This is a genomic window from Novacetimonas hansenii (genome assembly GCF_014843995.1).
Classification (GTDB): domain Bacteria; phylum Pseudomonadota; class Alphaproteobacteria; order Acetobacterales; family Acetobacteraceae; genus Novacetimonas; species Novacetimonas hansenii.
This window is the reverse complement of the sequence record NZ_CP062147.1, coordinates 2,675,172-2,731,948: the sequence shown is the minus strand read 5'-3', so window position 1 is coordinate 2,731,948 and position 56,777 is coordinate 2,675,172. Positions and strand designations below refer to the sequence as shown.

Genomic DNA, 56,777 nt, shown 5'->3' with positions numbered 1-56,777 from the left:
GCGGAAGAACCGGTGATACTGCGCCAGTACATCGGGATGGGTGCGCATGATTTCGGTCATGTGCAGCATCAGGTCGCCAAAGTCACAGGCGTTGAGCTGGATCAGGCGCTTTTGGTAATCGGCATAGATCTCGCGGCATTTACCATCCGCAAAGTCGCAGTCCTCTGCCTTGCTGACGCGTGATGGGGTCAGGCCACGGTCCTTCCACCGCTGGATGACGCCCATGATTCCCTGCGGCGGCCAGCGTTTGGTGTCGATATGGCGTGGTTCGATCACCTGTTTGAGCAGGCGGACCTGATCGTCGGTATCAAGGATGGTGAAACTGCCCGACAGTCCGACATATTCCGCATGGCGGCGCAGCATGCGCGCGCACAGGGAATGGAACGTGCCCAGCCACAGCCCCTCCACCGGCGCGCCAAGCAGACCGGCGACTCGTTCACGCATTTCGCGTGCGGCCTTGTTGGTGAAGGTCACGGCAAGGATCTGGTTCGGTCGCGCGCGACCCGACAGCAGGATATGGGCAAAACGCGTCGTCAGCACGCGCGTCTTGCCCGTGCCCGCACCGGCAAGGACAAGCAGCGGGCCGTCCGTCGTTTCGATCGCGGCGCGTTGCTCCGGGTTGAGCCGGGCAAGGTAATCGGGCGCACGTTCGGGGGGAACGTGGTCGGGGGGGAAAAGACTGTCCATCACGCGGTTATCTATAGCAATGTCAGTCCCCGCAGGCCATGACCACGCGCACCGGACCCGCATCATTGTGGAATGGGTGTGTGATCGGCCATGATGGGGGCGATGAAGGCAGTGATGGTGAAAGAGACGTGGTGGCGCGTATAGGCGGTGGCGCAGGCAGCCCCGGTGGCCATCGCGCCCGCATGCGTGCGCGGATACGCATCGCGGGTGGGATGTCGCTGGCGGATTATGAGATATTGGAGGTCCTGCTTTTCGCCGGGGTTCCGCGACGTGACACCAAACCGATGGCCAAGGATCTTATCGCGCGTTTCGGCTCTTTGTGCGCCGTTCTGGCGGCGGGGCCAGATGAACTGCGCGCGGCGGGCGTGGGGCCACGGGCCTGTTCCGTGCTGGCGCTGCCCGCGCTGGTGGCGCGACGGCTGTGCCGCGGGGATGCAAGGCCGCAGCCCTATATTCATGACCTGCATGCGGCCTGGACCCATTATGCCACCACGCGCGCGGGCATGGCGGGGGTGCCTGCACCGGGCGGACGCGGGCAGGTGACGATCCTGCTGCTTGATGCGACGAACCGCCTTGTGGGGGATGAACGGGTGGCGGATGGTTCTGCGGCCGATATGTGCCGTGCGATCCTGCAACGTGTGCTGCATCTGCATGCGGTTTCGATGGTGGTGGTGTGGGATGGCGGGACAGTCCCGCCCACCACGCGACAGATGGAGGACGCGGCCACCGTCATGCGGCAGGTGGAGGCCCATGGCCGCCTCCTTTCCACGGTGATGCATGATTGCATCATCGCGGGGGACGGGGGCTGGACCTCCCTGCGTCGGGAAAAGATGCTGTAGGGATCAGGCGGCGTGTTTCGCCATCAGGCGGAACTGCGTGTCGATTGCCTCAAGCAGTTCGCCAGGTTGGCTGACCAGTGCGTCGGCCCCCGCGGCAACCAGTTCATCATGCCCGCCATATCCCCAGAGTACGCCAAGCGCGCGGACATGGTTTGCATGCGCGCCGGTAATGTCGAACCGGCGATCCCCGATCATCAGCGCATGGTTGCGCGCGACATCATGTTCACGCAGCAGTGCCGCGATCAGTTCGGGTTTTTCCGCGCCGCTGTCATCCGCACGTGCGCCCGACATCCCGTCGAAATATTGCGACAGGTCGCGCAGATGCAGGATCTTGCGCGCGAGGTAGCGGGGTTTCGACGTGGCGATGAACAGCCGCGTCCCCGCCGCATGCAGGCTTTCGATCACATGGCGCATCCCGTCGAACACCGGGCTTTTGCGCATGCCGCCGCCTTCGTAATGCCTGCGGTAAAGGTCCATTGCCTCATCCACGCGGTCATCGCCGTAATGGGCAAGGATATGTGCCAGAAGATCGCGCAGCGGTGGCCCCACCACCCATGTCAGGTCAATCGACAGGTCGGGTTCATGCCCAAGGTCGCGCAGCACGGCATGGATGGATTCGATGATGCCATCATGTGATCGGATGATCGTGCCATCAAGGTCGAACAGGACCGCATTGCGCGGGGCGGGGGGAGCGGAAAAATTCATACGGGTATGTAACCTCCGTCTGTTATCGATTATTGGACCTTAATATGCCCTGTTGTCGGGCTGTCTGTCGCGAATTTATCGACATTTACGGATCGACCCGCAAATGGGAACTTATGCCCCCCGACATGATACAGCCTCCGCCCCATGGGGGGACGCCGGCGATGGCGGGGAAATGGACGACCGGGCATTGCTGCGTCATGTGCTGTGTACGCTGGAACCGGGGAATGCGGATATCGACATGTTGCTTGATATCCTGCTGGCCCGTTTCGGTTCCGCCGGGATGGCGCTGTCGGCCCATCCGCACGACCTTGATGCGGTGCTTGGTACCCACCCGCTGCTGTCACCCATGATCGCCACGGTGCGCGAGGCGGCGTTGCGCATGCACCGTGCCTATGTCCGCCATGGCGACGCCCTGTCAGGGCACGGGCGTATTGTGGATTACCTGCAGGCAGTCATGGCGCATGACTGTACGGAGCAGTTCAGGGTGCTGTTCCTCGATGCGGAATATCGCCTGATCGAGGACCGCGTCATGGGGGTTGGCACCGTGGACCAGGCGCCGGTTTACCCGCGTGAGGTCATGCGCCGCGCCCTGGACCTTGATGCGCGTATCCTGATCCTTGCGCATAACCATCCCAGCGGCGATCCCCTGCCGTCGGCCACGGATATCCAGATGACCCTGCATATACAGCAGGTGGCCAGTGTCATGGGCATCCACCTGCACGATCATTTCGTGGTCGGGAACGGGCGCAGCATCAGCTTTCGCCGGATGGGGCTGATCGCCGACGATAATCGGTGATCCCGCAGCCGGTATTTCATGGGCGGCATGCATTTTGCATGCCCGGTTTACAAATGCCGGACCGGCCGCCGGTCTTCAGGGGGAGTGTTCCCCCTGGTCCCCACCGACATCATGCCCATCAGCATCCCCATTAATCTCCCCATTAACCTCCATAGGGGACGCCAGCGGGCCAAGGGCATCTTCCACCCCGAATTCGCCAGGCAGTCCCCCATGCGGGAACAGCACATTGACATGCCCCATCTTGCGCCCGGGGCGGGCCCGCGCCTTGCCATAATGATGCGCCAGCAGGCCGGGCGTCGCCATGATCCGGGGCCACAGCGCCATGTCATCCGGCCCGATCAGGTTTTTCATCACCGCATCATTGTGCCGTGTCGCAGGCGGCAGCGGCAGGCCGGTTACAGCGCGGACATGCATCTCGAACTGGTCCACGGGACAGGCATCCATTGTCCAATGCCCTGAATTATGCGGGCGTGGCGCAATTTCATTGACCAGAAGCCCGCCATGGCGATCGACGAACATCTCCACCCCCATGATGCCGATCAGGTCGAGCGCGCGGGCGATGTCCGTCGCCAGTTCACGCGCGCGCGTGGCAAGTCCGGCGGGAATACGCGCCGGCGCAAGGCTGAGGTCAAGGATGCCATTGCGGTGACGGTTTTCCGTCGCATCGAACGCCACGACCTCGCCCATGGCATTGCGCGCGACCATTACGCTGACCTCGCAGGCGAAATCGACCATGCCTTCGGCCACCAGTGGATGGGGCGACAGGCGGGCGAAGGCGGGGGCAAGGTCTTCGGGCGTATGGATGCGCGCCTGTCCCTTGCCGTCATAGCCCAGGCGCGTGGTCTTGAGGATGAAGGGATAGCCCAGTGTCTCTGCTGCGACGGCAAGGTCGGAGCCGGTCTCAATCAGGTGGAAAGGGGCCAGCGGGATGCCCGCATCGCGCAGGAATGTCTTTTCCGCGATGCGGTCCTGGCTGATGCGCAGGATACGGCCAGACGGATGCACCGGACATAGCGAGGACAGCAGGTCCAGCCCGTCGGCGCTGATATTCTCGAACTCGAACGTCACGACATCGACCGCAGTGGCAAAGCGGCGCAGCGCATCATGGTCGTCATAGGCCCCGATGGTCACGGCATGCGCGACCTGCGCGGCAGGGCCATCGGCCTCGGTCGTCAGGATGTGGGCACGAAAGCCAAGGCGGGCGGCGGCAATGGCCGACATACGCCCCAGTTGGCCGCCCCCCACGATGCCAAGGACGGCGTTCGGGCAAAGCGGTTTCATGTCACGGGTTCCTGCGCGACGGAGTCCGTCTGTTCTGCGCGCCAGTCCTCCAGCCGGGTGGCCAGCGCCCCATCGCCAAGCGAGAGGATGGAAGCGGCCAGCAGCCCCGCGTTCTTTGCCCCGGCCTTGCCGATGGCAAGGGTTCCGACCGGCACGCCACCGGGCATCTGTACGATCGAAAGCAGGCTGTCCATGCCCTTGAGCGCCTGGGATTCAACAGGGACGCCCAGCACCGGCAGGCTGGTCCATGCCGCGCACATGCCCGGCAGGTGTGCGGCCCCACCCGCACCCGCAATGATGACCGAAAGCCCCCGCGCCCGCGCCGTGCGGGCATAATCCGCCAGACGATCGGGCGTGCGGTGGGCCGATACGATGCGGATTTCATGGGCAATGTCCAGCGCCTCCAGCACGGCGGCGGCATGGCGCATCGTTTCCCAGTCGGACTGGCTGCCCATGATCAGGCCCACGCGCACGGCGCTGTCCCGGGGGGAGGAAGGGGCGGGGGAATTGGTCACGGCGTCTGTACTTTCACGACTTTCGGGCGGGAAAAGGGATCATGCCCGCGGCAGATAGGCGAAACGCCGCGATCAGGCAATGCTGTCGGGGATCAGTCGACTTTCAAGCCACATGATCTCGTCCTTAAGCAGCAGCTTGCGCTTCTTGAGGCGCTGGATCTGCAACCGGTCGACTGGGTGTTCGCCCATCCGGCTGATGACGGTGTCAAGGTCGCGATGCTCGCTGCGCAGTTCGTGCAGCTTGCGAAGGAGGGTATCCCGGTCTGTCAGCATGGCGCTCCATCCAGCACATGAACATGACGCCATCCTAAGCACATTGCAGGCAAAAAACGAAATGATGGCGAATTCGCCGTCATGCAGGATTTTGTCATGGCATATGGCGTGCCGCTTGCGTTAGCGTACCCCGTCGTAGCAAACATGCTGGAGGAGATTCCATGCTGTACGAAGCGCGTATCAACAGCCTCAAGACCCGTCACGCCCGTCTGGATGACCAGATATTTGACGAAGACAGGCGGCCAATGCCCGACCAGCGGGTACTGATGCGACTCAAGCTCGAAAAACTGCGGCTCAAGGAAGAAATAGAGCGGCTCAGCGTGCGGGGCTGAACCTTACGGGCCAGCCGGTCCCTGCTGTATTGGCGGCAGCGACCGGGGCACGCAGGGCGGAAATCAGATCAGATCGGATCGTTGTCGAGTTCGATGGGCTGCGGCACGGCCTGTCCCTCCCGGGCGAGGCGTTCGTTTGCTGCCGTCACCATCGCATTCAGGTCGGTCTGACTGCACAGGCCCAGGATGACCGGATCGCGTGGCTTGATGTTCGGGCTGTTCCAATGCTGGCGGCTGCGGACCTTTTCAATGGTGTCCTTGGTCGTGCCCAGCAGCTTGACCATCTGCACTTCCGACAGTTGCGGGAAATTGCGCAGCAGGAATGCAATCGCATCCGGGCGGTCGTTACGCTTGGCCACGGGGGTATAGCGCGCGCCCTTGGATCGGCGGTGAATCGGGTTGGGGGCGGGCAGGATCTTCAGCCGCTGGGCCGGGTCCTTTTCGCAGCGTTCGATTTCCGCCTGCGTCACCTGATGGTTTTTTACCGGGTTATAACCCACGATCCCCTGTGCCACTTCACCATCGGCGATGGCCTGTACCTCAAGCGGGTGCATGCCGCAGAATTCAGCGATCTGGGTAAAGGTCAGCGCAGTCTTTTCAATCAGCCACACTGCGGTGGCCTTGGGCATAAGGGGCAGAGCGTTCATTGCAAAACAGGTCCTACTGCGTGTGATGGCGCCACGCGCAGGCACCTTGGAAAGAAGGGCAAATCGTCAATGCCGTGGAAGGCATCGTGCGTGCCTGCTGGCGCGCAAAAAACAAAAGCACTTGAAGCAAGGGATATGAAGGTGACGCACCCAAAAGGTCAAGGGCCGTATGCGTGTGTGGCACCATTTCATTTGACCGACCCACAGGTGATCGACCCACAGGGCATACCCCAGATCCGACCCATCAGGACAGGCCAGTCATATAAAGCCAGTCAGACAAAGCGAGTCAGACAAAGCCAGACAGGGCAGGCACACCAGACACGAAAAAGGGGAGGCTGCATGCAGCCTCCCCCCTTGGCTTGGTGCCGGGTGGATATGGGTCAGGCCGCCTGGCGCGATGTGCCCGCATGGTCCGCTGTTGTTGTGCCTGACGCTGATGCGAAGGGGGCGTGTGACTGCGGTGCGGCGGTGGCTGCGTTTTCTTCGTCAGTGCTGCCGGGCGTCAGGGTGTCCGGGGTCTGGGCGCCCGGGGTGGCGGTGCCTGACGAAATGGGAATGCGGCGTGGCTTCAGGGCTTCGGGAACGACATGGCGCACCGCAATGCAGAGCAGGCCATTATCGAGGTTGGCATTTTCCACCACGATATGGTCAGCCAGCACAAAGCGGCGTTCGAAGGCGCGCCGTGCGATTCCACGATACAGGATTTCACGGTCGGGCTGTCCGCCCGTCACACGTCCCGCCACCACAAGCGTGTTGTCCTGTACCGTCAGTTCGATGTCATCGGGGCCGAATCCTGCCACCGCCATCGTCAGCATATAGCGCGACTCCGCCACCTTTTCGATGTTGTAGGGGGGGTAGGACGGGCTGACGGGGTTCTGTGCCGCTGTATCCACAAGTTGCGCCAGACGGTCGAACCCGATCGCGCTGCGGAACAGGGGGGCAAAATCGTAACTCATGAAAAACCTCCTGGATATGAGCAAGGCCTGTTGTCATGTGGTCCCCCACGGGGGGCGGACCACGATCATGTCGGTATCCATCGCGACCCGGCATCGGCATCGCGACCCCCTGGAAATGGAAATGCCCGGCGCCTTTTTCAAGGGCCGGGCATTCATGGACTGACAGGCAGGCTGATATACGCAGGAAGGAATCCTGGTGTGCCTCAGCCCTTCTTGCGCTGGCCCAGGCCACCGAACTTCTTGTTGAACTTGGCAACCTGGCCCCCGGTGTCGAGCATGCGCTGCACGCCTGTCCACGCCGGATGCGACTTCGGATCGACGTCAAGGCGCAGCGTCGCGCCGGGCGTGCCATAGCAGGAGCGCGTCTTGTACTCGGTGCCATCGGTCATGATGACGGTGATTTCGTGGTAGTCGGGGTGGATGCCGGACTTCATGTTCACAGACTTTCGTGCTGAATGGCCCCGATGCCGACCGGGGCAGGAGTTTCGCAGGCGTATAGACGAGGACGCCCGCCCGATCAACATCTGATTGCCGCGCGATCTGGCTATTCTGTATCGGCCCCCCTGCATCGGTCCCCCTGCATTGGCTGTCCTGCATGTGCGTGGCGTACTGCATCGCGCATGTATCCGTGGCGTTACAATATCCCCGCAACTTGTGAAATTCTGTCACCCGTAAGCATCACTTTTACTGTTGTCGAGACAGTATGTCATTTCCCCTGTCGTAAATGTGGCGGGGGGTTGTTAGACAGGTTGCAGAATAGTTTTCAAAAGAGGAAGACACAGATGGCGCAAAAGCCTACGCATCTGCATGTGCCCGATATTCATGCTCCCGGCTGGCTGGGGGATTTTCGTGCGTTCCTGATGCGCGGAAACGTGGTGGACCTCGCGGTCGGTGTAATCATCGGCGCGGCCTTTACCGCAATCGTCAACAGCCTGGTGAAGGACATCTTCACCCCGTTCCTTGGCCTGCTGATCGGGGGGATCGACTTTACCAACCTGTTCATCACCCTGCGTGGTCCCCACATGCCCACCCTGGCGGAGGCGCAGAAGGCCGGGGCGGTGACGCTCAATCTTGGCGTCTTCCTTAACGCCGTGATCCAGTTCATTATTATCGGCTTTGTAATTTTCTGGGTGGTGCGCATCATCTCCCGCTTTGCCGAAAAGAAAGCCGCCGCACCCGCCGCTCCCCCGCCGCCGCCGCGCAGCGAGATCCTGTTGCAGGATATCCTTGATGTCCTCAAGGAACAGGAAAAATCGAAGACACCCCCCACCGCCTGATCCTTCGATCACGCATCGTGGCGAGATGATCTGCAAAGGGCGGGTTCCGGCATATGCCGGCCCCGCCTTTTTTTATGCCTGCGCCAACCCGTGGGCCCGCCCATTCGGGGTGGGCGCAGGAATCAGGTGGCACAGGAACAAGAAGTGCCAAGAATTACAGGGCGACATGTTTCAAGGAGGCGTCATCCGATATCCTTGCCCATGGAGTGGGGGAACGTGCTAGGCTCGGGGCCTGATGAAAAGTATTTTCAGGCAACTCCGCATGTCGGCCATCGCCATGGCCGGGTGCTGTATCCTCGCTGCCTGTCATGGGCAGGTAAGGGACGTCAATCACCTGCCCCCCGATGTGCAGAGCTATCTGCTGGTCACGACCTATGCGATGGCTGAAGGCGGTCTGCTCAGTCGTGTGCAGGACGGCGCCTTATCGCGTGAGCAGGTGCAGGATATGTCGATTTCGCTGAAATACGGCAAACTGATGATCCTGAACAACCTGATGCACCCGTCGCGGCGCAGGCGCGCGCGCGCGCGCCAGGCGGTTGAACTCATTATCGCCTGTACGGACCAGCCCGACATGACGCGCAAGGATGCCCCACCCGCGCCACGCTGCATCCCCGATGCCCGCACCCTGTTGAAGAATGCCGGGCGATAAGAGATTGTTTGAAAACAAGTCATTGAGAAAAAATAAGGAAAGTTTTTAGGTGCCGCCTTTCGATCGAAAAAGGCGGCGTCTTCTGAAGCTTTTTAGAAAAAGCTTCACCAAAAACCTTTATAATTTCAGGGTGTTATCGATCCTGACTTTTCAAACAGTCTCTAAGTCATGAAAAATGCCGCCTTAATATAATAAAGGCGGCATCCAGAATATCTTTGGTTTCAGGGGGTAACTGGTTGAAGGGGTAGAACCAGCAGCCCGCTGAAATCGTTGGTCAAGCTTTTTCAAAAAGCCCTGCAAGATGCCGCCTTTTCAAAAGAAAGGGCGGCACAGGAACTTTTCTGTTTTCTTCTCAGTGGGGTATTTCAAGAACCTTGCCATTCCAGAGGGGCGGGAGGCCCTGATGGGGTTCAGTTTCGTGCCCCCGGTCGTGCATTGCGCCGCAGCCGCTTTTCACCCAGCAGCAAGAGCAGGGGGGCGGCGATGAAGATGGACGACGACGTCCCGACCACGATCCCGAACAGCATAACCCACGCAAAGCCCGAAAGGCTGGCCCCCCCGAACAGCGCGAGCGGCAGCGCGGCAAGGAACACCGTGGATGAGGTGCCCAGCGTGCGGCTCAGTGTTTCGTTGATCGACAGGTTGATCAGTTCCGCCAGTGGCATGGAACGATATTTACGCAGGTTTTCGCGGATGCGGTCATACACCACCACCTTGTCATTGGTGGAATAGCCAAGGATCGTCAGGATGGCCGCAACCATCACCAGATCGAATTCGAAATGGGTCAGCACAAGGAACCCGACCGCCTTGGTCAGGTCCAGCACAAGCGTGACCACGGCGCTGACCGCGAATTCCCACTCAAAACGGAACCAGATATAGGCAAGGATCATCAGAAGGCTGATGCCCAGTGCAAGCATGCCGTTGCGGAACAGTTCTGCCGAAACGGAGGCCCCGACTGCATCCGCGCGCAAAACCTGCGCGCCGGGGATCGTGCCGATGGCATGGCGCACGGCATCGACCATGCCCTGCGTTTCGGCTTCATGCGCGGGGTCGCTCTGCGGTGGGGTATCAAGGCGGATCAGCACATCATCGGGACCGCCAAAGGACTGCACCCCCACTGCCGTGACATGTTGTGTGGCCAGTGCCGCGCGGATGGCCGACACGTCAGCTGGTCCCTGCGTATGGGCTTCCACCACGATGCCGCCACGGAAATCAAGGCCGAGCGTCAGGCCCGGATGGAAGAACAGGATCAGGGACGCGACCGACAGCACGGCCGATGTCGCAAGCCCGATGAAGCGCCCGCGCATGAAGTCGATTTTCGTGCCACGGGGGACAAAACGCAAAAGGGGACGATCAAGGATCATGTCAGCGCGCCTCAGACCGGCAGGACTGTCGGACGGGTGCGCGCATACCAGCGCACCATCAGCATCCGTGACAGCACAAGGGTGGTAAACAGGGTCGTCACGATGCCGATCGTGATGGTCAGGGCAAAGCCCTTGACCGGCCCGGTTCCGAAAACGAACAGCATGACATGCGCAAGCAGCGCGGTGGCATTACTGTCGATGATGGTGGAGGTCGCGCGTTCAAAACCCGCCTGCATCGCCTGAAGTGCGGTGCGGCCACGTGCGATTTCCTCGCGGATGCGTTCATTGATCAGGATGTTGGCATCCACCGCCATGCCAAGGGTCAGCAGCATCCCCGCCATGCCCGGCAGCGTCAGCGTCGCTTCGAACATCGACAGGATGGCGATCATCAGCACCAGGTTGGCCATCAGCGCGATATTCGCATACCAGCCGAACCGGCCATAAAACAGGGCCATGAACGCGATCACGAGCACAAGCCCCGCCAGCAGGCTCATCGCGCCTGCCCGGATCGAATCGGCGCCCAGCGACGGCCCGATGGAGCGCTGCTCGATCACGTTCAGCGGCGCGGGCAGCGCGCCTGCGCGCAGCAGCAGCGCCATGTCGGTTGCCTGTTGCGCACTGAACCCGCCGGTGATCTGGCCCGAACCGCCGGTGATGGCGGTACGGATGACCGGGGCTTCGATCACCTTGTTATCCAGTACGATGGCGAAACGTTTGCCGACATTGGCGCGTGTAACCTCGCCAAACTGGCGCGCGCCGACGGAATCAAAGGTGAAGTTGACGGCCCATTCGCCGCTTTGCTGGTCAATGGAAGCCGATGCGTTCGTCAGGTCCGCGCCATCGACATCCACATGGGTGTAGATCGGCAGCGTGCCCTGTGAGGTCTCGCTCATCGGCACGATGGTCACGCCCGGCGGCGGCATGGCCGAACCGATTGCGGAATCCGCGACAAGGTGAAACGTCATCTTCGCCGTTGTGCCCAGAAGGTGCTTCACGCGCTCGGGGTCGCTGATACCTGGCAGTTCGACGATGATCCGGTCTTCGCCCTGACGGGTGATCTGCGGGTCGATGGCCCCGGTGGCGTCAATGCGGCGGCGCACGATCTCGATTGACTGTGTGATCGCATCGCGCGCGCGCTGGTGGCTGGCCTCGTCGGACAGGGCGACGGAAATCAGCCCATCGGGCGTCTGGGTCACGGTGAACTCTGACGGCACGTTCATCGGCATCGCCCGCAATGCCTTGAGGTCGGCTGCGGCTTCGGCCGGTGCGCGCGGGGCGAACGTCACCGCATGCGTGCCCGTTGTGAGGTTGCGATACCCCAGCCCGCCCTTCAGCAGTGTCTGGCGTGTTTCATCCGTCAGCGTCCGCAGCCGGTCGGAGGTGACGCTGTTCATGTCCACCTGCAACAGCAGATAGGACCCGCCGCGCAGGTCAAGCCCAAGGTGGACCTGCCGCCAGGGGATGGATTGCGCGGGCTGGCGCATGAAATTGGGCAGGCACAGCGCCAGGCCGATCAGGCATATGCCAATGACCGAAGCCATCTTGAGCCGACTATAATACATCATGACTGAAAGGAGTGCTCCCCACGCCCGGCCGCGGCCGGCTCCCTGTCTGTTGGTCTCGTATCTGTGGCGTCATGGCGTCATGGCGCATGACAACAGGGCGGGAACATGCCGGTCCACAGCGCAGGATGCAACCGCTGTTGCGGTGGTCGGGGTCATTGCGTTGCCGTTTTGTCGCATCCACGTGGGGTCTGGGGGCATGTCCACCCCCCATGCGTATTACCATATGCATCATCGGACGTGCGGGGAGCGCGGGTTGTGAAACGCGTCCATTCATGACACTGCTCGGACATGAAAAAGCATGGTGTGGAGCGGCGGTAATGATGCAGGCACGATCGGATGGCGCGATGGCGGGACGCCGCCTGCGGGTTGGAATCGCGGGCGCCGGGCATTTCGGGCGGTACCATGCGCTCAAGGTCGCGGCGTCCACGCGTGAAGCCCTGTCGGGCATTTATGATCCCGACCATGCGCGTGCCGAAAATGTCGGGCAGGAGGCCGGGGGCGCACCCGCGCTGTCCTATGCCCGCTTGCTGGAGGTTTCGGACGCCATCGTGGTGGCCGCACCCGCCGAATATCATTTCGACCTAGCGCAACAGGCGCTGGAGGCGGGGCGGCATGTGCTGGTGGAAAAGCCGATCGCCGCCACGCTGGAACAGGCCGACCGCCTTGCCGCGCTGGCCACCGGGCATGGGCTTGTGCTGCAGGTTGGCCATCTGCTGCGTTATTCGGCGGAACATCGCGCGATTACCGAACGTATTACCCGTCCCCTTTATATCGAGGCGACACGCATCGCGCCGTACAAGCCGCGTGGAACGGATGTGTCGGTCATTCTTGACCTGATGATCCATGACCTCGATCTTGTGCTGGCGATCGTGGACAGTCCCATCGCCAGTGTCGATGCATTGGGCGCCGCCGTCAGTTCAGAGCATGAGGACATCGCCAATGCCCGTGTCCGGTTTGAAAATGGTTGTGTCGCCACCATCACCGCCAGTCGCATTTCCCTCAAGACCGAGCGGCGCATGCGCCTGTTTTCGCAGGAAGGATATCTGTCGGCGGATTTCATGCGCCGCGAACTGACGATGATCGGGCGCAAAAGCGGCCTGCCCCTGCCGGGGACGGGTGGTTTCAGGCGACAGAGCGTGACATGGAACGACCATGACACGCTGGCGGCGGAACATGAGGCCTTTGCCGCGTCCTGCCTTGATGGCGCACCTGTTCTGGTGGATGCACAGGCCGGGCGGCGCGCACTTGCGGCGGCCCTTGCCGTGGGGCAGAGCATCGCCGATACCCGCGCGCGTATGGAGGTATCGGGACTGCTGCAGGGAGTGGATTAAGCGGTTATTCGGGGCGGCTTTTCAGGTTGTTTGAAAAAGCCCCCAAAATAACAATTGTTTTTTCAGTAGGTTATCGGTTTCATCGCATTCCGGGCAGTCTTTTGGAGACTGTTTGAAAAGTCAGGCGATATAACATCCTGAAATGATAAAGGTTTTTGGTGAAGCTTTTTTCTAAAAAGCTTCGAAAGACGTCGCCTTTTTTCAAAAAGGCGGCATCCAAAAACTTTTCCTGTTTTCTATCAACGAGTTGTTTTCAAACAGTCTCTTAGTTCGATTTCAGGGATTCACGGAGCATTTCAAGCTCCAGCCACCGTTCTTCCGCTGCCGTCAGCCTGGCCTGCGCGTCTTCCAGTTTCTGTGTCGTGCTGGTGAAGGCATTCGGGTCACGGGCATAAAGGCCAGGATCGGCAAGGACGGTGCGCAGGTGCTCGATCTCCGCCTCCATGTCCGCGATCTGTCCGGGCAGGCGTTCAAGCGCATGCTGGTCCTTGTATGACAGCTTACGGCTTGCCGGTTTTGTAACAGGGGCCTGCGTGGCCCGTGCCTTGGGCGGGGTGGGGGCAACATGCCGGGTGGCAAGGGTCGCATCCTGCCGTTGCGCCAGCATGTCGCTGTAGCCCCCGGCATATTCGATCCACTGCCCCGCGCCTTCCGCCATCAGGACGGAGGATGCGACACGGTCAAGGAAGTCACGGTCATGGCTGACCAGCAAGACAGTGCCCGAATATTCCGCAAGCATGTCCTGCAACAGGTCGAGTGTTTCAAGGTCAAGGTCGTTGGTCGGTTCGTCAAGAACCAGAAGGTTTGACGGCCGCGCCAGCGCACAGGCCAGCATCAGCCGCCCCCGTTCCCCCCCCGACAGGACGCCCACCGGCGTGCGGGCCTGTTCGGGGCGGAACATGAAATCCTTCATATATCCGATGACGTGGCGTTTTTCATGCCCGACCTGCACCATGTCGCCGCCCCCACCCGTCAGCGTGTCGGCAAGGGTGCTGTTGGGGTCAAGCTGCCTGCGCTGCTGGTCCAATGTGACGATGGACAGCGCCGTGCCAACCGTGACGGTACCACTGTCGGGCGTATCCAGCCCCGTCATCAGGCGCAGCAACGTACTCTTGCCCGCCCCGTTGGCCCCCACGATACCCAGCCTGTCGCCACGCAGGATACGCAGGTCGAGATCACGCACGATGTCGTGCGCGCCATAGGATTTGCACAGGTTTTCGGCAACGGATACCAGCTTGCCCGACAGTTCGGATTCCCGCGCTTCCATCCTTGCCCCGACGGCGGGCTTGATCGCTTCGCGCCGGGTCTGGCGCAGGGTGGCAAGTTCGGCCACACGGCGGACATTGCGCTTGCGCCGCGCCGTCACGCCATAACGCATCCAGTCTTCTTCACGCGCGATCTGGCGATCGAGCTTGTGTGCCTCGCGCTCTTCCTGCTCCAGCACCTCCTCGCGCCAGGTCTCGAACCTGGCAAAGCCGTGGTCAAGCCTGCGCGTGATCCCACGGTCCAGCCAGACGACCGAGCGCGACAGCGTTTCCAGCAGGCGCCGGTCATGGCTGATGATGACCATGGCCGAAGACAGCGACAGAAGTTCGCGTTCCAGCCATTCGATGGTCGGCATGTCGAGATGGTTTGTCGGTTCATCCAGCAGCAGCAGGTCAGGTTCCGGCGCCAGTGCGCGCGCCAGTGCGCAGCGTCGTGCCTCGCCCCCCGACAGGTTGGCCGGGTTTTCAAGCCCCGTCATGCCCAGTTCCGACAGAAGCGCCGTCGCCCGGTAATCCGGATCGCCCGGCCCCATGCCGGCCAGTACGTAATCCAGCGTCGTTTCAAACCCTGACAGGTCGGGTTCCTGCGGCAGGTAGCGCACGGTCGTGCCCGGTTGAAGGAAGCGTGTGCCAGAATCCGCCTGCAATTCGCCCGTGGCGATGCGCAGCAATGTCGATTTGCCGCAGCCATTGCGCCCGACAAGGCAGATGCGTTCGCCCGGCGCCACGCCAAAGCCCGCCCCGTCAAGGAGCGGCGCACCGCCGAGGGTCAGGGTGATATCCTGAAGGAGGAGAAGGGGAGGTAAGGCCATGCGCGTTTGTCACCTACTCCCGCCGCAGGCGCAAGGGGGACGATCACACCCGGCCGGGGCACGCCCAAGCGTCACATATCCCCAAACACACCCCTGTGGGATACATATTTATGGGACATGCGCACGGAACATATATTCCGTCAGGCAGGGGCGTTGGCCTGCTTTCACGCCGTGGTCCCGATCACCGCGTCAGTGTCCGCGACGGGTTCTATGGGCGCGTGTCAGCGTACGAGCGTTGCCGGGTGCGTGTTATCGGGCAACGGTGGCTTCGAGCGTCCGCAGGAATGCCTGCCCCCATCCCAGTGCGGTGCAGCCCTCCAGATGCGTGCGGCATGCCTGCCAGCGTTCGCGGCGTTCGGCCTTGGGCATGCCCAGCGCACGGTTCAGCGCATCGGCAAGGTCATCATGGTCCAGCGGATTGACCAGCAACGCCGCCTCCAGCTGCCGGGCGGCCCCGGCCATGCGCGACAGGATCAGAACACCCGGATCATCGGGGTCCTGTGCCGCAACATATTCCTTGGCCACCAGATTCATGCCGTCACGCAGCGGCGTGATATAACCGATCTGCGCCTGGCGCATGTAACCGGCCACGACACGGCGCGCGCTGCCGCGCGTCAGGAAACGCAGCGGGGTCCAGTCGGCCTGCCCGCGCTGTGCATTCAGCTTGCCGATCATCCCTTCGAGTTCCTGGCGCAATGCCCTGTAGGAGGGGACATCCACCCGGCTTTCAGCGGCAATCTGCAGGAACGTCACGTTGCGTTGCCATATGGGATAGCTTTCAAGCAGGCGGTCATAACCTGCCAGCCGGTCGCACAGGCCCTTGGTCGGGTCCATGCGATCCACCCCGAAAATCAGTTTCCGCCCGGCAAGGGAGGAACGCAGTTGCTTCAGTTCCGGGGCCTCTACTGCCTCGGCGGCGGTCCGGGCGAAGGCATCGGGGTCGATTTCCACCGCGAAGGAGCCAACGCGCACCGTATGCCCCTCAAACGACAGGGTATCGGGGGCAACCAGCCTGGCGCCTGCCGTGCGTTGTGCGGCAAAGATGAAATTGGCGGTATCGTCGCTGGTCTGGAAACCCAGAAGGTCCGCGCACAGCATGTCCCGCAGGAATGTGCCCCCGTCTGGTGCGATGGCCAGCATGTCTGGCGCGGGGAAGGGGGTATGCAAGAAGAAGCCGATCGGCATGTTGACCCCCTTGCGGCGCAGTTGCGCGGCAAGGGGCAGCAGGTGATAGTCGTGGATCCAGATCGTATCGTCGTCGCGCAGCAGCGGAAGCAGGTTTTCGCAGAACCGTTCGTTTACCGACCAGTAGGTCGAAAGTTCGCGGCGTTCGAAATGTATGAACTCCGGCAGGGAGTGCATCAGCGGCCACAGGGTCGAGTTGGAAAAGCCGGTATAGTAATGTTTGTGTTCGGCCGGTGTCAGGCCGATCGTGGCGTATTCGACCCCCCCTGCGTGCTGGATCTGTGGCGGGGTGGTTTCCGCATCCGCGCTGGTGGTGCCGTTCCACCCGAACCACATCCCGCCCTGCAGTGCGAGCAGGTCATGCAGCACAACCGCCAGCCCCCCGGGCCTCAGGCCCTCCTTGGGAACGGGGACGCGATTGGAGACGATGACCAGCCGTTTCATATTTTCCTCTTCCAATCTGTCCGGGCATCCCTGCCGGCGCGTAGGCCCGTTCCCGGCCGATGCGTTCCTTGCTGGCATGCGTGACCAAGGGTGCCATCACAATGTCGCAGGGGGCAGGCCCGACGCAAGGCGGTCGTCGTCATGCCTGTACCGCGCGACTGTTCTGCGTCCTGTCCCGGTGTTGTGGGGTGTTGCCCCACCCCATAGGCAGGAAGGGCCGGGCAGGGGCAAAGGCAACAGCAATATGCACACGCCCTGCCGTCCCGGTCGGTCCTGTGGGGATGGTGATCGACCGCAGGCAGTTAAAGGTCAGTCCAGTATGGTCGGCCCGGACGCGTTCATCAGGATTGCGGGTCCAAAACGCTGGTTTCAGGGGCGTTGCTTTCAAGTGGGCTGGTTCGGGGCGTGTTAGCTTAGGGGCAGGCCACCACTGACTGCCTGATACGTTGCGATCGCCAGTGTCAGGGGCTCAAACGGCTTGGTGATGACAAAGGCGGGTTCAATGCGTTCCCCCGTCAGCAGGCGTTCGGGATAGGCGGTGACGAAGATCACGGGAATGTTCTGCTGTTGCAGGATCTGCGATACGGCCGCCATGCCATCACCCCCCGCACCAAGGTTGATGTCGGCAAGGATGAGGCCGGGACGTGTGCGCGTCGCGATTTCGATGGCTTCCTTTTCCGTTGCGGCGACACCGGCGATCCTGTGTCCGCATTTATGGACCAGTTCTTCGATATCCATCGCGATGATGGGTTCGTCCTCGATGATCAGGACATTCGTCTGCGCGCATGAACGCAGGCCGGAATATGCATGTTCCAGCGTGACGCGCGCCGTATCTTCGTCCAATCCCAGAACGCGCGCCGCATCCGCAAGGCTCAGTTCCTCAAGTGCGGTCAGCAGCAGCAGTTGCCGGTCCAGTACTGTCAGCTCGCCAGTGGCGCACTGCGCGGTGGAAGACATGTAATGGCGCGATATCCATTGGTACAGGCGCAGGCGCGGGCGCAGGGTGGGATCATCGACGGCGATAAGTTCACGCAGACTCTCGGCCACGAGGAGATCCCCCCGTGACTGGCTGCCGGACAGCGCCCTTGCATAGCGTCTGGCGTAAGGAAGGGCGCGGAGCAGATCTTGACGCCGGGAAAGCGGCATGTGGACTTTATCCCCCCGAAGAAATTGTTACACCATAAACCATTACGGCGTTAGGCTGCCTGACCAAGGAGAGTTGAACACACTGACCCAGAGCATATCAGCCAATACGCAGAGCGTAACCCAACTGCGCAAGGAGATCATGTCTCTTTTGCCGCAATTGCGGGGCTTTGCCAGATTTTTGACCGCGGAGGTGTCCTCCGCCGATGATCTTGTGCAGGAAACGGTCCTGCGTGCGCTGGCCGCGCTGGATCAGTTCCAGCCGGGCACGAACCTGCGTGCGTGGCTTTATACCATCGCGCGCAACCTTTTTTATGAAACCGCGCGCAGGCGCAGGCGTGAACGTGATGTGATGTCTGATTACGCCGCAAGTCCCGACCTTGCGCGTTCCGACGCACCCGCCAGCCGTGGCGATGACCTGCGCGACCTTGATGGGGTGATATGGCGGCTGACGCCCCGCCTGCGCGAGGCGCTGTTGCTGGTGGGGGTGCAGGAAATGACCTATGCGGAGGCGGCGGACGTATGCGGCGTAAGCGTCGGCACGGTCAAGGCGCGGGTGTCGCGCGCGCGGGCGCAGATCATGGTCATGGTGAACGCCGCGCGTGATGGCGCGGCAATGCCCGATCTGTCCGGTATGTCCCCACACGACGATCCCCCGGAATAAGGGGCAGGGGACGGCCGCTTTGGCACCATGGGGCATGGGGCGGGCTACAACTCACGGTTATGTTACAATGCGGATGCAACCCTTTTCCCGGCCCGTTCATTGGACGGGTATGAAAGGGGACAAGACAATGACAAATGACTTTCACGACCAGGTGATAGCACTCCTGCCCCGACTGCGGGTTCAGGCCCTGTCCTTGACGCGTAACCGCGCGGCTGCTGATGACCTTGTGCAGGACGCCGTGTGCAACGCGCTGTCCGCGCAGCACAGCTTTACCCCCGGAACGAACTTTCCCGCATGGATGCACCGTATCCTGCGCAACCGCTTTATCTCCGACCTGCGCAAGAAGCGCGAAACCGGCGATATCGAGGATGTTCCCACCGCAGCGCTGGCATGCAGCGGCGCGCATGAGGAACGCCTTGCGGTCAAGGAACTGGCCAGCGCGATGGACCGCCTGCCCGCCGATCAGCGCGAGGCGCTGGTGATGGTTGTCATGCAGGGCATGAGCTACGAGGAGCTTGCCGAAGCCAGCGGATGCGCCGTTGGCACCGCCAAGAGCCGCGTTTTCCGCGCCCGCCGCCAGCTTGAGACATGGCTTGAAGGTGAGGAGCAGAGCACGGAGACGGTGCGCCTGCGTGGAGTCGTCGCCCGCCTGCGTCAGGGGGGCGACGCCCGCGACGAGCTTCGCTCGCGCTAGGGGTATTGGTTACCAATTCTTAAAAATGGCACTTTGAATTGTGATCAAAATGTGGCACGGGAGGAGGCGGGGTCTTGGTTGTTCCCGACTTCTTTCGGAAAATAGATTGCAACTGCGATGCTTATCCGAAGTTTGTGGGTAGATGAATATAAGCTTCGGGATGATGAGATGCCGTTAAAGGAGAACTGTCCTCCTAGGCAACAACCAGATAAAAAAAGCAAAAACAGTTCGGATGATGCATTCGAACTGTGGTTGAAGCGGGGACTGCACCAATTGTTCGATGATGTGGCCAACGAACCGGTACCTGACGAACTGCTGCGCTTGATAGAAAACGACCGCGAGCGTAAAAAATAGATGAACACCATGTTCCGCCGTTCCGCCCCCAGGAATGGCGAGGGCAGGTCGTACCGCACCCTTCTTCGTATCGGGCGCATGTTCGATGCGGTGCGGGTGCGGATGATGGCCATCATCCTGTTCGCGGCAATGCCCATCGCCCTGATCGGCGCGGTGCAGGCATGGCGTAATTATCACAAGACACTCGCCGCCCCCGGTTATCGTACCGACATGACGCTGGAGCGCGTCAACCTCGAAATCCGTCATGAGGTCGATGACCTTGGCAGCATGCTGCGTGTCGTCGGCCATATGGCGCTTGATGACGAAGGTATCCGGCGCATGCTGGAACTGGCGCAGTCCCTGACGGGGCATCATTATGACCAGATCGCGCTGGTGGATGCGTTGGGCAACATCGTGACGCAGGTGGGGCGGACAGAGGGCGCGCATCGCCTTGTCCTTGACGACATGCCTCGTTTCCAGGGGGACGTGCGGGTCTCCTATATCAATGGCGGGGCGGAGTCCCACAACCTTCCCATCGCCTTTCGCGTGACCGTTGCAACCATGATCGGCGATGGCAGCGGCCACCTTGCCCGTAGCGGGTTCCTGACGGCCATCATGCCGCTGTCATGGGCGGACCGGAAGCTGCGTCCGGGTGATCCCCGGCTTGATATCGTCGTGCGCGACAATCCGGTTGCGATATGGGTGCTCAACCCCGACGGGTCCGCCGCCGCCCCCCTGTGCGGGGATTGCGACTGGCCCCTGATGCCGTCGGCCATGCTGCTGGGGCGGGTGCAGCGGATCATGCGCAATGGGCATGACCATGCGCGTGGCACCCTGCCTGATGGCGCCTTCTCCCTTGGCCGGGTGGAAGGTGGTGTGTTCGTGCTGGCGGCGACACGGCGCAATGCAAAGGAACGCCATGCGGTGCTGATGTTCGCCATTGCGCTGGTCAGCAGCGGGCTGCTGTTGCTGACAGGATTGCTGGGTGCTTCGAAAAGCGCGGATGTGCTGATTGTCTCTCCCCTGCGCAAGCTCACCGCGTCGGTCAATCTGTGGCAGCTTGGCGGTGTGTATGATGTGCGTTCCAACTGGGCGATGCCGTTCGAGGTGCGCCAGCTTGCCCATGCCTTCAGCAAGGCGACACGCCGCCTGGCGCGCCATGAACGTCGGCTGGAACGTGCGGCCGTGCGGCAGGAGCTGCTGCTTAAGGAAATGCACCACCGGGTCAAGAATAACCTGCAGATCGTGGCCTCCCTGCTGAACCTGCAGGCCGGGCGTATCACGCAGCCCGCCGCGCGGGAGGAGTTCGCGCAGGCGCGTGACCGTGTGCGCGCGCTGGCGACGCTGCATCGGTATCTGTACGCCGAAGGTGGGTTGTACAACCTGAATATGCAGAGTTTCGTGCGTGAACTGTGCGGTCAGATCATGCATGCGATCGGGGAGGCGGATGACGGGCGCATCACCCTTGATATCCAGGTGGAAGACCTGCTGATGGTTCCTGATCAGGCGGTGCCGCTGGCCCTGATCGTGACGGAGGCGGTTAGTAATACCATAAAATACGCCTTCCCCGATGGTGCGCGCGGCACGTTGGAGGTCGGGTTGCGTCAGGTGGACAAGATGCGCGCCTGCCTGTGGATCGCCGATGACGGCGTGGGCATGGCGGCGGGGCGCGTACGGCGCGGAAACGAGGAACGCAGTGGCATCGGGCTACAGCTTATCCGTGGTTTCGCCCGGCAACTGGGGGGGGAGTTGCAGATGTTCGAGGAAAACGGCACGCGTTATGTGCTGGTGTTCGTCCTGCAGCAGCCCGAACCCGATCAGGATGATATCTGAGGGGTAAAAATTGCATGGCTGCCCCATGCCAGCGTTACACCCCCATGGGGCCTGATGACTGTCCCTGATCCGGTTCATTCGGTATAGGGAGCGATCATGAGTGATGACAAGACAGTGATGAAGGCGTGGACGCGGGCGCAGTCACGTCTGGGGCGCAGGCAGGCCATGCCGGTTGTGTGCCTTGGCCTGATCTCCAGCATGCTGGGCGCGGGGCAGGTATGGTGCGTGGCCAATGTGCTGGGCCATGTGCTGCTGCCGTCCGGTGCGGGGATATCTGCGCAATGGTCCCTGATGGGGCTGGTGGTCGCAGCGGTGCTGCGCGCCGTGTGCCAGGCGCTTTCGGACATCGCGGCGGCACGCGCGGGCATGCATGCCCGCAGGCGGCTGCGTGGCGATGTCGTGTCTTCCATCCTTAATGGCGGTCCCGCCCTGCTGCGTCAGCATCACAGCGGCGCGCTGACGGCGCTGACGGTGGACCGGATCGAGGCGCTTGACGGTTTCTTCGCCCGCTGGCTGCCTGCATCCGTGCTGTGGATGGCCGCGCCCTTCATCCTTGGTGTCATCGCCGCTTTCGTGCAGCCCGGCTCGGCGCTGGTCATGGCGTTGTGCGGGATCGCAGTGCCATTCGGGCAGGCGCTTTTCGGGATCGGGGCGGCTGTTGCCTCACGCAACCAGTTCCTTGCGATGCAGCGGTTACAGGCGCGCTTTCTTGACCGTGTGCGCGGGATTGCGACCATCGTGCTGGCCGGGCGGACGGAGGACGAGGCACGCAGGCTGGCTGCTTCCGCCGATGACCTGCGGCGGCGCACGATGAAGGTGCTGCGTGTGGCGTTCCTGTCTTCGGCATCCATCGACTGTGCCATGGTCGTGGCCTTGGTGGTCATTGCGCTGCGCAACGGGGCGGCGCTGCTGGCGCTGCACCAGTCGGGGGCACCGGCGGCGCAGATGACGGAAACGGCGGTACGCGCCCTGTTCGTGGTGCTTCTGGTGCCGGAATTCTTTGCGCCGTTCCGCGGGCTGGCGCTGGCGTATCAGGATCGTGCCCATGCCTCTGGCGCTGCGGCGGCGATGCTGGCACTGCCGTCCGCAACCCAGGTCCGCGCGGCGGAGGAGACGGTCCTTGACGCAGGTGGACACCACGGTGTTGGCGTGCTTTTCGAACATGTCGATTTCACATGGGATGCCGCGCGCGGCCCCACCCTGCGTGATGTCAGCTTTAGTGTGCCCGCCGGTCAGACGGTGATCCTTGCCGGGCCTTCAGGTTCGGGCAAGTCGAGCCTGATTGAAATGCTGCTTGGCTTCATTGCCCCGGCGCGGGGACGGGTGCTGCTGAATGATACGGACATCACGACGATCCTGCCGCAGGCGTTGAGCGAGATGATCTCATGGATCGGGCAGAAGCCGGTCCTGTTTGCGGGTACCTTGCGCGAAAATATCCTGTTCGCCCGTCCCGACGCGGACGAAGGCGCGGTGCAGGCGGCGATCCGTGCCGCGTCGGTTGATCGCTTTGCCGAAGAGCTGCCACAGGGACTGGAAACCCGTATCGGCGAAGGTGGGTTCGGCCTGTCGGGTGGGCAGGCACAGCGCATCGCGATTGCGCGGGCTTTCCTCAAGGACGCGCCGCTGCTGCTGCTGGATGAACCGACATCGCATCTCGACCCCGCGACGGAGGCGGACGTCTTCGACTGCCTGCGCAGGTTGGCGCAGGGCAGGACGGTCATCCTTGCCAGCCATTCGGCGGCGGTGGGCACCTTTACGGGGCAACGGGTCGATCTTGACCATGGACAGGTGATTTCAGGGGAAACGGCGGCATGATGCGTTCGCGCACGGAACATCGTCACCATACCGGCCGGCGGGGGCATGTCCTTGCGCCTGTCCTGACGATCCTGTCGATCTGGAGGCTGCGCGCGCCGTTGCTGACGGCGGGGTGCATCCTGTCGCTGCTGGCGCTGTTATGTGGCCTGTTGCTGACGCGCGAGGCGGGGATACGTGTCGCGGGCATGGCGATGGGCGGCATCGTGATTACGGTTGCGGCACTGCGTGTGCTTGGCATCGCCCGTGTTGTCATGCGTTATGTGGAACGCCTGGTGACACATGACGCGATGTTCCGCGCGCTGGCGGATGTGCGTGTGTGGTTTTTCCGCCATCTGGCGCGGGGTGCGGCGGCGGGGCTTGGTTTCCGTCGTGCGGGCGACCTGCTGTCGCGGCTGGTGTCGGATGTGGAGACGCTGGACGGTCTGTATCTGCGCATCTTCGTGCCGCTGGCTGGGGCGCTGCTGGTGCTGCCGTTCCTGTTCATTGCAATCAATCTGGTCAATTCGCCGCTGGCCATCGCCATTACCGTGCTGTTCGCACTGGGGGCGTTCGTACTGCCCGCATGTGCCGCCGTGCTGGCGCGGCGTGAGGGCGGGCTGGTCAACCACCATGCCGCACAATTGCGTATTGGTGTGCTGGACATGGTCAGCGGCCTGCGTGAAATCCGGACTTTTGGGGCCGAAGGGCGCATGCTGGCGCATGTCACGGCGCGTGACGACGCCCTGTTCCGCGCACAGATGCGCCAGTCACGTGCGCTCGCGCTTGCAGGGATGGCATCCTATCTGTGTGGGCAGGCGGCGGTGGTCGTGGTGCTTGCGGCGGCGCTGGGTATCGGCGGCATGGGGCCGCTGGCCCCGCTGCCTGCGGCAGGTGTGCTGTTCCTGACGGTTGCGGCATTCGAAAGCATCGGCGGCCTGACCCGTGCCGGTGCGCTGGCGGGAAATGTGACGCGCGCGGCAGAGCGTGTGGTGGCCGTTGATATCCCCCCTCATGCGGCAATCGCGCAGGGGAATGCCCCGGCCCCGGCGGGTACGGATATCCGGTTTGAAAACATCCATTTCCGTTGGGACAGCGATCGTGTGCCGGTATTCGACGGCCTGTCGCTGGATATTCCCGCAGGCAGCCGTGTGGCCGTGCTGGGACCGTCGGGGGCGGGCAAGTCCACGCTGGCGGCACTGTTGCTGAAGGTCGTGTCCCCGGACGCGGGGCGTGTGCTGCTGGGTGGGGTTGATATCGCGACCATCGGTGATGATGCACTGCGCCAGCGCATGGCGTGGCTGTCGCAGGCAACGCACCTGTTCGAGGATACGATTCGTGCAAACCTTCTGCTTGGGCGGCCCGATGCCTCTGATGATGATTTGTGGGTCGCGCTGGACCGGGCGCGGGTGGGGGATCTGGTGCGTGACATGCCCGAGGGGCTTGAGACATGGCTTGGCGAAGGGGGCGCGCGTGTTTCCGGCGGGCAGGGACGGCGCATCGCGCTGGCGCGGACCCTCCTGTCGCAGGCGCCGATCCTGATCCTTGATGAACCCGCCACCGGGCTGGATGCCGGGACGGAGCAGGAATTCCTGCGCACCCTGAACGAAGTGACGCAGGGACGCACCGTCATCCTGATCGCCCATCGTTTGACAGGGGTGGAAGAACTGGATCAGGTATGGCGTATTTCTGGCGGTCATGCCGTCACGACAGCGCAGTAATGGGCGTCGTGTGGCCGGAAAGGATTGACGCAGGCAGGCGCAGCGGGCACGAAGTAGCGGAAATTAGGGGTCATATCGTACCTGCGTAACAATAATGGGGCGCGGCCGCGACGATCCCGTGTAAAATATATTTTTATCAGGAGTGGTCCATCATGCGTCGCCTGTCTCTCCTTTTGGGTCTTGGTCTTCTGGCGGGTTGCGCGGGGGGACATCCCGCGAAGTTCGTTGTCTTCTTTACCCAGAATTCCACCCAGCTCGACACCCCTGCCCAGGCGGTCATTTCCCAGGCGGCGCAGCGCGCGCTGGCGCATAATGCCACGGTCCGCGTCGAAGGTTATGCCGCGGCGTCCAAGGATCTGTCGGCTGATGAACTGCTGGCGATCGACCGCGCCAAGATCGTGGCCCGCCAGCTTGCCGTTGATGGCGTGGATGCCAGCCGCATCCGCCAGCAGCCCCGTGGCCCCGTGAATAACGAGGACGGCGCCCTTGCATCCCGTCGTGTCGAGATCGAGGTCGTCCGCAACTGATCCCCGCCGCAATGAGGCCGCCGGTGACGTGGGCCCTGCATGTGGTGGCGGGTCTGTGACGATGGCTGCGGATATCGACATGTCCCCGCGCGGCATATTGTCGCGTGTCTTTGGCTTCCCTGATTTTCGCGGCCTGCAACAGCAGGCGGTGGATCAGGTCATGGCGGGGCAGGACTGCCTCGTCCTGATGCCGACCGGTGGCGGCAAGAGTGTCTGTTACCAGGTGCCCGCGCTCAGTCGCCCGGGCACCGGTCTTGTCATCTCCCCCCTGATCGCATTGATGGACGATCAGGTCGCGGCCCTGCGCCAGCTTGGCGTCAATGCCGGCGCCCTGCATTCGGAGCAGGAGGCCGATGACGCGGCGCGCGTCCGTTCGGACCTTGCGTCGGGGCGGCTGGATATCCTGTATGTCTCGCCCGAGCGGCTGCTGTCGCCGGGAATGCTCGAACGTCTCTCGCGTCTGACATTGTCGGTCATCGCGATTGACGAAGCGCACTGCATTTCCGCGTGGGGGCATGAATTCCGTCCCGAATACCGCGCGCTTGCGACCCTGCCGGACCATTTCCCCGGTGTGCCACGCATCGCGCTGACCGCGACGGCTGACCCGCGCACGCAAAGCGATATCCTCGAAGCCCTGGCGATGCCTGATGCCACGGTGCTGAAGGCAAGTTTCCATCGCCCCAACCTTGATGTCGTGGTGCGTCCCAAAACATCGGAAATGCGCCAGCTTGTCGGCATCCTTGACCGGCACAAAGGGGAGGCGGGCATCGTCTATTGCGGCAGTCGCAACAAGACGGAGCGGATTGCAAAATCCCTGTGCGATCGCGGCTATGTCGCGCTGGCGTTCCATGCGGGCCTGTCACCGGTGGAAAAGCGCGCCGCCCTGATGCGGTTCCGTTCGGGGGAGGCCGTCATCATCGTGGCCACCATTGCGTTCGGCATGGGAATCGACCGTCCTGATGTCCGCACGGTCGTGCATCTGGACATGCCATCCTCGCCCGAGGGATATTATCAGCAGATCGGTCGCGCCGGGCGTGATGGGGAGGCAGCCGAAACCGTGCTGCTGTACGGGGGGGACGATATCGCCCGTGCCCGTTACTGGCTGGAACAGTCAAATGCCCCCGAGGCCCAGCGCCGGATCATGAGCGCCCGGCTGGAGGCGATGATTGCCCTGGCCGAGACGACAGGATGTCGGACAGAGGCGCTGTTGGCATGTTTCGGCGAACGGCTGGAACAGCCTTGCGGGCATTGTGACAACTGCCGCAACCCCGCAGTGACATTTGATGGTACGGTTGCGGCGCAGAAAGTGCTGTCGGCCATTTATCGCACGGGGCAGCGTTTCGGGGCGGTACATGTGGCTGCCGTCCTGCGTGGCAAGACGTCCGACATGGCCACACGGCATGGCCATGACCGGCTGAGTGTCTATGGCATTGGCAAGGACCGGCCGGAGGCCTTCTGGCGTGGTGTGATCCGGCAGTTGATTGCCCGTGGCGCGATTCGTGTGAGTGGCGAATATAATGCGCTTTCCCTTGACGAAGCACGGGCGCGTCCCATCCTGAGGGGGGAGGAGGTTGTCTCCCTGCGCGAGGATGCGACCGATGACCTGCGTGCGGCGGCGGCAGGGGAACGACGTGGCGGCAGCGGCCGGTTCGATCCCGACACGCTTGCGCCAGAGGTGGCGGCGGTGTTTCGCGCGCTCAAGGCGTGGCGGCTGGGGGAGGCGCGGGAACAGGAAATCCCGCCTTATGTGATTTTCCACGATGCCGTGCTGCATGACATCGCACAGGAACATCCCACCAGCCTGCATGAACTTGGCACCATAAAGGGGGTCGGGTCGTCAAAGCTGGAACGTTATGGCGATGCGGTGTTGCAGGTCCTGTCCGAAACGCCACTGACCTGATGGGGCGAAAGTAACATCCTGCGATCAGGATGAAGTTCTTGGCGGTGCTTTTTGAAAACAGCGTCCGGCATCGTCGTATTTTTTTGAAATGGGGTGTGCGGGAACTGTTATTACTGTTTTCAATGCGTTATTTTGAAACAGTTTCCAATGGATGATGAATGTGCGTGCCCACAGGGATCCTTGGGGCGCGGCATTCCTGCCTGAATTGAGTGGTTGCCATGCGTTGTCCGTTTTGTGGACATGAAGATACCCAGGTCAAGGACAGCCGCCCGCATGAGGATGGGGCCGCGATCCGCAGGCGCCGCATCTGTGCATCATGTGGGCAGCGTTTCACGACGATAGAACGGATTCAGTTACGTGACCTTATCGTCGTCAAGGCCGATGGCAGGCGCGTGCCGTTTGAACGTGACAAGCTGGCCCGTTCCGTACGCATCGCCCTGCGCAAGCGCCCGGTGGACGAGGAGCGTATCGAACGTATCGTCAATGGCCTTGTCCGTCATCTTGAGGCGGCGGGAGAGCCGGATATCCTCTCGGTCGATATCGGGCGCAGGGTGATGGAAACTTTGCGGGAAGTCGATTCGGTTGCTTATATCCGCTTTGCCAGCGTGCATTGGGATTTCAGGGAAACCAAGGATTTCGCCGCGATACTGGAGACGATCTCCACCTCGGTTGCGGCGGATACGGCCCCACGGGAAGGGGATGACCCGCCAATAGGGGACAAATGACGGCGAAAGCCTATGGACCCCATGCGCCAAAGAGGCGATGAAGCCCAGCATTGCGCACGACGCCCGACAGGCAGGAGAGAGTTGAGATGACACAGACAGGCGCCCCCGCCCCCGATGACACCCCCCGTAACGACAGGAACAGGTCACGCACGGCATCGCGTGTGGGCGCGGTGCAGGCCCTGTTCCAGATCGAGCAGGGGGGCGATAACGCCGAAAATGTGGTGTCGCAGTTCACCCATCACCGCCTGCCGACCGGTAAGACGTCGCTGGGTTATGCCGAAGGGCAGGTGCCCGATGCCGATATACGCCTGTTTACCGCCATCGTGCGGGGCAGTGTGGCCCGGCAGGCGGATATCGACGCGATGGTGGCGGATGTCCTGCCTGCCTCCTGGCCGATGGATCGCCTTGATCCCGTGCTGCGCGCGCTGCTGCGTGCGGCGGGCGGGGAACTGACGGCGCAGGACCCGGCACCCAGCCGCGTGATCATCAATGAATACATGGATGTCGCGCACGGTTTCTTCTCTGGTGACGAACCGCGCATGTTGAATGGCGTTCTCGATGCGATGTCACGCCGTATCGCGGGGACGGATGCTGCGCCTGCGACTCCGGTGCCCGGTGCGGAACCTTCGGCCATCTGAGTCACATACGCGACGGCACGGGGGCGCAGGGAGGGACAAGGCGATGTCCAGTCACCCAACAGGGGAAACAGGTGCCGTGCCTGCGGAATTCGGCTTTATCGGGCGCATCTTCCGCCCTCTGGCGGGTGAAGGTGCGCTCGACCTGCGGGATGATGCCGCCGTCATGACCCCGCCCCCGGGGCGCGAAATGGTGATGGCCGTCGATGCAATGGTCGAGGGCGTGCATTTCCTGTCCGATGACCCTGCCGACACGGTGGGGCGCAAGCTGTTGCGCTGTAACCTGTCCGATCTTGCCGCCATGGATGCGACGCCGCTGGGCTATCTGCTAACGGTGGCGCGGCCCCGGCATCTTGCGGAGGCATGGTTTGAGGCCTTTGCAGGGGGGCTGCGTGTGGATCAGGATGCATACGGGCTTGGCCTGCTGGGCGGGGATACGACCTCAACCCCGGGGCCTGTGGTGCTGTCGCTGACGATCGTGGGGCATGTGGCCCCCGGATGCGCGCTGCGCCGCACGACGGCGCGTGCGGGCGACGGACTGTGGGTGACGGGCACCATCGGTGATGGGGCGCTGGGGCTGCTGGCGCTGCGTGGACAGGTACCGGATCCCGACCATGCCCTTGCCGCGCGCTATCGCCTGCCATGCCCGCGTCTGGGGCTTGGGTTGCATGGCATTGCCTCGGCCGCGATGGATGTTTCGGACGGCCTGGTACAGGATGCCGGCCATCTGGCGCGGGAAAGCGGGCTGGGCGTGGTGATCGAGGTCGATCAGGTGCCGCTGTCCGATGCCGCGCGGGCGGCGGGGCCGCAATGGCGCGAAACCTGCCTGACGGGTGGCGATGACTATGAACTGCTGCTGGCGGTGCCACCTGATCATGAACAGGCCCTGTTGGCGCGTGGCCGCCATCACGGGGTGCGTATGACGCGCATCGGACGGTTCGTCGATCCTACGACTGGGACCGGTGTCAAATTATATGATGCGCAGGGGAATGTGGTGAAAGTCGCGCGGACAGGGTGGAGCCATCTTTAGCCGCCATGTGGCTGGCGGGCGTCCTGAAGCGGTGATCTGACAGGCATGATCTCCAACATCAGCGGCTCTTGGTGACGCTTTTTTCCCAACTGCCGCGCGCCATGCTGCATGTGGGGAAATACACTCCCGCCCCGCGACCCCTATCGGTTTATGATATATTATTTCAAAGGGCCGCCGGGATCGTGATGGGCGATGGGAATGGGGTCTGTGGCCTACAGGTCATCATCCGTCAGGGGACGGTCATATACGCGGTAACGTTTGTAGGGATGCGGCGTGATCCGTTCGATCAGGCGGCGGATCGGCAGGTTGCTTTCCAGAACCCAGCCAAGTTCCACCGTGCGGTAAGGCAGGGTACGACCGCGCTTCATCAGTTCGGAAATCGCCAGTGCGGGCATGATCGCGCCAAGTGCCGTACCCTCCAGCCGGGAACTGACGCCCAGCAGGATGACGCGCGCGGAATGGAATTCATGCCGCAGGAGTCGCTTGCCGAGTTTCAGCCACCCCACCGGTGACGGCGCACCGCCAAGATCGGCGGAGATGTCATAGACATTGGGCACCACCAGCGCGAAGGCCACCGGGTCGCCATCCTGTTCGATCAGGACATAATGTTCGGGCTTCAGCAGGGGGCGAAGCTCGCTGATCATGCCGTTCATCTCGTCACGGGTCAGCGGGAGGGAACCCCAGTTGTTGCGCCATGCGTCATTATAAAGCCGACGCAGGGTTTCCCCTTCTTCGTGCAGGCGGCTCATGTCCAGCCCGCGTGTGGTGATGCTGCCCAGCCGGCCTTCGCCCATCTTCAGGCTGGAGGGGACAAGGTGCGCTTCCTCCGCATCGGGGCCGGTGAAGATGCGGTAGGCGAGGAGGTCTTCGCGCCGGATCATGCCGCATGCTTCCATCATGGCGGGCATCCAGTGCGGGTGCCACGGCATGGCCACCATGGGCAGTTCGTGCTGCCCCTCGATCATCATCCCGAACTCGCCATTGCTGTTGGGCGTCTGGGGGCCGCGCATGACCTTCATCCCGCGTTCACGCAGCCATGTCGCCGCCGCGTCGATCAGTGCGGAAACAACGCCAAGGTCGTCCACCGCGTCCAGCGCCCCGAAGAAGCCGACCTGTTCACCGATATGGTCGATGGCGACGGGGTCGATCTGTGCAGAGATGCGGCCCACGGCCTGTCCGTTACGGGTTGCAAGGAAATACTGCGCCTGCCCCCGGCGGAAAAACGGGTTGCGGGTGGGCAGCAGCAGGTCGCGCTGCACCATGTCAAGCGGTGCCACATATCCCGGCAGCCCTGCATAAAGCAGGCGCGGTAACTGGATGAAGGTGGTCATCTGACGAAAACCGGAAACGGGAATAATGACAAGTTGGTCGGCTTCGTTCATGACCTGTCCGCAGCTTCCTGACTGTGCTGGCGTCAACCGTTGCCGCGCCGGGGCATGGCGTGGCGGAGATGCCCGCGAGTGGTGTAGAAGGTTGAATAACCCGTTCGTTGTGCTGATGGCACAAAATGGTGGTGGAAAGGAAGACAGACAATGGAATCACAGCCCAGCCAGACCATGAACGGGGCCCCCGGACGGGCGCTGATTACAGGTGCGTCGGGGGGGATCGGCGCGGAACTGGCGCGGCTTTATGCACGACGGGGATGGAATCTTGTGCTGTGGGGTCGGGATGCGACCCGGCTGGAGGCAATTGCGCGGGACTGTCGCCAATGTGGCGTGGATGTCATGGTGCGTGCGCTTGACCTGCAGGACGGGCGTGCCGCCATCGCTGCCTATCGCGAGGATGACGCGAGCATGCCCATCGACCTTGCGATCCTTGCGGCGGGGCTTGGCGACATGAAAACACCGGACGAGGTGACCGAAAAGGCGGAGATGGTGCTCGAACTCGGGCTGGTTAATTATGCCACGCCGTCCGCCATGGCCGCCGCGGCGGCAGAGGCCATGGTCCGGCGCCGGCGCGGGCATATCGTTCTGGTGGGGTCGGTTGCGGCCTTTCATGCCATCCCGTTCGCCGCCGCCTATTCCGGGTCCAAGGCCGGGCTGAAGCGTTTTTCGGAATCGCTGCATATGGCGCTTGCACCGCATGGCGTGGGGGTGACGCTGGTATCGCCCGGATTTGTCGATACGGCGATGAGCCGCCGTGTGGTGGGATTCAAGCCATGTTTGCAGACCCCGGCCGCCGCCGCGCGACAGATTGCCGGGGCGGTGGAACGCGGGCAGGCGCATCTGGTGTTCCCGTTCCTGTTTTCCATCCTGCGTCTGGTGGATGTCATCGTGCCATGGCCGCTGAAGCGATGGATATTGTCGCGACTGAAGGCCGGGCAGGTGCCGCGTGAGCAGATATCCCAATAACGGGCAGGAAAAGTAATATTATTGTGATATTGTGCCGGAATTGATGGGATAACGTGACTTTTATCAATGTCATTCGTTCCCCCCTGCCGTAGCTGGGGGCGTAACCCATGATTATTTTAGAGGATCTGATTTGACGGGGACGGGGCCTGCGACGTTTCATGCCGTACGCAACCCCTGCACCCCCGAAATAAGATTGCCTGCTGACTGCGGAGAGTGATCCCACATGAAAGAAATCGTAGCCGTCGATATCGGGGGAACCCATGCGCGTTTCGCGCTGGCCCACGTGGAAGGCGGCCGTGTCGTCAGCCTTGGCGAGGCGACGACCCTGAAATGTGCCGAACATGCCAGCCTGCAACTGGCGTGGGAGGCGTTCGGTCGTGTGGTGGGACGTCCCCTGCCACGTGCGGCGGGCATTGCCGTGGCCTGTCCCATCAAGGGCGATATCCTGAAGCTGACGAATAACCCATGGGTCATCCAGCCCGCGCAGCTTGGGGCCAAGCTCAGTATTGACGAACATGTGCTGGTCAATGATTTCGGTGCCGTCGCGCATGCCGTGGCACAGGTTGGCGAAGAAAGCCTGCAACATGTCTGCGGCCCGGATATCCCCCTGCCCAAGGAGGGGATCATCACGATCGTGGGGCCAGGCACCGGGCTGGGTTCGGCCTATGTCGTGCGGCGCAAGGGTGGCTATTTCGTGTGCGAGACCGAGGGGGGGCATATAGATTTCTCCCCGCTTGATCAGTTCGAGGACCGTATCCTTCAACTTCTGCGTCTGCGTTATCGGCGGGTGTCGGTCGAACGCGTGGTGTCGGGGCCGGGTCTTGCCAACCTGTATGAGGCGATTGCGGAAATCGGCAACCTGCCGGTGCGCACACGTGATGACAAGACATTGTGGACCATGGCGCTTGATGGCAGCGATCATGTCGCGGGGGCCGCGCTGGAGCGGTTCTGCCTGTCGCTGGGCACGGTTGCGGGCGACCTGGCGCTGGCGCAGGGCGGCGGCAGTGTCGTCATCGCCGGTGGCCTGGGCCTACGTCTGGCCAAGCATCTCGGCGCTTCGGGCTTTGCAGAGCGGTTTGTGGCCAAGGGACGCTTCGAAAGCCTGATGGCTGCGATGCCGGTCAAGCTGATTACTTATCCCCAGCCTGGACTGCTTGGCGCGGCAGCCGCGTTTGCCGAAGCCTATCGCGATACTACGGCCTGAAGACAGCTCTCTTTACCATCCGACGTCAGATGCGTCAGGAACGGGCGGTGGGGATCATCCTGCCGCCCTTTTTTATGGCAGGTTTGGGGATGGTGCAGTCTGAAAACAGTGCAAAAAACAAGAGTTTTCCTGAAACCGGGAGAGATTGGAAAACCACTTTTTGTTAGAGACTGTTTGAAAAGTCAGACTCGATAACAAACTGAAATTATAAAGGTTTTTTGGTGAAGCTTTTTCTAAAAAGCTTCAGAAGACGCTGCTTTTTCGATCGAAAGGTAGCACCCAAAAACCTTTCCTGTCGTCAGGATTTCTCCTGATCGTTCCTGCTATATCATCATATGGGCTTTGTTATTATCGCACCTGATATAATTTATTGTAGGGATGGGTGTCTGTGAACATGCCTGTTCTGGTGGGGGCTGCGGCGCGGACGGGTGCCAACCCTTCTTCATCAGGTGCGCAGTTGGTACGGAAACGATAGAAGTGTCAGGACAAGCCGATGGAGAAGACCCGATGAACCTCAAGCCAATCCTTGATGCCTATGCCGCGCTGTCCGCGCAGATGGACCAGAGTTCCAGTGGTGTGCTGGAAATTGCGGCCTTGTTGAAAGAGGGCGCAAAGAACCAGGACCCGCAGGCAGTCGCCTGCATGAAGCTGGTGCAGGAGCTTGCAGCCTCGCATGAGGCTGAGCACCAGAAACTTGCGGGATTGTGGCGTGAACTCAGCACGGCTATCCCCACCTTGCCGAAATATCCCGAAGATGGCGTCAACGGTGTCGCGGTGGAACAGGCGCAGTCCCCACGGCTGGGGCTGAGGTCATTTTTTGACGGGCTGATGGATGGCTTTGATCCCAAGCCCTGATGCACGGCCAATGCCACCTGTCGCCAGATTGCGGCGCTCAGGTGGCATGATCTTCAGGTATGTACCAGCCGGTCGCGGAACAGCTTGCGGATTTTCGCGATCTTGGGCGGGATGACTGCACTGCAGTAAGGGTTGCCGGGATTTTTGGCGAAATAGTCCTGGTGATAGGTTTCAGCAGGATAGAAATGCTCCAGCGGAACAATCTGCGTTACGATGGGATCGGGCCACAGCTTTTGCGCCGTCAGTTCCGCACACACCTGATGGGCGATCTGTGCCTGTTCAGTGGACAGGGTAAAAATGGCGGAGCGGTACTGCGTGCCGACATCGTTTCCCTGCCGGTTCAGGGTCGTGGGATTGTGCAGGACAAAAAACATGCCCAGCAGGTCGCGATAGGACAGGATGGCAGGATCGAATTCGATCCGCACGACCTCCGCATGTCCTGTTCTGCCGGTACAGACCGCTTCATAAGTCGGGTCGGGCATATCGCCACCGGCATAGCCCGGTTCGATAGAAAGCACACCGCGTATTTCACGCAAGGGGGCTTCGATACACCAGAAGCATCCACCGGCCAGAACGGCTGTCTCTGTCTTGTGCTGTGTCATGGGGGGCTTCCTGCCTTGCCTTGAAAACAATAAAGATGTCTGGTGAAGCGTTTTTCAAAAAGCGTCAAAGGACGCCTTGTTCCTCAAAAGAGTCCCACCATAAACACCTGATTTTCATCGAACGGCCGTTTTCGAACCGTCCGTGAAAGGTTGGGGACGCCGCAGGATGCCCTGCGACGGCACGATCAGGAAATGCGCGCCAGTGCGGCATCAAGGCGCACGCGTTCCGCACGGAATGCAGCCAGGCGTTCGCGGTTTTCTTCCACCACTTCGGGCTTGGCGCGGGCGACAAAGTCCGCATTGCCAAGCTTGCGTTCGACTTTGGTGATTTCCCCATCGACCTTGCCGCATTCCTTTTCCAGGCGCTGGCGTTCCTGCGACAGGTCGATAATCCCCGCAAGAGGCAGGATCAGTGTGGCTTCATCCACCACCAATTGCGCCGCACCCTGCGGCATGTCGCCTTCCAACGGCAGGACTTCGGACACGCGGGCCATACGGCCGATCGCCTCGGACCATTTTTCAGCGCGCGCCACTGTTTGTGCCGAGGCATCGCGCAGCAATACGGGGGCAAGGCGTGACGGCGGCACGTTCATTTCCGCGCGCACGGTACGGATTTCGGTAATGAAACGGACCAGCCATTCCATTTCCGCCCCGGCCTGCGCCGCATCGGTCACGGTATCGGGCTTTGGCCACGCGGCCTGCATCAGGCTGCCTTGTGCGCCATAGCCAAAGCGGTGCCAGAGTTCATCGGTGATGAACGGCATGACCGGTTGCAGCAGGCGCAGGATCAGGCCCAGCACATGCGCGGTGACGGCACGGGTTTCTGTCGCCTCTGCCGTGTCGCCTTCCGTGTTGAAGACAGGTTTGGCGAATTCAAGGAACCAGTCGCAAAAACAGTTCCAGACAAAGCGGTAGCATACGCCGGCATATTCATCGAAACGGAAGGATTCCAACGCCGCCGTGGCATCCGTGATCGCGCGCCCTGCCTCTGCCAGCAGCCAGCGGCCCAGTGGTGAGGTAACGGTGGCGGGATTGAAACCGGCCACCGGGGCGACGCGGTTCATTTCGCAAAAACGTGCGGCGTTCCACAGCTTGGTGGTAAAGGAACGGTATTCCTCCACCTTCTTGCGGCCCAGCTTCACATCACGGCCCAGACCCGTCAGGGCACAGATCGTAAAGCGCATGGCATCCGCGCCATAGGTGTCGATCATCTCCAGCGGGTCGATGCCGTTCCCCTTGCTTTTTGACATCTTTTGCCCGCGTTCATCACGGACCAGCCCGTGGATGAACACCTTGCGGAACGGCACGTCCTTCATGAAATGCAGGCCCATCATCATCATCCGGGCAACCCAGAAGAAGATGATGTCAAATCCCGTGACCAGTACGTCCGTCGGGTAATAACGCGCCAGTTCGGGTGTCTGGTCCGGCCATCCAAGGGTGGAGAACGGCCACAGCGCAGAGGAGAACCACGTGTCAAGCACGTCGTCATCGCGTGTCAGGACCTCATCACGGCCATAATGCGCGCGGGCCTGGGTTGTGGCATCGGCCTCGTCATGGGCGACGAACACGTGTCCATCCGGGCCATACCATGCCGGGATGCGATGGCCCCACCACAACTGGCGGCTGATGCACCAGGGCTGGATGTCGCGCATCCATGCAAAGAAGGTGTTTTCCCACTGCCGCGGCACGAATTCGACACGCCCTGTCTCCACCGCCTCGATCGCGGGGGCGGCAAGGGTGGCTGCATCGCAGTACCATTGCGTCGTCAGCCGGGGTTCAACCACTGCGCCACTGCGTTCGGCATGGGGAACCTGGTTTGTGTGTGGCTCGATCTTCTCCAGCCATTCCAGCCGTTCAAGCTCGGCGACGATGGCCTTGCGTGCCTCGTCGCGCGGCATGCCCTGCAACGTGCGGACAAAGGCCGGATCGGCGATGCCCGCTTCGGCGCGCAGTTCGTCGCTGATTTCCTCCAGCGTGATGCGCGCGTCCGCGTCCAGCACGCTGGGCATGTCGAGGTTATGGCGACGTCCGACCTCGAAATCGTTGAAATCATGCGCAGGCGTGATCTTCACTGCGCCGCTGCCCTTTTCGGGGTCGGAATGCTCATCCGCCACGATACGGATGCGCCGTCCCGTCAGCGGCAGGATTACCGATTGCCCCACAAGGTCGGCATAGCGGGCATCATCCGGATGGACCGCCACCGCCATGTCGCCCAGCATGGTTTCGGGCCGGGTGGTTGCCACCGTGATGGTGCGGCCGGGCTGCCCCTCCACAGGATAGCGGATGTACCACAGGCTGCCGCGCATTTCCTTGTTATCGACCTCAAGGTCGGAAATGGCGGACCGGAATGCCGGGTCCCAGTTGACAAGGCGCCGGTCGCGATAGATCAGCCCCTCGCGGTACAGGGTTACGAACACTTCGCGCACGGCCTTCGACAGCCCCTCATCCATCGTGAAACGCTCACGCGGCCAGTCAAGGGAGGAGCCAAGGCGACGCAACTGCGTGGTGATGCCGCCGCCAGACTGCGCTTTCCAGTCCCACACGCGTTTTTCGAAAGCCTCACGCCCCAGTTCCTGCCGCGACGTGCCTTCCTTTTGCAGCATGCGTTCAACCACAAGTTGGGTCGCGATGCCTGCATGGTCGGTGCCGGGCTGCCACAATACGTCGCGTCCCTGCATGCGGCGCCAGCGGATCAGCGTATCTTGCAACGTCATCGTCAGGGCATGCCCGACATGCAGCGTGCCCGTGACGTTGGGGGGGGGGATCATGATGGTATAGGGGCGGTGCGGACTGTCTGGATCGGCGGCGAATGCTCCGCATCCCTCCCATAATGCGTAAAGGGAGGTTTCTGTCTCGCCGGGGGAGAAAGACTTATCGAGCATTGCTAAAAACCAGATCCACCTAAATCAGACGCAGGGCGCACGACATGTCCGCCGCACGCAGATATACCCCAATCCGCCACGAAAGAAACGGCGCAAGATGTCCCGGTGATCAAGGGGCGATCAAGGTATGATGACGCGACGTGCCAGAAACCTGCTGTCATATGGCTCGATTGCACTGTGGCGTGGGGGTGAGGGGAGGCTTGGAAACAGCGCGATTGATAAGGAACTGCAAAAATCTGGGATGTTGATTTTTTAGAGACTGTTTGAAAGTCAGGATCGATAATACACTGAAATTATAAAGGTTTTTGGTGAAGCTTTTTCTAAAAAGCTTCAGAAGACGCCGCCTTTTTCGATCGAAAGGCGGCACCCAGAAACTGTTCTTGTTTTTTATTAATGACTTGTTTTCAAACAATCTCTTGGAAAATATAATATTTTCGAATGATTTTTAAAAAATCGTTGCCAGAAGATTTCATTGTCCCGATGGATTGCTTGCCCGGGCTTTTAACCTGCCCCCAGCGCTGGCCCGGACACCCATCAGCCTGTTCTTACTCTTTGGGAAGCAGGATTTCACGGCAGGGCGTCTTGATATGGGAGTGCAGGTTGTCAGAAGCTGTTGATGCAGAGTCTTCTTTCAACAAGGGCATCCCGCCATTCAGCGTCCCGGTTCCTTGACAGCATAATCGCTGATGCCCCACAGCCGGTCATGTACGGCCTTGTAATATGCTTTTTCGTTATAGAGCGGCACATCCAGGTTCAGGTCGCGCGCCGTCAGCCGCCCGATCGCCGCGACCTCCTGATAGGAGGCCTGCACGAGGCTGCCGAGACTCATGACAAGGGCGACCTGTGCCTGCAACAGGGTTTCCTGCTGCTGCAGGACCGCAAGCGTCGTGCCAGTGCCCACAATGGCCTGCCGCTCCACCCCGGCAAGGGCGGAGACATTGGCGGAAATCGCCTCGCGGTTGCTGGTGATGGCCGCGCGGTTTGCAAGGATGCGCTGCCAGCTTGCCTGTGCAAGCTGTATGGCGCTGCGGCGCTGGACTTCCACCGCGCGGTGGGCCTGAATGACCTGCTGCTTTGCGGCGCGCACGGCCGCATATTCGCTCCCCCCCTGATAAATCGGGACCGAGGCGGAAATGAGCGCCATTTTGTTATCGTAGTTGGAGCGTCCTTCCTCCTGATTGATGTCGTGGGCGTAGCTGGCCTGCGCACTGATGGAGGGGAGGAGGGCCGCGAAGGCAACGCCCACCGCGTCCTTGCGCGCGGCTTCGTCAAACAGGGCGGCAATGACGTTTGGGTTGTTTTCCACCGCGCGTGTGGTCGCATCCTGTTCCGACTGTACCGGCAGGACAAGTGGCTGTGGCGGTTGCAGGTCGTCCGGGGCCTCGGCCCCCACCACCTGCTGGTAGGTTGCGCGTGCCGCCTCCAGCGTGCCTTCGGCCTGCTGGCGTGTGGCCCGTGCGGCGGACAGCGCGGCAAGCGCCTGCGCCACATCGGTATGTGTGATTTCGCCCCCACGGGCGCGTAGCTCTGTGGTGTGGAGCTGTTCTTGATACACTTTTTCGTTATTTATATCGATTTCAAGGATCTGCTGATCCTCGATCACGCCGACATAGGCGTTGACGACATCTGTAAAGACCTGCTGTTCGGTCAGGATCAGGCGTGCGCGTTCAGCCATCACGTCATGTACGGCCCGGTGGGTGGAGGCCGTGGTGCGTCCGCCGGTATAGATGGGTTCGCTGATATTCACCCCTGCGCCATAGCCGGGCAGGTCATAACGGCGGCTATAACCGTTTCCGCCGCTTTCGGGCGCCATCATCATGTTGCCGCTGTAATAGCTCATGTTGGCGGTGCCGGTAATCGTCGGTCGCCATCCGCCCAGGGCGGCGGGAACCTGCTCATCCGTCGCGCGCAGGGTGGCGCGTTCCCTGCGCAGGACTGGATTGCTCAGATACGCGCTGGCCAGTGCCTCCTGAAGGGTGTGGGGAACCGCGACAGGCGCCGATGATGGCGGGGGGATGGGCCTGCGTGCCAGTGCGGTGCCCGCATGCAGGCTGGCGGCAAACCCGATTCCCGCGACCCAGTATCCCTTCATGTAATATCCCCAGCGTCCGGCCCATGACGCAGGCGTGCCTGCCTGCGTGGCAGACACTATCTTCAGGATATTGCAGTCAGGTTAACCACCTCCGGCAATGGGTGCGATATCGGGTGCAGCATTGTATTCAGGCATAGGCCTCGAACGAAAATGCGGGGGCAGGGGCCAGTTCCGGCAACAGCGGCACATTCGCGTCGAATATCGTGGATGTTGCGCTGCCATCCTTTGTGGGGGTCACGATGCATACCGATGCCACCCCGCCTTCGGGCCAGACAGGGGCGACGATCCGTCCATCGGGTGCGCATTGCGCAACGATGACCTGAGGGATGGCGCGGACCGCACCGTCGATCAGGATGAGGTCATATGGTGCATCACCCGCCAGCCCGGCCGACAGGGGGCCGATATGCCATGACACATCAGGTGCGAACGTCCGGCACAGGGATTGGCCGATGGCAGCAAGGGTCTTATCGGATTCTACCGCATCGATCCGCAGTCCCTCCTGCATTGTGCAGGTCAGCGCGACGAGGTAGCCCGTCCCCGCAGCCACCACCAGCACACGTTCGCCTTCACGCGGGGCGGCGGTCTGTAACATGCGTGCGATCACGCGTGGCTCCGTCAGGGCCCGTCCATCCGGCAGCGGCAGCGACTGGTCCGCATATGCGAATTCCCGCAGGGATTCGGGGGCGGCAAGTTCGCGCGGCACGCGGCGCATGGCGGCGATGACGCGTGGGTCGTTCACCTGCGCGGGCCGGATCTGCGCATCGACCATGCGCTGGCGTGCGGCCTCGTAATCAAGGGGGGGATGTTCGATAACGTGCTGGTTCATGGCCTTCCCTTCCATCGGCTCCCTGCAGGCAGGGACGGCGATCCGTGCAATCGCGACGGGTGCGTAATTTTTATTTCCCGCATATCCTGTTCTATTCCCGCTTTTCATGTCTGCCTAGCAGGTGGCCCGCACACAACGGCTTGACCTGCGACGCGATAAAGGAGATATAGCCCTTGTCCCGGTAAGGTCCGGTGGCAGAGTGGTGATGCAGCGGACTGCAAATCCGTGAATGTGGGTTCGATTCCCGCCCGGACCTCCAATCCTTCCATGACAGGGAAGGACCGTTGTTGACATATTCCCCGAAAAACAGCCGTTTTTATCGCATAACTTTGGACATGCGATGACATGGGGAGTCACTGAATGATGCAGCTTATGGGGGTATCCGTGGGGGTATCGTCAAAAGGGCGGGGGTATCAATGCTGACGGACGCTGCCGTCAGGCGTGCCAAGCCCCAGGAAAAGCCGTACAAGATACCCGGCTCGGGTGGTTTGCATGTTCTGGTCAAGCCAAATGGCTCACGCCTGTAGCGACTGAAATATCGCTTTGGCGGCAAAGAGAAACTGCTTTCGATCGGCGCATATCCCGAGGTTTCGCTATCCGGTGCCCGCAAGGCGCGGGATAGCGCGAAGGAGGAATTACGCGCAGGACGGGATCCGTCACTGACAAAAAAGCAGCGTCGCGCCGAGGCCGCCTGTACCAAAAACCATCTCCGATCGGTTGGAGAGGCATGGTTGAAAATCAAAAAACCGGTCTGGAGCGAGGTTCATTCGCAAAATGTTGAATATACGCTCCAGCGGTTCATCTGGCCGAAACTGGGCAATATCCCCGTGACCGACATCAGCCCGCCCATGGTGCTGGAGGTTATAGTAAGGAATCGGCAGGATAGGGTCACGGGACACTGCGCAGCGCGTCCGGCAGCGACTATCGGCGATTTTCATTTACCCAAGATGGCAAAACCGGAGATCGAATGGCCGGTAGAGACATTCAGTGACAGCGGCCTGCCAGTTTGGGTTTTCGGCCAGTTTTTTCCGTTGGGGTGCTAACTGCCAATCGCGATTATCACGCAAAGCCCAGCGAGCTTTGATCTCGGTGTCCGGCAGCGAGGCATCGCGAAGCGCGGTTATCTGTGGCATCAAGCCACAGGAAATGAGGAAGTATGTCTGGATCGAATCGTCCTTATAATCCGTCCCACACTCCGTCGCCGTCAGAAACACCACGGGCTCCCAGCGCAATTAAGATGTCGCTTCAAGGACGCGGTTTTATTGAACGTCATGAGGAGCAAAGGGGCGTCAGCAATCGTTTGCACTGGCCGGGCGGGGCGTCGGGGGTAACGCTCGGGCCTGGCTATGACATGCGCGATCGTTCCCGGGCTGAGATTGAGCAGAAATTGCGGGCTATCGGCATCAACTCTAGTCTGGCGTCGCGTGTGGCGGCGGGGAGCGGTCTGCGTGGCGAAGCGGCCAGGCGCTTCGCCCAGGATAACAGAAATCTCGTCGATCTGTCAGACCTTCAGCAGAGACGCCTTTTACAGGTCAATCTACCGAGCTATGAGGCGATCGTTCGTCGGGGCATCCATGTCTACCTGACACAAAATGAGTTCAATGCCCTCGTGTCGTTCGTCTATAATCCAGGAAGAGGTTGGCCGGGTGTCCGTGCTGCTATCAACAGCGGCGACAAGCTCAAGGCTGTCAGGATAATTGAGGAGCAGGTACGCTCGAAAGGCAAGGTCTTGCGCGGTCTGGTCCGGAGACGACACGATGAGGCCATGCTTCTGCTGAGAGGACGATATTGATAATCCGCGTTATCCTGAGCCTGATTTGCGTCGTTTGTATCGGCGGGGTTGCCCTCGCGGGTACCAAGCCGGAGTCTTTGGAGGAACTGACCTACAATCTCAATACGATGTTCAACGAAGAACTCGATGGAAAAGCGTTTTTTAATGGGCGCCTGATCGTGCGCGTCGAACGTGTTTCGACCTGTGTGTCAGCGGTCTGGACCCGCAGCGGCGATGTCGGATCGCCGTTGCGGCGCGACCTGCTGGAATGGAACAAAATGTTCGATGGCGATCCTCGGATCGAGGCTCAGTTTTACTATTTGACGTTCGTCTATACTGACCATCGAAGCGACGATGTTGTATCCATGCCTCTTACGGCGGATCCGGATCATTTCGAAGATTCGGCGGGTGTCTACCTCCCAGCGTGCCAACCGAAACGGCATGATCGCAAGTGAGTATCTCTACGCCGGGTGACCCGGCCGGAAACATAACGCTCTGCGGGTCTGCCAGAGCAGACCCCATTCAGATGGGATCATCTGAATGGGTGAAGATTCTTGCAAAAACCGATGAAACAGCGGCTTTCTGCTGAACTAGAGCATGTCCACTTTATTCCGGCTCATATCCAGCGGCTGTAAAGAAGTTGGCGCATTCATCAGGAGTAAAAGCATCCAGGACGGATCCGGCGGCGTCCCACAGGACCTCCATGTGCCCTGAAAAGCATATGGTTATCGTGAAAATATCAAGATGAGGACATGACCCCGTCACAGCGGGGCTGATCCTTTTCCCAATTCCCAAATGTGTCGATACCCTGCTTTCCTTGTTACACAAGGGATGCCTGAATCTGCTTGCCTGTGACAGGTCTGCGCAGCAGAAAATATTCCTGGATTTGTTTTTTTGGCTACTTGGAAAAACGGGACCAGAAACCCGCTTGAATCATAAAAGCCTTGAAGGAAACTGCCTTTCTGGGAAAATCTGGCATCACAAACTTTATGGATTCCTGTCCGTTATTTTTGCCAAACAGCGTTCAATAAAGCCGCAGTTCTTGAGGGTTTTTAAGGCAGGCTCCCTGCTCCCTGCTCCCGGATCAGGCCGCGCCATTGCCACGGTCGCGGTCGTCAAGGAAAAGCTGGTCCGCTTCCTCATCAAAATCAAACAGTTCGGCGTATCGTGCCCACCCGATCAGGGTCTGTAGCGTCTGCTTGGCATAATCGGGGGACATGCCGTCTTCCAGCTCATCGCGGAAACGTTCGGCGCTGGCGCGGTGGTTGGGGCGTTCATCCAGGACCGATCGGATGGAACGCACCATCGGAATGTTACGCAGCAGGCTGTGCGACAGGATCTGCTTGCGCTCGTCATGCTCGCTCTGGACAAAGCGCATGCCCTGTGGCGTCAACAGGATGTCCCCATCCTCCAGTTCGGCAAAGCCCAGAAGCTGGAGTGACTCGCCAAGCGGGAACAGGTCGTCGAGTTCCAGTTGCAGCCGGCTGGCAAGCAGCGGCAGGTCGGCACGCCCGTCAAGCGGGTCTGCCGCCAGCGTTTCCATCATGCCGACCATGGTGTTGATCGCAAGGCGGGGCAGGGCGATGGCTTCGATCGGCGGGGGGGTATTGGCCATTCCCGCTTCGGTCAGGTCTGCTTCGGAAACGACTGGCGCACGGCGGGTCATCAGGGCATAGATCCGGTCCACGAACTGCCGGAAGGCCGCATCCTCGCGATTGCGGGGGTGATCGAACGGGACGCTGAGTTCATGCGCCACCCGCCCGGGGTTGGAGGAGAAGATCAGGATGCGGTCGCACATCAGGACCGCTTCTTCGATATTGTGTGTCACCAGCAGGATCGACTTGATCGGCAGCTTGTGTTCGGACCATAGCTCCACAAGGTCGGTGCGCAGGTTTTCCGCAGTCAGCACGTCAAGCGCGGAAAAGGCCTCATCCATCAGCAGCAGGTCGGGATGCACCACCAGCGCACGTGCCAATCCCACGCGCTGGCGCATACCGCCAGACAGTTCCTTGGGATAGGCATTTTCGTAACCGCCCAGACCGATCAGGTCGATCGCACGTTCGGCCAGGTCGGCGCGTTCGGCTGCGGGAACGCCCTTTGCCTCCAGCCCCAGTTCGACATTCTTCTGTACCGTCAGCCATGGGAACAGTGCGAATGACTGAAACACCATGGCGATGCCGGCGGCGGGGCCGGTCAGCTTTTTGCCTTTCCAGACCACCTCGCCCGATGTCGGTGTCAGCAATCCGGCGATAATGCGTAAAAGTGTCGATTTGCCTGATCCCGAACGACCCAGCAGCCCCACGATCTCCCCCGAATGCAGGGTCAGGTTCACATTGTCCAGCACGACCAGGTCGGTGGCGCTTTCCTTGTGATAGGCCTGCTTGCAGTCGACGACCCGGACCAGGGTCTCACTTTCGGGAGGGACATGCGGGGAGGGTGGTGCGGAAGGCATCTGGTGCTTTCAGTTGAAGGTGAAGTGGCGCGCGGCGTAATTGGCCAGCGGACGCCACACCGCACGGTTGAACAGCAGGACGAACAGGGACATGACCACCATTCCCAATCCCACGCGGTCGGTCGCGCCGTCGATCGTCGCCTGCGCGATATAGGCGCCAAGGCCCTGCGCGCGCAAAGTGGTGGAGCCCCAGCTTGCCATTTCCGTGGCGATGGCGGCATTCCATGCCCCGCCCGATGCGGTGATCGCCCCGGTGATGAAAAACGGCACGATACCGGGCAACATGACGCGCATCCACCATAACGTGCCGCGTACCTGGAAATTGCGCGCGGCCTCCAGCAGGTCTGTGGGATAGGACGATGCCCCGGCCACGATGTTGAACAGGATGTACCACTGCGTGCCCAGCAGCATCAGCGGTGTCAGCCAGATATTGCTGTTGAGGTGGAAGCGCACGATGAACAGCACAAACAGCGGAAAGAACAGGTTGGCGGGAAAGGCGGCCATGAACTGCGCCACGAACTGCGCCCGGCGCGCCCGGCGGGCGTCAAGGCCCAGCCAGATGCCCACCGGCACCCATATCAGCGACGCCACCAGCAGCGTCACCAGCACACGCAGCAACGTAAGGCCACCCAGCCCCATGACCTGGAACACCTGTGATGCGGTGAAATGCCCGGCGGCATAGGTCAGTACTTTTCCCCCAAGGACAAGGGTGCAGCCGCCAAGGCACGCCCACCATGCGATATCGAGCATACGGCCCGACATATGTGATGGCGTAACGTCGGAGGGCGCGCGCCCGATGCGTAACCAGCCGATGAAGGTCAGCGCCCGTCCCAGTGCGTCGCTGGCGCGGCGCAGCAGGGACGTCCGGCGCAGCAGCGCCAGCACCCACGGGTCGGGTGCGGCCTCGCCCTGCGTGTCCTCGATGCTGAAGCGTGCTGACCACGCGACAAGTGGGCGGAAAAGCAACTGGTCATAGGCAAGGATGACCGCCAGCATGGTTACGATGGCATACAGGATCGCCAGCAGGTCGCGATGCGCGATGGCGGTGCCGACATACGACCCGATGCCTGGCAGGGCGATGTCGGTATTGCCCACGGTGATTGTCTCGGAATAGACGACCATGAACCACCCGCCGGACATGGAAATCATGGCGTTCCACACCAGCGAGGGAATGGCGAACGGAACCTCCAGCCGCCAGAAGCGCTGCCACGCCGTCAACCCGAAGCCGCGGGCGGCTTCTTCAAGGTCGGCAGGCACGGTGCGCAGCGACTGGTACATGCTGAAGGCCATGTTCCATGCCTGACTGGTGAAGATCGTAAAGATCGCGGCCAGTTCGGCCCCCATCATCCGGCCGGGAAAAAGCCCAAGGAAAAAGACCACGGTAAAGGTCAGGAACCCAAGGATCGGCACGGATTGCAGGATATCGAGCACCGGGACAAGGATCTGTCCCGCGCGACGGCTTTTCGCCGCCCATACGGCATAGGTAAAGGTAAAGACCACCGACGCCAGCAGGGCGGCGAACATCCGAAATGTCGTGCGCAGGGCATAGCCCGGCAGCCATGACGGATCGAGGTGGATGGCCTGCGCCGTGGCGGGCGACAGCGGCACCAGCATGTGCCGCCCCACCGTGGCCAGCGCCACGGCGAAACCCATCAGGATAACAAGCCCGACCAGGTCGAACAGGTTGGGCCGGACCCTCAGGCCGTGGGTGGGAAGGGGCGGTTCGTTCACCCTGTCGTCCCCGGTATCGCGCCCGCCGTCACGCCCGTATCCGTGCCCGTGCTGCCAAAGCCACCCGCACCGCGCGCGGTATCGTCCAGTGTCTCGCACTCTTCCCACATGCCGCGCACGACCGGGGCCAGCACGGCCTGTGCGATGCGCATGCCACGTTCGACCACAAAAGGTTCTTCGCCGGTATTGAGCATGATGATGCCGATCTCGCCACGATAATCCTCGTCAATCGTGCCGGGGGAATTGGGCAATGTGATGCCGTGTTTAAGCGCAAGCCCCGAACGCGGGCGGATCTGGAGTTCGTATCCCGCCGGCAGCGCAATGCACAGGCCCGTGGGCACCAGGGCGCGTCCCCCGGCCCAGATCGTCACGGGGGCGCTGACGGCCGCCACGAGGTCCATCCCCGCCGCCCCCTGTGTCGCATAGGCAGGTAGAGGCAGCCCCACGGCATGCGCAAGGCGGCGGATACGAACGGGCAGGGTGGGGGGGCTCATGCAGGGACTCCATCAGGGGGAAGGTCGGGTGTATCGGTGCCGGGACTGTCGGGTGCGATGTCGAATGCCGCCGTGATCCTGCGCACAAGACCGCACGCCACCGCGTCCTTTGACATCCGGGGCCAGTGTTCAGAACCTGTGGCGGTGATCAACGTCACCTCGTTTTCATTACCCCCCATGATGCCGGTTTGCGCGCGGACATCATTGGCAATGATCCAGTCACATCCCTTACGCTTGCGCTTGGCTACGGCATTGTCGCGCACGTCGTCGGTTTCCGCGGCGAAGCCCACCACCAGGCGCGGACGCGCCGGGCCGGGGCGCGACATGTGGGCCAGGATATCAGGATTGGGTACCAGCGCCAGCGAGGGCGGCGGCGCGCTAGGGGTCTTCTTGATCTTGCTGGTGACGGGGGTGGCGATGCGCCAGTCGGCCACGGCGGCGGTGCAGACAGCGATATCGCACGGCATGGCGGCATCGCAGGCGGCCAGCATCTGCACCGCCGTTTCCACCCGGTGCAGCGTAACACCCGGCGGGGGCGGCAGGATGGTCGGCCCGCTGATCAGCGTGACCGCCGCCCCCGCCTGCGCCAGTGCGTCGGCAATCGCATATCCCTGCCGCCCGGATGAACGGTTGGCGAGGTAGCGCACCGGGTCGATCGGTTCGTGGGTCGGGCCTGCCGTGACCAGCGCGCGCAGGCCATGCAGCGGCCGCAGGGCAGGGCGCGGGACGGGGAAGTGGACGGGGGGCTGGACGGGGCGCAGGGCATCCATGATGGCGTCGGCGATCATGGCCGGTTCGCTCATCCGGCCCGGTCCGGTTTCGTTACAGGCCATCATGCCATCTTCCGGGCCGACGAATGTGACGCCGCGTGCGGCCAGTGTCGCGACATTCGCGCGGGTGGCGGGGTGCAGCCACATGCGGACATTCATCGCGGGCACGGCCATGACGGGTGTGTCTGTCGCCAACAGCACCGCGCCTGCCAGGTCATCGGCAAGGCCGGCGGCCATGCGCGCCAGCATGTCGGCCGTGGCAGGGCATACGACAATCAGGTCGCTGCCCCGTGACAGGGCGATATGCCCCATTTCGTGTTCGTCCGTCAGGGAAAACAGCTCTTCGGACACGCGCTCCCCCGTCAGGGCCTGCAGGCTGAGGGGGGTGACGAAACGTGCGCCCGCACGTGTCAGGATGGTACGCACCCGCACGCCCCGTTCCGTCAGGCGGCGGACCAGTTCCAGCGCCTTGAACGCGGCGATCCCGCCGCACACAATCAGCAGGACGGACGGGCGCGCGTCTTTCATCGGGCCGTCCCCTTCAGATGCGCCAGCCCGAATGGATCGCCGCGATCCCACCCGACAGGTTCTGGTAGGAAACGCGTTCCATCCCGGCCTCGCGCATCATGTCGGCAAGTGTCTCCTGATCGGGGAACATGCGGATGCTTTCGGCAAGGTACTGGTAACTTTCGCGGTCGCCCGCGATGGCCGCCCCCATGCGCGGCAGGACCTGGAATGACCATGCGTCATAGACCGGGGCCAGCGCCGCGACCTGCACGCGTGAGAATTCGAGGCACAGGAACCGCCCGCCGGGCCGCAGCACGCGCCGCGCCTCACGCAGGACCTGCAATTTATCCGTGCAGTTGCGCAGCCCGAACGCGATGGAGACACGATCGACGGAACAGTCCGCGATGGGAATGGCCTCGGCATCGACGGCGACGAAATTCAGGCCGGAGACGAGGCCGCGCGACAGGGCGCGGTCGCGCCCGACCGCCAGCATGCTGACATTGATGTCCGACAGGATCGCAGGGCCCCCGCCCCCACGCAGCCAGCCGAACGAGATGTCGCCCGTTCCCCCCGCCAGGTCGAGCAGGCGCAGGTCCGGGTGTGGGCCAAGTTCGGTGACGAAAATCTTTTTCCATGCCCGATGGATGCCCAGGGACATGACATCATTCATGATGTCATATTTGCCCGCGACACTGTCAAAGACCTCGCGGACCATGGATTTCTTTTCCGTGACCGGGACGTCGCGGAAACCGAAATCAGTCGTGCCAGAGGGCGCGCCGCCTGGTGCTGCGCCAGCGGACGGGGATGGGGCGGATTGGGTGTGGTGGCTATTGTCGCTCATGATCGGGAGATATAACCTTATAATCAGTCATGCCGGAACTCCCTGAAGTAGAAACTGTGATGCGCGGGATGCGATTGCATCTCGAAGGTCACCAGATTGCCACTGCCACTCCCCTGCGCGAGGGGCTGCGCTGGCCATTTCCGCCCGGACTGGGCGACTCGCTGCGCGGGCGGGTGATCGCGCGGTTCGAACGACGGGGGAAATATATCCTCGTCCATCTTGATGATGGTCAGGTGCTGCTGATGCATCTTGGGATGTCAGGGCGTGTTGTGCTGGGCCATGACACGACCGTGCCCGCCGCGCGGCATGAACATCTGGTTATCGTCACGGTGCAGGGCGCGCGCTGCGGGTTGGTGGACCCCCGGCGGTTCGGCATCGTGGACCTGCTGGCGCCCGGGACGGCCATGTCGCACCCGCTGCTTGCGCGCATGGGGCCCGAACCGCTGGGTAACGGGTTCGACGCCGTGGGCCTGGCCCGTGCGGCGCGCGGGCGGCGCAGCCCGATCAAGGCGTTGCTGCTGGATCAGCGTGTTGTCGCAGGGCTGGGCAATATCTATGTGTCCGAAGCACTGTTTCGTGCGGGCGTGCATCCCGAACGCGCGGGGGCAAGCCTTGATGAGGCACAGTGCGCGGCCCTGGTTGCCAGTATCCGCGATGTCCTGACCGAGGCGATCGCCGCGGGCGGGTCGAGTCTGCGTGATTATGTGAAGCCCGATGGGGAACTGGGATATTTTCAGCATGCGTGGCGTGTCTATGGCCGTGAGGGGCAGGGATGTCCCGACTGTCCCGGCCTGCCGCAATGCGCGGGCGTGCAACGTATTGTACAGGCCGGGCGATCGTCATTTTTCTGCCCCCGGCGGCAGGAAACCGCGACGGTGACGCAAGACTTGTCTTGACGGATGGGGAGGGTGTGGACTAGACCGCCATCCTGATATCTGGATGTCCGCAACTATCGGGTGGCGGACCGCCGTAACCTGATTTTTTGCTGAACTGAGAACGATGGCCAATACTGCATCAGCGCGTAAGCGCATTCGTCAGACCGAGCGCCGTAACGCGCGCAACACCGCCCGCATTTCCCGCGTGCGCACCTTCGTCAAGAAGGTGGAGACCGCGATCGAAGCCGGCAAGAAGGAAGACGCGTCCGTCGCCCTGCGCGCGGCGCAGCCCGAACTGCAGCGCGCAGTCGGCAAGGGTGTCATGCACGCCAACACTGTTGCCCGTCGTATTTCGCGCCTGTCCGCGCGTATCAAGGCGCTGGCTGCGGCCTGATCCATTAAATGGATCAATGACGGCCCGCACGAAGAAAGTATTTTTCGTGTAATGATCAGGACTGCATCGTGCCATTTCGGCATGATGTGGTCCTTTTTATTTGTGGATTACTTCTTTTGTGTTGCTGTTTTTGTCGCGGATTCGGTTTTGAACGTCCTTCGGCCAGATTCCCGTTGCTTCCTCCGATTCCCTGCACTAACTTCTGATCATCCTCATCGGTATGCTGCTGGGGCGTCGAGGTATCGGCGCATGGGTTTTCGTGCATTCATGGCGCGGAAAACGCGAACGTGTCCGCAGGCGTTGGGGTGTTGTGTTTAATGTTGAACAGGCATTTCGCGGGCGCGGACTGTCATGTCCCTGAATGGCCGGGAGTGAAGATGACGGGCGGACTGGAAGGATATGACGAGGTTGCCGAAGCGAATGCCCAGAAGAGCATTCTCGACATCCATTGGTCGCGTATCTGCGCCCGCCTCAAGGCCGAGGTCGGGGAGGTGGAATACAACACCTGGCTGAGGCAGATGGGTGTCGGGCCCGTGGACGAGGACGAAATCACCCTGTACCTGCCCACGCGCTTTCTGCGCGACTGGGTCCGGGGGCAGTATGGCGATCGGCTTGGCGCGTTGTGGCATGCGGAAATCCCGGCCATCCGGCGCGTGGAACTGCAGGTCGCCCGTGGCCCGTCGCCCGCAGCGGATGGCGATGCCTCCGCCGCGGAATCCGGTGCCCCTTCCGCCGCAACCCCGCCTGCGATGCCCGTCATGGATGCCGTGGTGGTGGAGGAGCCCCGCACTGCCGAGGTGCGCAGCGACCTCGCCGCCCCGCTTGACCCGCGTTTTACGTTCGATACATTCGTGGTCGGCAAGCCCAATGAATTTGCCTATGCCTGTGCCCGTCGCGTGGCCGAACGCCCGTCGAGCCCCGGCTTCAACCCCCTGTTCCTGTATGGTGGTGTCGGGCTGGGCAAGACGCACCTGATGCATGCGATCGGGTCGGAACTGGTGCGGGAGGGGCGTGTCTCGGTCGCGTATATGTCGGCTGAAAAGTTCATGTACCGCTTCATCGCCGCCATCCGTTCGCAATCGACGATGGAATTCAAGGAGCAGTTGCGTTCAGTCGATGTCCTGATGATTGATGACCTGCAGTTCCTGATTGGCAAGGACAATACGCAGGAAGAATTTTTCCACACCTTCAACGCGCTGGTTGATGCCGGGCGGCAGATCGTGGTGTCGGCGGACAAGTCGCCCTCTGACCTGTCGGGGCTGGAGGATCGCCTGCGCACGCGTCTTGGCTGTGGAATGGTGGCTGATATCCATGCCACCACGTTCGAGCTGCGTATCTCCATCCTGGAGGCGAAGGCCACCGCCTCGGGGGTTGAGGTGCCCGCCAAGGTGCTGGAATTCCTTGCGCATAAGATCACATCCAACGTGCGTGAGCTTGAGGGCGCGCTTAACCGCCTGATTGCGCATGCCAACCTGTTCGGTCGTCCCGTGACGCTGGAGACGACGCAGGATGTGTTGCATGACATCCTCAAGGCGAATAACCGTCGCGTGACGATCGAGGAAATACAGCGCAAGGTTGCCGAACACTGGAATATCCGGCTGACGGACATGTCTTCGGCGCGGCGTTCGACCGTTGTTGCGCGTCCCCGGCAGGTGGCGATGTTCCTGTCAAAGCAGCTGACATCGCGTTCCCTGCCCGAAATCGGGCGCAAGTTCGGCAATCGTGACCATACCACCGTGATCTATGCCGTGCGCCGGGTGATGGAACTGATGGAACAGGACCCCGCCTTTGCAGAGGATGTCGAACTTCTGCGCCGGATGCTCGAAAGCTGATTTTTCGCCTGTCGCCCTCTTTTCGCATGTCTGTCAGGCTGCTAGACTTATTGCCCCCATCACGCCGTCCTGTAACGGGCCGCGCCGTCGGGCAAGGAGGATTTGTTACACATGAAGCTGAAGGCTGATCGCGCGACCCTGCTCAAGGCGCTGCTGCATATTCAGGGCGTGGCTGAGAAGCGTAACACCATCCCCATTCTTGCCAACGTCCTGATTAACGTCACGGACGGGTTGATGACCATGACGGCCACCGACATGGAAATCGCGGTGGTGGAAGGGATCTCGGCGGAGACCCTGCGTGATGGTGCCGTAACCGCGCCAGCGGCCGTGTTGTGCGATATCGTGCGCCGCCTGCCCGATGGGGCGGTGGTCGAACTTGATCAGGCGGGCGGCGATGCGCCGCTTGCGCTGCGGGCGGGGCGGTTCAGCACCAGCCTGAATGTGCTGGACGTGGATGATTTCCCCTCCATGATGGCCGGTGCGCTGCCGCATGATTTCACCATTGCGTCGCAGGCGCTGCGTGGGCTGATTGACCGCAGCCGGTTTGCCATCTCCACGGAGGAGACCCGCTACTACCTCAATGGCATCTATTTCCATGTGGCAGAGACCCCGCAGGGGCCGATGCTGCGCGCCGTGGCGACGGATGGCCATCGCCTTGCCCGCGTGGAAACCGACCTGCCGGACGGGGCGGCTGGCATGCCGGGCGTCATCATCCCGCGCAAGACCGTGAATGAACTGCGCAAGCTGCTTGAGGAAGGGCCGGAGCATATCGGCGTTGCCCTGTCCGACACACGTATCCAGTTCACCGTGGGGAACGTGATCCTGACGTCAAAGCTGATTGATGGGACTTTCCCTGAATATGAGCGTGTGATCCCCACCGGCAATGACAAGGTCCTGCATGTCGGCAAGAAGATATTTTCCGACGCGGTGTCGCGTGTGGCCGCCATCAGCCAGGAACGTTCCCGCCCGGTAAAGCTGGCGGTGACGCAGAATCTGCTGACCCTGTCCGCCGCCAGCCAGGATCAGGGCACTGCGACGGAAGAACTTGACGATACCCATGTCGTGTATGACGCCAGCCCGATCGAAATCGGCTTTCAGGCGCGTTATCTCAACGATATTACGGACCAGATCGAAAAGAACGTCGAATTCGCGTTTTCCGACAGTTCCGCCCCCACCATCGTGCGCGATGTGGACCGTCCTTCGGCATTGTATGTGCTGATGCCGATGCGCGTCTGACCGCGCATCGGGTTTCCGGGCGCGTATGGCCCATCTTTCGCGGCTTGTCCTGACGGATTTCCGCAATTACCGCCATCTGTCATGGACGCCCACGTCACCGGTCACGGTGATCGTGGGCGAAAATGGCAGTGGCAAGACCAACCTTCTTGAATCCGTCTCCCTTCTGCTGCCTGGACGTGGGTTGCGTGGCGCGCGTGTGGCCGACCTGCCGCGTCATGGCGGCACACGTTGGGGCATCGCGGCCCGCATTGACGTGCCCGACGGGGTTGAGGCCGGGATGCGCGACCTTGCTGTGGGGTCTGATCCGGCGCGGCCCGACCGTCGTGTCGTGCGCCTTGATGGGGAGGCATTGCGCAATCGCACCCGTGTTTCCGATTTCCTGTCCGCCGTCTGGCTGACACCACAGATGGATCGCCTGTTTCAGGAAGGGGCGGCGGGGCGTCGCCGTTTCCTGGATCGCCTTGTCCTGGCGATGGAGCCGGGGCATGCGCGCGAACTGGCCGCCCATGACCATGCAATGATGCAGCGCAACCGGCTTTTGCTGTCGGGTGGGGGGGATGGCGCATGGCTGTCCGCGCTGGAGGATGCGATGGCGCGTCATGGCGTTGCCGCCACGGCGGCGCGTGCAGGGCTGGTGGCCCTGCTCAATGGTGATGATGCCGCATTGTGTGACGGGTTTCCCGCAACCGTGCTGACACTGGAAAGCGAAATCGCGCAGCATCTGCGCCACATGCCCGCCCTGGCGGTGGAGGACTGGTTGCGCGAACAGCTTGCGGCCTCCCGGCAGCGCGACCGCGCGCGGGGCAGCGCCTTCCTTGGCGCGCATCGCACCGACCTGCACATGCATGACCGCGCCACGCGACGCGGTGCGGCGCAGTCAAGCACGGGACAGCAAAAGGCAATGCTGGTTGGTGTCGTGCTGTCGCATGCCCGCCTGATCGCGCGGGCGCGTGGGCAGGCGCCGCTGATCCTCCTTGACGAACCGCTGGTGCATCTGGACGAGGTCCGGCGCAATGCGCTGTTCCGCGCCATCGGGCGGCTGGATACGACGGTAATGCTCAGCGGTACGGACGCGGCGCAGTTCGGGCCTTTGCGCGATCAGGCCGCCTTCGTCATGCCCCGTGAAGGCGCTCTGCTCCCGAATCCCTGATTCCCCCGATTTATGAAGGGGAAAGCTTGGTTACAGGGGCGTGTTCGATGTATAACACATGCTCAACGCGTGACCCTGTTGTGGAGCATCTGTCCGGCATGTCTGACCCATCCAATCCCGATCAGAAACACGATGCCGAGGGGGAGGAAATTCCCGTCACAGGTGCGGATTATGATGCGGCTTCCATATCGGTTCTCAAGGGACTGGACGCGGTGCGCAAGCGTCCGGGCATGTATATCGGTGACACCGATGACGGTTCCGGCCTGCACCACATGGCGTTCGAGATCATCGACAATGCAGTGGACGAGGCGCAGGCCGGTTATGCGACCACCTGTATCGTGACGCTTAATGGTGACGGCAGCGTCACCGTGCGAGACAATGGTCGTGGCATTCCCACCGACATGCATCATGAGGAAGGGATCAGCGCGGCGGAAGTTGTCCTGACGAAGCTGCATGCAGGCGGCAAGTTCAACCAGAATTCCTACAAGGTATCAGGGGGCCTGCACGGCGTGGGGGCCGCGGTCGTCAATGCCCTGTCCGAATGGATGGAGGTGCGGATCTGGCGTAACGGGCAGGAACATATGATCCGCTTTCGCGCGGGCGAACGCGATGCGCCGCTCAGCGTGGTGGGGGACAGTGACGAACCGCGTGGCACACAGGTCACGTTCAAGCCGAGTGCCGAGACCTTCGCCATTGTGGAATTCCAGTTTTCCGTGCTGGAGCGCCGGCTGCGCGAACTGGCCTTCCTCAATTCCGGGCTGGCCATCATCCTGCGTGACGAACGCCATACCCCGGTGCGGGAGGAAGCGTTTCATTATGAAGGCGGCCTGAGCGCCTTTGTCGAATGGCTGGACCATGGCAAGACCCCGATTGTGGAACCACCGATTACCGGCAGCCTCCAGAATGATGATAATGGCATCAAGGTCGAATTCGCCCTGACATGGAATGACAGTTTCCATGAAACGATGCTGTGCTTCACCAACAATATTCCGCAGCGCGACGGCGGATCGCATCTTGCGGGTTTCCGCCAGGCCCTGACACGCATCGTTGGCCGCTATGCGGAGGCGAATGCCTCCAAGAAGGATTCCCACGCCCTTGCGGGGGAAGACATGCGCGAGGGCCTGACGGCGGTGCTGTCGGTCAAGGTGCCAGATCCCAAATTCTCGTCACAGACCAAGGACAAGCTGGTGTCGTCGGAGGTGCAGCCCGTTGTGCATGCCGCCGCCGCCGACATGATCTCCCACTGGTTTGAAACCCATCCCAAGGAAGCGCGCCAGATTGTCGCAAAGGTGATGGATGCCGCCGCCGCACGTGAAGCGGCGCGGCGCGCAAGGGAATTGACGCGGCGCAAGGGGGTGCTCGACATCTCCTCTCTTCCGGGGAAGCTTGCCGATTGCCAGGAACGTGACCCTGCCAAATCCGAACTGTTCATCGTGGAGGGAGACTCGGCAGGGGGAACGGCCAAGCAGGGGCGTGACCGGCGTTTCCAGGCGATCCTGCCGCTGAAGGGCAAGATCCTGAATGTGGAGCGCGCGCGCTTTGACCGTATGCTGGGGTCGGCGGAAATCGGCACGCTGATTACCGCGCTGGGCACGGGCATCGGGCGTGGTGATGTGGAGCATGGCGGCTTTTCAATCGAGAAGCTGCGTTACCATCGCATCGTCATCATGACCGACGCCGATGTCGACGGCTCACACATCCGCACGCTGCTGCTGACGTTCTTTTTCCGCCAGATGCCCGAACTGATTGAAAACGGCTATCTCTATATCGCGCAGCCGCCGCTGTACCGCGCCAAGCGTGGTAATGACGAACGGTATCTCAAGGATGATGCGGCGCTGGAGCAATATCTGCTCGACAAGGCGCTGGCGCATGCGACCCTGCGTTACGGCGACGGGCGCGAAGTCACGGGGGAGGCAATCCATACCGATGTTGCCTTTATCCGTGACGTGGCGCGCGCGCTGTCGCGCCTTGCGGTGCGTGCCCCGGTCTGGGT

52 protein-coding genes, 1 tRNA gene and 1 pseudogene (2 of these 54 cut by a window edge) are annotated in these 56,777 nt (G+C 61.8%); 31 read left to right on the top strand and 23 right to left on the bottom strand.

Annotated elements, in window-relative coordinates:
- Window positions 1–687: the start of an ATP-dependent helicase gene (locus IFJ82_RS11940; RefSeq protein WP_075624951.1), read on the bottom strand. It extends 1,557 nt beyond the left edge of the window; only the first 687 of its 2,244 coding nucleotides appear in the window; it begins with the start codon at window positions 685–687; its stop codon lies beyond the left edge, outside the window.
- A 38-nt stretch (window positions 688–725) separates the two neighbouring features.
- Between IFJ82_RS11940 and IFJ82_RS11935 the strand changes: the two genes are divergently transcribed.
- A complete protein-coding gene (locus tag IFJ82_RS11935; protein ID WP_225578660.1) occupies window positions 726–1,526 on the top strand; it encodes a JAB domain-containing protein in 801 nt (266 codons plus the stop codon).
- Window positions 1,527–1,529: 3 nt separating this feature from the next.
- On the opposite strand, the gene IFJ82_RS11930 is transcribed toward IFJ82_RS11935, so the two are convergent.
- Window positions 1,530–2,231 carry an HAD hydrolase-like protein gene (locus tag IFJ82_RS11930; RefSeq protein WP_003618310.1) on the bottom strand — a complete coding sequence of 234 codons (702 nt, stop codon included), beginning with the start codon at window positions 2,229–2,231 and terminating at the stop codon, window positions 1,530–1,532.
- Between the two features lie 103 nt (window positions 2,232–2,334).
- Here IFJ82_RS11930 and IFJ82_RS11925 point away from each other — a divergent pair, with 103 nt between their 5' ends.
- Window positions 2,335–3,027, top strand: a complete 693-nt coding sequence (locus tag IFJ82_RS11925) for a JAB domain-containing protein (protein WP_192264731.1) — start codon at window positions 2,335–2,337, stop codon at window positions 3,025–3,027.
- Between the two features lie 75 nt (window positions 3,028–3,102).
- Here IFJ82_RS11925 and IFJ82_RS11920 read toward each other — a convergent pair whose 3' ends face one another.
- The 3 genes from IFJ82_RS11920 to IFJ82_RS11910 all read right to left on the bottom strand — a co-directional run bounded on the left by IFJ82_RS11920 (window position 3,103) and on the right by IFJ82_RS11910 (window position 5,096).
- Entirely contained in the window at window positions 3,103–4,308 is a 1,206-nt protein-coding gene (locus IFJ82_RS11920) for a 5-(carboxyamino)imidazole ribonucleotide synthase (RefSeq protein WP_192264730.1), read from the bottom strand.
- Entirely contained in the window at window positions 4,305–4,763 is a 459-nt protein-coding gene (gene purE, locus IFJ82_RS11915; RefSeq protein WP_048858915.1) for a 5-(carboxyamino)imidazole ribonucleotide mutase, read from the bottom strand. Before purE ends, IFJ82_RS11920 begins: the two co-directional genes overlap by 4 nt.
- 132 nt (window positions 4,764–4,895) lie before the next feature.
- Entirely contained in the window at window positions 4,896–5,096 is a 201-nt protein-coding gene (locus IFJ82_RS11910) for a YdcH family protein (RefSeq protein ID WP_003618318.1), read from the bottom strand.
- A gap of 161 nt (window positions 5,097–5,257) precedes the next feature.
- Here IFJ82_RS11910 and IFJ82_RS11905 point away from each other — a divergent pair, with 161 nt between their 5' ends.
- Window positions 5,258–5,428 (top strand): YdcH family protein, encoded by a 171-nt coding sequence (locus tag IFJ82_RS11905; protein WP_064504908.1) that lies wholly within the window; start codon window positions 5,258–5,260, stop codon window positions 5,426–5,428.
- Between the two features lie 68 nt (window positions 5,429–5,496).
- Here the strand turns inward: IFJ82_RS11905 and IFJ82_RS11900 are convergent, their stop codons facing one another.
- The 3 genes from IFJ82_RS11900 to rpmE all read right to left on the bottom strand — a co-directional run bounded on the left by IFJ82_RS11900 (window position 5,497) and on the right by rpmE (window position 7,465).
- Window positions 5,497–6,075, bottom strand: a complete 579-nt coding sequence (locus IFJ82_RS11900) for a DUF1013 domain-containing protein (RefSeq protein WP_040510500.1) — start codon at window positions 6,073–6,075, stop codon at window positions 5,497–5,499.
- A 380-nt stretch (window positions 6,076–6,455) separates the two neighbouring features.
- Window positions 6,456–7,031 carry an Hsp20 family protein gene (locus IFJ82_RS11895; protein ID WP_192264728.1) on the bottom strand — a complete coding sequence of 192 codons (576 nt, stop codon included), beginning with the start codon at window positions 7,029–7,031 and terminating at the stop codon, window positions 6,456–6,458.
- A gap of 203 nt (window positions 7,032–7,234) precedes the next feature.
- Entirely contained in the window at window positions 7,235–7,465 is a 231-nt protein-coding gene (gene rpmE / locus IFJ82_RS11890; protein ID WP_003618327.1) for a 50S ribosomal protein L31, read from the bottom strand.
- Window positions 7,466–7,813: 348 nt separating this feature from the next.
- Here rpmE and mscL point away from each other — a divergent pair, with 348 nt between their 5' ends.
- Together mscL and IFJ82_RS11880 are read left to right on the top strand one after the other, a co-directional pair.
- Window positions 7,814–8,308, top strand: a complete 495-nt coding sequence (gene mscL, locus IFJ82_RS11885; RefSeq protein ID WP_003618329.1) for a large-conductance mechanosensitive channel protein MscL — start codon at window positions 7,814–7,816, stop codon at window positions 8,306–8,308.
- Window positions 8,309–8,570: 262 nt separating this feature from the next.
- Window positions 8,571–8,957 carry a hypothetical protein gene (locus IFJ82_RS11880; RefSeq protein ID WP_192264726.1) on the top strand — a complete coding sequence of 129 codons (387 nt, stop codon included), beginning with the start codon at window positions 8,571–8,573 and terminating at the stop codon, window positions 8,955–8,957.
- 410 nt (window positions 8,958–9,367) lie between these two features.
- Here the strand turns inward: IFJ82_RS11880 and secF are convergent, their stop codons facing one another.
- On the bottom strand, window positions 9,368–10,321 hold the full coding sequence (gene secF / locus IFJ82_RS11875; RefSeq protein WP_192264724.1) for a protein translocase subunit SecF: 954 nt from the start codon (window positions 10,319–10,321) through the stop codon (window positions 9,368–9,370).
- Window positions 10,322–10,332: 11 nt separating this feature from the next.
- Complete coding sequence (gene secD, locus IFJ82_RS11870) at window positions 10,333–11,886, bottom strand: protein translocase subunit SecD (protein WP_192264722.1); 1,554 nt, start codon at window positions 11,884–11,886, stop codon at window positions 10,333–10,335.
- 344 nt (window positions 11,887–12,230) lie between these two features.
- On the opposite strand from secD, the gene IFJ82_RS11865 reads away from it, so the two are divergent.
- A complete protein-coding gene (locus IFJ82_RS11865) occupies window positions 12,231–13,217 on the top strand; it encodes a Gfo/Idh/MocA family protein (protein ID WP_174805753.1) in 987 nt (328 codons plus the stop codon).
- A gap of 265 nt (window positions 13,218–13,482) precedes the next feature.
- Here the strand turns inward: IFJ82_RS11865 and IFJ82_RS11860 are convergent, their stop codons facing one another.
- The 3 genes from IFJ82_RS11860 to IFJ82_RS11850 form a co-directional block, all read right to left on the bottom strand.
- Window positions 13,483–15,294 carry an ABC-F family ATP-binding cassette domain-containing protein gene (locus IFJ82_RS11860; RefSeq protein WP_192264720.1) on the bottom strand — a complete coding sequence of 604 codons (1,812 nt, stop codon included), beginning with the start codon at window positions 15,292–15,294 and terminating at the stop codon, window positions 13,483–13,485.
- Window positions 15,295–15,543: 249 nt separating this feature from the next.
- Window positions 15,544–16,923, bottom strand: coding sequence for an alpha,alpha-trehalose-phosphate synthase (UDP-forming) (locus tag IFJ82_RS11855; RefSeq protein WP_040511677.1), 1,380 nt, complete (start codon window positions 16,921–16,923; stop codon window positions 15,544–15,546).
- Window positions 16,924–17,331: 408 nt separating this feature from the next.
- Window positions 17,332–18,069, bottom strand: a complete 738-nt coding sequence (locus tag IFJ82_RS11850; RefSeq protein ID WP_003618344.1) for a response regulator — start codon at window positions 18,067–18,069, stop codon at window positions 17,332–17,334.
- 124 nt (window positions 18,070–18,193) lie between these two features.
- Here IFJ82_RS11850 and IFJ82_RS11845 point away from each other — a divergent pair, with 124 nt between their 5' ends.
- From IFJ82_RS11845 to thiL, 11 genes are all read left to right on the top strand, one after another.
- Window positions 18,194–18,730 (top strand): sigma-70 family RNA polymerase sigma factor, encoded by a 537-nt coding sequence (locus IFJ82_RS11845; RefSeq protein WP_075632130.1) that lies wholly within the window; start codon window positions 18,194–18,196, stop codon window positions 18,728–18,730.
- 127 nt (window positions 18,731–18,857) lie between these two features.
- Window positions 18,858–19,424, top strand: coding sequence for a sigma-70 family RNA polymerase sigma factor (locus IFJ82_RS11840; RefSeq protein ID WP_192264711.1), 567 nt, complete (start codon window positions 18,858–18,860; stop codon window positions 19,422–19,424).
- A gap of 168 nt (window positions 19,425–19,592) precedes the next feature.
- Window positions 19,593–19,778, top strand: coding sequence for a NepR family anti-sigma factor (locus IFJ82_RS11835; RefSeq protein WP_040511681.1), 186 nt, complete (start codon window positions 19,593–19,595; stop codon window positions 19,776–19,778).
- Window positions 19,779–21,590, top strand: coding sequence for a sensor histidine kinase (locus IFJ82_RS11830; protein ID WP_003618348.1), 1,812 nt, complete (start codon window positions 19,779–19,781; stop codon window positions 21,588–21,590). It abuts the gene before it with no gap.
- Between the two features lie 96 nt (window positions 21,591–21,686).
- Window positions 21,687–23,405: a thiol reductant ABC exporter subunit CydD gene (gene cydD / locus IFJ82_RS11825; RefSeq protein WP_192264709.1), complete on the top strand. Its 1,719-nt coding sequence runs from the start codon at window positions 21,687–21,689 to the stop codon at window positions 23,403–23,405.
- Entirely contained in the window at window positions 23,405–25,102 is a 1,698-nt protein-coding gene (gene cydC / locus IFJ82_RS11820; protein WP_192266524.1) for a thiol reductant ABC exporter subunit CydC, read from the top strand. The genes cydD and cydC overlap by 1 nt, the downstream gene beginning before the upstream one ends.
- Window positions 25,103–25,254: 152 nt before the next feature.
- Window positions 25,255–25,629, top strand: a complete 375-nt coding sequence (locus IFJ82_RS11815) for an OmpA family protein (RefSeq protein ID WP_003618351.1) — start codon at window positions 25,255–25,257, stop codon at window positions 25,627–25,629.
- A gap of 61 nt (window positions 25,630–25,690) precedes the next feature.
- Window positions 25,691–27,529 carry a DNA helicase RecQ gene (gene recQ, locus IFJ82_RS11810; protein WP_075624181.1) on the top strand — a complete coding sequence of 613 codons (1,839 nt, stop codon included), beginning with the start codon at window positions 25,691–25,693 and terminating at the stop codon, window positions 27,527–27,529.
- A gap of 218 nt (window positions 27,530–27,747) precedes the next feature.
- Window positions 27,748–28,254 (top strand): transcriptional regulator NrdR, encoded by a 507-nt coding sequence (gene nrdR / locus IFJ82_RS11805; RefSeq protein WP_003618354.1) that lies wholly within the window; start codon window positions 27,748–27,750, stop codon window positions 28,252–28,254.
- 86 nt (window positions 28,255–28,340) lie between these two features.
- Window positions 28,341–28,892 (top strand): transcription antitermination factor NusB, encoded by a 552-nt coding sequence (gene nusB / locus IFJ82_RS11800; protein WP_062808723.1) that lies wholly within the window; start codon window positions 28,341–28,343, stop codon window positions 28,890–28,892.
- A 43-nt stretch (window positions 28,893–28,935) separates the two neighbouring features.
- Complete coding sequence (gene thiL, locus IFJ82_RS11795) at window positions 28,936–29,919, top strand: thiamine-phosphate kinase (protein WP_192264708.1); 984 nt, start codon at window positions 28,936–28,938, stop codon at window positions 29,917–29,919.
- 212 nt (window positions 29,920–30,131) lie between these two features.
- Here the strand turns inward: thiL and IFJ82_RS11790 are convergent, their stop codons facing one another.
- Window positions 30,132–31,301 (bottom strand): hypothetical protein, encoded by a 1,170-nt coding sequence (locus IFJ82_RS11790; RefSeq protein WP_062808725.1) that lies wholly within the window; start codon window positions 31,299–31,301, stop codon window positions 30,132–30,134.
- A 150-nt stretch (window positions 31,302–31,451) separates the two neighbouring features.
- Here IFJ82_RS11790 and IFJ82_RS11785 point away from each other — a divergent pair, with 150 nt between their 5' ends.
- The 3 genes from IFJ82_RS11785 (at window position 31,452) to IFJ82_RS11775 (ending at window position 34,329) form a co-directional block, all read left to right on the top strand.
- The gene (locus tag IFJ82_RS11785; protein WP_192264706.1) at window positions 31,452–32,270 is read left to right on the top strand and encodes an SDR family NAD(P)-dependent oxidoreductase; all 819 of its coding nucleotides are present in this window, start codon (window positions 31,452–31,454) and stop codon (window positions 32,268–32,270) included.
- Window positions 32,271–32,493: 223 nt separating this feature from the next.
- Window positions 32,494–33,474: a glucokinase gene (glk, locus tag IFJ82_RS11780; protein WP_192264704.1), complete on the top strand. Its 981-nt coding sequence runs from the start codon at window positions 32,494–32,496 to the stop codon at window positions 33,472–33,474.
- Between the two features lie 477 nt (window positions 33,475–33,951).
- The gene (locus IFJ82_RS11775; protein ID WP_139312473.1) at window positions 33,952–34,329 is read left to right on the top strand and encodes a hypothetical protein; all 378 of its coding nucleotides are present in this window, start codon (window positions 33,952–33,954) and stop codon (window positions 34,327–34,329) included.
- Window positions 34,330–34,382: 53 nt separating this feature from the next.
- On the opposite strand, the gene msrA is transcribed toward IFJ82_RS11775, so the two are convergent.
- The 4 genes from msrA to IFJ82_RS11755 form a co-directional block, all read right to left on the bottom strand.
- Window positions 34,383–34,931, bottom strand: a complete 549-nt coding sequence (msrA, locus tag IFJ82_RS11770; protein WP_075594958.1) for a peptide-methionine (S)-S-oxide reductase MsrA — start codon at window positions 34,929–34,931, stop codon at window positions 34,383–34,385.
- 185 nt (window positions 34,932–35,116) lie between these two features.
- A complete protein-coding gene (locus tag IFJ82_RS11765; RefSeq protein WP_192264702.1) occupies window positions 35,117–37,813 on the bottom strand; it encodes a valine--tRNA ligase in 2,697 nt (898 codons plus the stop codon).
- Between the two features lie 652 nt (window positions 37,814–38,465).
- Window positions 38,466–39,905, bottom strand: a complete 1,440-nt coding sequence (locus IFJ82_RS11760; protein WP_040511690.1) for a TolC family outer membrane protein — start codon at window positions 39,903–39,905, stop codon at window positions 38,466–38,468.
- 127 nt (window positions 39,906–40,032) lie between these two features.
- Window positions 40,033–40,731 (bottom strand): protein-L-isoaspartate O-methyltransferase family protein, encoded by a 699-nt coding sequence (locus IFJ82_RS11755; RefSeq protein WP_192264693.1) that lies wholly within the window; start codon window positions 40,729–40,731, stop codon window positions 40,033–40,035.
- A 185-nt stretch (window positions 40,732–40,916) separates the two neighbouring features.
- Between IFJ82_RS11755 and IFJ82_RS11750 the strand changes: the two genes are divergently transcribed.
- The 5 genes and pseudogenes from IFJ82_RS11750 (at window position 40,917) to IFJ82_RS11735 (ending at window position 42,957) form a co-directional block, all read left to right on the top strand.
- A tRNA-Cys gene (locus IFJ82_RS11750) sits at window positions 40,917–40,990 on the top strand.
- 271 nt (window positions 40,991–41,261) lie between these two features.
- A pseudogene (locus IFJ82_RS15945) lies at window positions 41,262–41,345 on the top strand (Arm DNA-binding domain-containing protein); the annotation flags it as partial.
- A gap of 117 nt (window positions 41,346–41,462) precedes the next feature.
- Entirely contained in the window at window positions 41,463–41,774 is a 312-nt protein-coding gene (locus IFJ82_RS15750) for a phage integrase central domain-containing protein (protein ID WP_225578659.1), read from the top strand.
- A 194-nt stretch (window positions 41,775–41,968) separates the two neighbouring features.
- A complete protein-coding gene (locus IFJ82_RS11740) occupies window positions 41,969–42,523 on the top strand; it encodes a glycoside hydrolase family protein (protein WP_081385106.1) in 555 nt (184 codons plus the stop codon).
- Entirely contained in the window at window positions 42,520–42,957 is a 438-nt protein-coding gene (locus tag IFJ82_RS11735; protein WP_225578658.1) for a hypothetical protein, read from the top strand. Before IFJ82_RS11740 ends, IFJ82_RS11735 begins: the two co-directional genes overlap by 4 nt.
- A gap of 629 nt (window positions 42,958–43,586) precedes the next feature.
- Here the strand turns inward: IFJ82_RS11735 and IFJ82_RS11730 are convergent.
- The 5 genes from IFJ82_RS11730 to IFJ82_RS11710 all read right to left on the bottom strand — a co-directional run bounded on the left by IFJ82_RS11730 (window position 43,587) and on the right by IFJ82_RS11710 (window position 49,297).
- A complete protein-coding gene (locus tag IFJ82_RS11730; RefSeq protein ID WP_003618377.1) occupies window positions 43,587–44,954 on the bottom strand; it encodes an ABC transporter ATP-binding protein in 1,368 nt (455 codons plus the stop codon).
- Between the two features lie 9 nt (window positions 44,955–44,963).
- On the bottom strand, window positions 44,964–46,607 hold the full coding sequence (locus IFJ82_RS11725) for an ABC transporter permease (protein WP_408901715.1): 1,644 nt from the start codon (window positions 46,605–46,607) through the stop codon (window positions 44,964–44,966).
- Between the two features lie 74 nt (window positions 46,608–46,681).
- Window positions 46,682–47,179 (bottom strand): dUTP diphosphatase, encoded by a 498-nt coding sequence (dut, locus tag IFJ82_RS11720; protein WP_075632090.1) that lies wholly within the window; start codon window positions 47,177–47,179, stop codon window positions 46,682–46,684.
- Window positions 47,176–48,477: a bifunctional phosphopantothenoylcysteine decarboxylase/phosphopantothenate--cysteine ligase CoaBC gene (gene coaBC / locus IFJ82_RS11715; protein WP_192264689.1), complete on the bottom strand. Its 1,302-nt coding sequence runs from the start codon at window positions 48,475–48,477 to the stop codon at window positions 47,176–47,178. Before coaBC ends, dut begins: the two co-directional genes overlap by 4 nt.
- A 13-nt stretch (window positions 48,478–48,490) precedes the next feature.
- On the bottom strand, window positions 48,491–49,297 hold the full coding sequence (locus IFJ82_RS11710) for a class I SAM-dependent methyltransferase (RefSeq protein ID WP_040510505.1): 807 nt from the start codon (window positions 49,295–49,297) through the stop codon (window positions 48,491–48,493).
- Between the two features lie 29 nt (window positions 49,298–49,326).
- On the opposite strand from IFJ82_RS11710, the gene mutM reads away from it, so the two are divergent.
- The 6 genes from mutM to gyrB form a co-directional block, all read left to right on the top strand.
- Window positions 49,327–50,193 (top strand): bifunctional DNA-formamidopyrimidine glycosylase/DNA-(apurinic or apyrimidinic site) lyase, encoded by an 867-nt coding sequence (gene mutM, locus IFJ82_RS11705; protein ID WP_040510507.1) that lies wholly within the window; start codon window positions 49,327–49,329, stop codon window positions 50,191–50,193.
- Between the two features lie 103 nt (window positions 50,194–50,296).
- Window positions 50,297–50,566, top strand: a complete 270-nt coding sequence (gene rpsT / locus IFJ82_RS11700) for a 30S ribosomal protein S20 (protein ID WP_003618383.1) — start codon at window positions 50,297–50,299, stop codon at window positions 50,564–50,566.
- Window positions 50,567–50,943: 377 nt separating this feature from the next.
- Window positions 50,944–52,398 (top strand): chromosomal replication initiator protein DnaA, encoded by a 1,455-nt coding sequence (gene dnaA, locus IFJ82_RS11695; RefSeq protein WP_062808737.1) that lies wholly within the window; start codon window positions 50,944–50,946, stop codon window positions 52,396–52,398.
- 111 nt (window positions 52,399–52,509) lie between these two features.
- Window positions 52,510–53,634 (top strand): DNA polymerase III subunit beta, encoded by a 1,125-nt coding sequence (dnaN, locus tag IFJ82_RS11690; RefSeq protein ID WP_075624171.1) that lies wholly within the window; start codon window positions 52,510–52,512, stop codon window positions 53,632–53,634.
- 25 nt (window positions 53,635–53,659) lie between these two features.
- Window positions 53,660–54,784: a DNA replication/repair protein RecF gene (recF, locus tag IFJ82_RS11685; protein WP_192264687.1), complete on the top strand. Its 1,125-nt coding sequence runs from the start codon at window positions 53,660–53,662 to the stop codon at window positions 54,782–54,784.
- A gap of 98 nt (window positions 54,785–54,882) precedes the next feature.
- A protein-coding gene (gene gyrB / locus IFJ82_RS11680; protein ID WP_225578657.1) for a DNA topoisomerase (ATP-hydrolyzing) subunit B crosses the window boundary here: on the top strand, window positions 54,883–56,777 show its 5' portion. 574 nt of this gene lie beyond the right edge of the window; the window shows 1,895 of its 2,469 coding nt (coding positions 1–1,895); the start codon lies at window positions 54,883–54,885; its stop codon lies beyond the right edge, outside the window.

Excerpts from the sequence above, each read along its gene's own strand:
- IFJ82_RS11935 (WP_225578660.1), top strand. The coding sequence starts at position 726 with ATGACCACGCGCACCGGACCCGCATCATTGTGGAATGGGTGTGTGATC.
- IFJ82_RS11930 (WP_003618310.1), bottom strand. The coding sequence starts at position 2,231 with ATGAATTTTTCCGCTCCCCCCGCCCCGCGCAATGCGGTCCTGTTCGAC.
- IFJ82_RS11925 (WP_192264731.1), top strand. The coding sequence starts at position 2,335 with ATGGGAACTTATGCCCCCCGACATGATACAGCCTCCGCCCCATGGGGG.
- IFJ82_RS11920 (WP_192264730.1), bottom strand. The coding sequence starts at position 4,308 with ATGAAACCGCTTTGCCCGAACGCCGTCCTTGGCATCGTGGGGGGCGGC.
- purE (WP_048858915.1), bottom strand. The coding sequence starts at position 4,763 with ATGGGCAGCCAGTCCGACTGGGAAACGATGCGCCATGCCGCCGCCGTG.
- IFJ82_RS11910 (WP_003618318.1), bottom strand. The coding sequence starts at position 5,096 with ATGCTGACAGACCGGGATACCCTCCTTCGCAAGCTGCACGAACTGCGC.
- IFJ82_RS11905 (WP_064504908.1), top strand. The coding sequence starts at position 5,258 with ATGCTGTACGAAGCGCGTATCAACAGCCTCAAGACCCGTCACGCCCGT.
- IFJ82_RS11900 (WP_040510500.1), bottom strand. The coding sequence starts at position 6,075 with ATGAACGCTCTGCCCCTTATGCCCAAGGCCACCGCAGTGTGGCTGATT.
- IFJ82_RS11895 (WP_192264728.1), bottom strand. The coding sequence starts at position 7,031 with ATGAGTTACGATTTTGCCCCCCTGTTCCGCAGCGCGATCGGGTTCGAC.
- rpmE (WP_003618327.1), bottom strand. The coding sequence starts at position 7,465 with ATGAAGTCCGGCATCCACCCCGACTACCACGAAATCACCGTCATCATG.
- mscL (WP_003618329.1), top strand. The coding sequence starts at position 7,814 with ATGGCGCAAAAGCCTACGCATCTGCATGTGCCCGATATTCATGCTCCC.
- IFJ82_RS11880 (WP_192264726.1), top strand. The coding sequence starts at position 8,571 with ATGTCGGCCATCGCCATGGCCGGGTGCTGTATCCTCGCTGCCTGTCAT.
- secF (WP_192264724.1), bottom strand. The coding sequence starts at position 10,321 with ATGATCCTTGATCGTCCCCTTTTGCGTTTTGTCCCCCGTGGCACGAAA.
- secD (WP_192264722.1), bottom strand. The coding sequence starts at position 11,886 with ATGATGTATTATAGTCGGCTCAAGATGGCTTCGGTCATTGGCATATGC.
- IFJ82_RS11865 (WP_174805753.1), top strand. The coding sequence starts at position 12,231 with ATGGCGGGACGCCGCCTGCGGGTTGGAATCGCGGGCGCCGGGCATTTC.
- IFJ82_RS11860 (WP_192264720.1), bottom strand. The coding sequence starts at position 15,294 with ATGGCCTTACCTCCCCTTCTCCTCCTTCAGGATATCACCCTGACCCTC.
- IFJ82_RS11855 (WP_040511677.1), bottom strand. The coding sequence starts at position 16,923 with ATGAAACGGCTGGTCATCGTCTCCAATCGCGTCCCCGTTCCCAAGGAG.
- IFJ82_RS11850 (WP_003618344.1), bottom strand. The coding sequence starts at position 18,069 with ATGCCGCTTTCCCGGCGTCAAGATCTGCTCCGCGCCCTTCCTTACGCC.
- IFJ82_RS11840 (WP_192264711.1), top strand. The coding sequence starts at position 18,858 with ATGACAAATGACTTTCACGACCAGGTGATAGCACTCCTGCCCCGACTG.
- IFJ82_RS11835 (WP_040511681.1), top strand. The coding sequence starts at position 19,593 with ATGCCGTTAAAGGAGAACTGTCCTCCTAGGCAACAACCAGATAAAAAA.
- IFJ82_RS11830 (WP_003618348.1), top strand. The coding sequence starts at position 19,779 with ATGAACACCATGTTCCGCCGTTCCGCCCCCAGGAATGGCGAGGGCAGG.
- cydD (WP_192264709.1), top strand. The coding sequence starts at position 21,687 with ATGAGTGATGACAAGACAGTGATGAAGGCGTGGACGCGGGCGCAGTCA.
- cydC (WP_192266524.1), top strand. The coding sequence starts at position 23,405 with ATGCGTTCGCGCACGGAACATCGTCACCATACCGGCCGGCGGGGGCAT.
- IFJ82_RS11815 (WP_003618351.1), top strand. The coding sequence starts at position 25,255 with ATGCGTCGCCTGTCTCTCCTTTTGGGTCTTGGTCTTCTGGCGGGTTGC.
- recQ (WP_075624181.1), top strand. The coding sequence starts at position 25,691 with ATGGCTGCGGATATCGACATGTCCCCGCGCGGCATATTGTCGCGTGTC.
- nrdR (WP_003618354.1), top strand. The coding sequence starts at position 27,748 with ATGCGTTGTCCGTTTTGTGGACATGAAGATACCCAGGTCAAGGACAGC.
- nusB (WP_062808723.1), top strand. The coding sequence starts at position 28,341 with ATGACACAGACAGGCGCCCCCGCCCCCGATGACACCCCCCGTAACGAC.
- thiL (WP_192264708.1), top strand. The coding sequence starts at position 28,936 with ATGTCCAGTCACCCAACAGGGGAAACAGGTGCCGTGCCTGCGGAATTC.
- IFJ82_RS11790 (WP_062808725.1), bottom strand. The coding sequence starts at position 31,301 with ATGAACGAAGCCGACCAACTTGTCATTATTCCCGTTTCCGGTTTTCGT.
- IFJ82_RS11785 (WP_192264706.1), top strand. The coding sequence starts at position 31,452 with ATGGAATCACAGCCCAGCCAGACCATGAACGGGGCCCCCGGACGGGCG.
- glk (WP_192264704.1), top strand. The coding sequence starts at position 32,494 with ATGAAAGAAATCGTAGCCGTCGATATCGGGGGAACCCATGCGCGTTTC.
- msrA (WP_075594958.1), bottom strand. The coding sequence starts at position 34,931 with ATGACACAGCACAAGACAGAGACAGCCGTTCTGGCCGGTGGATGCTTC.
- IFJ82_RS11765 (WP_192264702.1), bottom strand. The coding sequence starts at position 37,813 with ATGCTCGATAAGTCTTTCTCCCCCGGCGAGACAGAAACCTCCCTTTAC.
- IFJ82_RS11760 (WP_040511690.1), bottom strand. The coding sequence starts at position 39,905 with ATGAAGGGATACTGGGTCGCGGGAATCGGGTTTGCCGCCAGCCTGCAT.
- IFJ82_RS11755 (WP_192264693.1), bottom strand. The coding sequence starts at position 40,731 with ATGAACCAGCACGTTATCGAACATCCCCCCCTTGATTACGAGGCCGCA.
- IFJ82_RS11740 (WP_081385106.1), top strand. The coding sequence starts at position 41,969 with ATGTCGCTTCAAGGACGCGGTTTTATTGAACGTCATGAGGAGCAAAGG.
- IFJ82_RS11730 (WP_003618377.1), bottom strand. The coding sequence starts at position 44,954 with ATGCCTTCCGCACCACCCTCCCCGCATGTCCCTCCCGAAAGTGAGACC.
- IFJ82_RS11725 (WP_408901715.1), bottom strand. The coding sequence starts at position 46,607 with ATGGGTTTCGCCGTGGCGCTGGCCACGGTGGGGCGGCACATGCTGGTG.
- dut (WP_075632090.1), bottom strand. The coding sequence starts at position 47,179 with ATGAGCCCCCCCACCCTGCCCGTTCGTATCCGCCGCCTTGCGCATGCC.
- coaBC (WP_192264689.1), bottom strand. The coding sequence starts at position 48,477 with ATGAAAGACGCGCGCCCGTCCGTCCTGCTGATTGTGTGCGGCGGGATC.
- IFJ82_RS11710 (WP_040510505.1), bottom strand. The coding sequence starts at position 49,297 with ATGAGCGACAATAGCCACCACACCCAATCCGCCCCATCCCCGTCCGCT.
- mutM (WP_040510507.1), top strand. The coding sequence starts at position 49,327 with ATGCCGGAACTCCCTGAAGTAGAAACTGTGATGCGCGGGATGCGATTG.
- rpsT (WP_003618383.1), top strand. The coding sequence starts at position 50,297 with ATGGCCAATACTGCATCAGCGCGTAAGCGCATTCGTCAGACCGAGCGC.
- dnaA (WP_062808737.1), top strand. The coding sequence starts at position 50,944 with ATGACGGGCGGACTGGAAGGATATGACGAGGTTGCCGAAGCGAATGCC.
- dnaN (WP_075624171.1), top strand. The coding sequence starts at position 52,510 with ATGAAGCTGAAGGCTGATCGCGCGACCCTGCTCAAGGCGCTGCTGCAT.
- recF (WP_192264687.1), top strand. The coding sequence starts at position 53,660 with ATGGCCCATCTTTCGCGGCTTGTCCTGACGGATTTCCGCAATTACCGC.